A 57,671-nucleotide genomic window follows, 5' to 3' on the forward strand; every position below is an offset into this window, starting at 1 on the left:
CCCCAAACTTTCGGTATGATCCTAAAAAAAGCTTCTCGATTGAGAAGCTTTAGTACCCGGAGCCGGAGTCGAACCGGCACGGTTTCCCACTGGTGTTTGAGACCAGCGCGTCTACCAATTCCGCCATCCGGGCATATCCGTTTGGGATGATGCAAAAGTAAGTAAAGTTTTTATTATTCCAAATCACTATACTGATCATTTTTAAAACTCATTGAAAATGAATGAGAAAATTTTAAAAAAACTTTTCATTTCCCTATAGAACGATTGAAAACGACCTTTTTTACGTATTTTTAATCAGAAAACAATCAAATGATTATGGAAAAAGTAAAACTCGGAAACAGTGAAATTGAATTCAAACCTCTTGTTTTCGGTGGAAATGTATTTGGCTGGACCGTCGATGAGAAACAATCTTTCGCCCTGTTAGATGCTTTTATCGATATGGGATTCAGTCTTATTGATACATCCAACAACTATTCACATTGGGTGCCGGGACACAGTGGGTCAGAATCAGAAACAATCATTGGCAAATGGATCAGCAAAAGAGATATTCGCGATAAAATTCAGATTGCAACAAAAGTCGGCGGACGTCGAATAGACAATAGTAAACCTAATCTTAAAAAAGAGTATATTATTAAATCTGTGGAAGATTCACTCCTGCGATTGAATGTAGACACAATCGATCTTTATCAATCTCATCACGATGATCTGACAACTGGAATCGATGAAACACTGGAGGCTTATCATAACCTGATACAGAATGGAAAAATAAAATGGATCGGTGCTTCCAACCTAAGTCCAGAACGGATTTCAGAATCCCTTCGTATAGCCGAAGACCACAATTTACCGTATTATATCGCTATTCAGCCCGAATATAACCTTTACGACCGGATGAAATACGAAGAGCAGTATGAACAATTGGCCCTCGATAATCATCTTGGCGTCATCAGCTATTATTCACTTGCCAGTGGTTTCCTGTCGGGTAAATACCGCTCTATTGATGACATCAAAGGTGCCAAGCGTTATGACGCATTAAAAGACAAGTTTAACACCCGCGGCCTGCGCATTTTAGATGTTTTGGCTGAGATAGCACATACACAACAAGCTAGCATGTCCGCTATAGCGTTAGCCTGGAGTTTACACAGGCCTTCAGTTACAGCGCCTATAGTGAGTGCAACTAGTATCCAGCAGCTCGAAGAACTTAGCAGAGCTGTAGAAATCAAGCTGACACCGGAAGAGTATTACCTCTTAAACCAAGCAAGCGATTACTAGACCAAAAGCACAAAAAAACAATCTAGTATATTGAAAATAAGAACATTAAAAATATACTAATCAAGTTACCAAATAATATTTGGCTATACCGTATAGGAGAAAGTGAGCTGTTCTAAAATAAAGAAAACAGATGATTTAGATAACGAATATAAACACCTGTTTTTCAATAACTTTTTCTCAGCCCGAGGCAACTTATCTTATTTTTTCATTCAGTAAGGATAAAATGGAAACAGGCACCATTGCACTGATATCCCCTCCATTAAACCACACATCTCTAACAATGGAAGAAGAAATATGAGCCGTTCCAGATCTACTCATCAAAAAATAGCTTTCTACCTCGTTATTGAGCAACAGATTATTTTGAGCAATGGCGTTTTCAAATTCAAAATCATTGGTATTGCGGAGCCCTCGCAATATAAAACGCGCTTTAACCTGCTTGCAGAAATCCACTGTAAGACCTTTATATTTATGCACCTCAACCCTACTTACGTCGTTAAAAACACGGCTAATTGAATCTACCCGTTCGTCGTGATCTAACATTCCTTTTTTATTGGCGTTATAGCCCACTGCAATAATAATTTTATCAAATAGCGGCATTGCTCTTTCAACAAGATCTTGATGAGCCAATGTAAAGGGATCAAAAGAGCCCGGAAAAACAGCAATTTTCATATTAGATAGTCTTAGCGTAAAAGGAAAATGATGAATACCCGTATTTTCTAGTTTCTATAAAATTTGGATGATCTTCCATTTGTCTTGTTGACGGATGCTCAACAACAAGGAGCCCATGTTCATGCAACAATTCCTGTTCAAAAATTAATTTTGGTAATTGTGGCAATTTAGGAATATCATAAGGTGGATCTGCAAAAATAAAATCGTAAGTATTCTTACAACTGGCAATGAACTTAAACACATCGGCTTTCCTTGCTTTAATCTGCTCCAATTTCATTTTATCCGCCGTATCATTGATGTATTGCATACATTTGAAATGAAGGTCTATCGCATCCACACGCTCAACATCCCGCGATGCAAGCTCAAAACTAATATTCCCTGTCCCTGCAAAAAGATCCAGACAGTGTAACCCATCAAAATCTAGTCTGTTCTGCAAAATATTAAACAGCGCTTCCTTAGCGATATCCGTGGTTGGTCTCACAGGTAAATTAGTTGGTGGATTCAACCTTAAGCCACCTAAACGACCTCCGATTATTCGCATAGTATAGAATCAAATAATACGTTATACGGCGTCAAATTTGACTCGATCTCGCTATCCGCCAATACAACTTTGGTTTTCAAATCCAATATTTCGATATCACCAGCATAAGTAGAGATACGTTTATAATAGGATTCATTTGGAATTTCTCCTGAAAGGAGCACCTTATTGATGGAGTCCCCTAGATTGAATAGCGTTAAAATATTAAGTACATAGTAGCTAATATCATCTAGATTATGAATTTCAAAACTATTATAAAGCTGAAAAACCCCGTTTTTAAACAGATAAAAATCAACTGTATTTTCAGCTACAAAATGAAGCCCCAACACACTGCCTCTAATGGATACACGCTCCTGCGCGCGATCGAGCACAACAGCGAATTCGGGAAGTATAATAGCATCTGGAAACAACCTCTTCCATCTATTTAATAACAGTCCATCAAACTGGTAAACAGCAACTAAATTAAGACTATCTAAAGAATAGCTAAATGTATTCTCAAGATCGGATGTACCTAAAAACTGTAGGTAATCGCTCATCTGTTCGCTCAGAAAAAACTCTTTTGGAATAAACGTAAAAGTTTGATGCGGTATCACAACGCGAACAAATCGAAATGGAAGGCTCATAATTCGTGTGGCATCCAAAATGGGCTCTTCTGACGGATACTCGATCAAAATCGGTGCAACCGACTTTTTATCAACCACTGCCAAGACATCCTTCTGAAAGCCAGCCTTGACCAAAAGATTGTACTCCGGTAAATAATGAATATTAAATTGTTTTGAAATATAATTCATTCGCTGAATTGTAAAAATTAAAACTTCTTAGAGCAAAAATAGCTTTTTCTAGAGGATAAGACAAACCTTTTAAATAACTTTGAGGGTGTTCATCAAAAATCTGTTAATACAGCAATTCCCATGGCAGGCCACCGATCAGCAGTTGGAGGCCTTCGAATTACTGCAAGAATTTCTACTCGCTTTTGACAAGCAATCCTGCTTTGTACTGAGAGGATACGCCGGTACGGGAAAGACAACGTTAATTTCGGCACTGGTCAAAGTACTACCTGCATTGCGCAAAAAAGCTGTTCTGCTGGCTCCAACGGGCAGGGCCGCAAAAGTAATCACCTATTATTCGGGACGGAAAGCACTAACAATCCACAAGAAAATCTATCGAAAAAAATCTGCTGTTTCATTTCATCTGGATTTCACTTTAGCGGAGAACCTTCATGAAGATACTTTATTTATCATCGATGAGGCTTCTATGATATCCAATGCACCTGTGAATGCGTTTTCAGGAAGTCTTTTGGATGACCTGATCCGCTATGTGCAATCAGGAAAGAACTGCACGCTATTATTTGTTGGGGATACCGCCCAGTTACCTCCTGTAGGACTCCTAGACAGCCCCGCATTAAACCCAAGTTATCTCGAAAGTGAATTTCATCTATGCGTTTATCCATATGAACTGACCTCCGTTGTCCGTCAATCCAAAGATTCCGGCATACTGTATAATGCGACAAAAATACGCGAAGAGATAACCTCAGCTGAAGAAGATCAAGATGACTTTCCCTTCCCCAAATTCATAACAAAAGGATTTAAAGACCTTTACAGAATGACAGGTGAACGGTTAATCGAAGGGATAAACTATGCCTATGACAAATATGGAGTCGAAAATACAATGATTATCTGTCGTTCAAATCGCTCTGCAAACCTATACAACCAAAATATAAGGAACCGAATTTTGTTCCGGGACGAGGAGCTGACCGGCGGAGATTACATTATGGTTGTTAAGAACAACTACTTCTGGTTGCAGGAAAACAATATGGGCGATGGGTTTATTGCAAATGGTGATATGGCCAAGGTGCGAAAAGTGAGCAATATCCATGACCAGCATGGATTTCGATTTGCAGATGTCACACTTGAATTTGTAGACATTGATGAAATAGAGCCTATCACTTGCCGCGTGATCCTAGACAGCCTCTATACGGACAGTCCCAACCTGCCTTATGAAACCCAGAAAGCACTCTACGAAGAGATCGCCTTGGATTATGCCGATATTATGGATAAAAAAGACCGTCTCGAAGCAATCAAAAAGGATCCCTATTATAATGCGCTTCAGATTAAATTTGCATTTGCAATTACCTGCCATAAAGCGCAGGGCGGCCAATGGCCAATCGTCTTTGTCGACCAGGGTTATATAAACGATGACATGTTGGATCTTGAATTTTTAAGATGGCTGTATACGGGAGTGACACGGGCAACAAAAGAGCTTTTTTTGGTTAATTTCAGTGAAAATTTCTATCCATCATAGGATTATTACACGAATTATTCGCAAAAGAACCTAATTATAAATATTTTTACGTCCAAAACCATTACTATACAATTATCTATATCATTATTTAATGCATAAGTTCTACTTTATCTTAGCAGCCAGCTTATTACCCTATATTGGCACTGCACAACAGGCGAAAGAGGTGCCTATAAAAGCCAACTATCAGTTAGCGGCGAAATTTTCTCCTGAAAAATTAAAGAAAATGATTTTTTCAACGAGTATCAAACCAAACTGGATCAATTTTTCTGATCGCTTTTGGTATGATTACGCAAGCCCACAAGGAAGAAATTGGTACATTGTTAACCCGGCCCTCAAAAAGAAAGAACTTCTTTTCAATAATGACGACATCGCTGCTCAAATTACTAAAATCGTTAAAAACCCAGTAGATGCCCAACATTTGGAATTACAAGGGCTTCGATTCACCAAAGATGAGAAAAAATTAAGATTTCAGGTTCAGAGCACCCAAGATACCGTGAAATCCAAAGATGAAATACAAAAGCTCAAAAATAAGTCCGACACCACTAAAAAGAAACTCTTTTATCTGGAATACGACCTGGCAACAAAGTCTGTCTTAGAAATCAGTGACTCGACAAAAGTTAAATCGCCATTGGGTTGGGCGACATACTCGCCTGACACCAATACAGTCTATTTTGCGAAAGATTACAACTTGTATTGGATGGACAAATCCAACTATCTTAAAGCGGTAAAGGATGAAAAAGACAGCACCATTGTTGAGCACCAGATAACAAAAGACGGGGTGCAATATTATGCTTGGGGCGGTGATGAATATAGCACAACTACGGGTGAGGAAAAAGATAAAGACAACGATACTAAACGCAAGCGGGTATGGATCAGCTGGTCTCCGGATGGACGTTATTTTACCTTGACCAAAAAGGACAACCGTTCTCTAAAGCCCTTATGGGTAATCAATAATATTGGCTCATCCCGGCCGACACTTGAAACTTATAAATACCAAATGCCAGGCGAAGTCGATTCGACAGAAACTGAACTATATATCTTCGACGCGGCAGCAAAAACTCCACGCCGCATCAATATAGCTACGTTCAAAAATCAGACCCTCTCTACCTGGACCAAAACACCAGATAAAAATTCGTATAAAGAGGATTATTTTATCAACTACTGGTTAGGCAATAACGAGGAATTTTACATTTCACGTTCTAGCCGCGACCTGAAACGAATTGATCTCCTAAAGGTCAATATAAATGGCACAGTGAACAACATTATCCAAGAGCGTTCTAATGTATATCTGGATGTTCAAAAACCATTCCTGATTGAGAATAAAAAGCAATTGGTTCATTGGTCAGAAAGAGATGGCTGGGGCCATTACTACCTCTACGACACAAATGGAAAATTGATTAATCAAATCACAAAAGGTGCCTTTCATACGGAAGAAATTACTGGTTTAGACCCTGCTTCAGGAACACTATACTTTACAGCATCGGGCCGTGAGAAAAACGAAGACCCCTATTATCTGCATCAATACAGTGTAAATACTACTGGCTCCGGCATTAAACTATTAAACCCGGGAAATTTTGATCACCAGGTGGAAATGAGTGAATCCTCCCGATATTTTGTTAATAATTCCTCCAGAGTAAACACGACTCCTGAATCCGTCTTATACAATAGCAATGGACAGAAAGTAATGACATTGGAAAAAGCTGACCTATCCTTGCTATTTGCTGCAGGTTACAAATTTCCAGAACCTTTTAAAGTGAAAGCTGGGGATGGCACCACGGATCTCTATGGGGTCATGTACAAACCATTTGACTTTGATAGTACCAGGACGTATCCCATTGTCGAATATGTATATCCCGGACCTCAGACCGAAGCTGTCAATAAATCCTTTGGAAGAAGCATGGACAGAATTGACAGGCTAGCGCAATTCGGTTTTATCGTCATCACCGTTGGTAACCGTGGTGGACATCCTTCACGTTCGCAATGGTATCATACCTATGGATATGGCAATCTGCGCGATTATGGTTTGGAAGATAAAAAAGTAGCGGCGGAACAGCTCGCAGATCGTTATAAATACATCGACATTAACCGCGTTGGTATAACTGGTCACTCCGGCGGTGGTTTTATGTCTACAGCGGCGATGCTTGTTTACCCTGACTTCTTTAAAGTTGCGGTGTCTGGCGCCGGAAACCATGAAAATCAGATTTACAACCGCTGGTGGAGTGAGCGTCATCATGGGGTGACAGAAAAAGTATCGGCTAAAGGCGATACAACATTCTCCTACCAAATCAATAAAAATACAGAGCTCGCAAAAAACCTAAAAGGCAGACTACTTATCGCTACAGGAGACATTGACAACAATGTGCACCCGGCAAATTCAATTCGCATGGTAGACGCATTGATCAAGGCTAACAAAAGATTTGATTTCCTGCTATTACCTGGACAAAGACATGGCTTTGGCGATATGACGGAGTATTTCTTCTGGAAAATGGGCGATTACTTTAGCCAATATCTATTGGGTGATTCCAAGATGAACGAAGTTGACATGACTGAAATGAATCGAGAAAAGCCACAAAAATAACGGTTACATGACCTACAATGAAAAATTAGCATTTTTATCCGTTACCTTGAGATCTTTCGAGGTAACGGATTTTTCTTTGGAGATGCTCCAAGGAATAACCCTGGCTGATCTGCTGAACATCTCCTTAGAGAAGGATAAAAAGGTTGCCTTTCGCGCCGCATGGGTATTTGAAACCATCGTTTTAAAGAATACAGCGTTGCTAAAATCTGTTCTCCCGCAATTCTTGAACAATTTAAAAAAACAAAAAAACTGGAGTTGTCTTAGAAGCTATACTAAAATTCTATTATTTTTAACGTCTAAAAAAAATAAAGAATATACGCTCCAAAATGAGATAGAAGAAGAAATTATCGAGCACTCCTTTCAATGGATGATCGAACCTTCATGTCCTGTCGCTGTACTGGTCAACTGTCTGGACATCTTAAATAACCTACGAAAGAAGCACCCTTGGATATATGAGGAACTACAGGCTCAAATAAGCTATTTTCAACGGACAAAACCTAGCCCAGCTTTAATGAGCCGGACTAATAAAATTACCCAGCAAAAAAGTTAAAATACACTTTTCATTCGCGCTTAAAACAGTGTGTTTCCTTTCGAATGGTTGACACGCCCCAAGTGCTTATAGGCCGCTTCGGTACACTCGCGTCCTCTTGACGTTCGCATAATATATCCTTCTTGAATCAAAAAGGGTTCATAGACTTCCTCAATCGTACCTTCATCTTCACCAACAGCCGTGGCTACAGTTTTTAGTCCTACAGGACCACCTTTGAACTTGTCGATAATCGTCGTTAAGATTTTGTTGTCCATCTCGTCTAAACCATTTTCATCCACATTAAGCGCATGTAAAGCATATTTTGCTATTTCTTTATCGATGCTCCCGTTGCCCTTTATCTGCGCAAAATCTCGTGTGCGGCGCAGTAAAGCATTGGCTATCCGTGGTGTTCCCCTGCTCCTTCGCGCAATCTCGTAAGCTCCTTCATCAGAAATAGGTGTGTTTAAGATATGAGCCGAACGCAGCACGATAGTTGTCAGCAATTTTGCATCATAATATTGCAAGCGTGAATTAATTCCAAAGCGTGCGCGCAAGGGGGCTGTTAAAAGACCTGAGCGCGTTGTGGCACCAATCAAGGTAAACGGATTCAGAGAAATCTGCACAGACCGTGCATTTGGGCCTGTCTCCAGCATGATGTCGATTTTGAAATCTTCCATTGCCGAATAAAGATATTCCTCCACCAAAGGACTTAAACGATGGATCTCATCGATAAACAAAACATCACCTTCTTCCAGATTTGTCAATAAACCCGCTAAATCGCCCGGTTTATCCAATACAGGGCCCGAAGTAATTTTGATACCAACCCCCATCTCATTAGCAATGATATGGGATAAAGTCGTTTTTCCTAAGCCAGGGGGGCCATGCAGCAAGACGTGGTCCAGCGCCTCGCCTCTCAGCCTAGCCGCTTTCACAAAAATATTGAGGTTTTCTAATATTTTAGCCTGTCCTGTAAAGTCTTCGAAAGCCTGAGGCCGCAATGCTCGTTCAATATCACGATCTGTATTGCTCAGACGTTCAGGATTTGGATCTAAATTCTCGTTCATTGTGGCAACATTTTAATTTCTCTTATAGCGCTTACCTATGCTTCCCAGTTTCAATTGGATAACACCAAAAAATGCCTCCTTAAAGATACTTGTACTCATCTTTGATGTACCTTCAGTCCGATCTGTGAATATAATAGGGACTTCCACCACCTTAAAGCCATATTTTATGGCTGTAAATTTCATTTCAATCTGAAAAGCATAACCTACAAACTTAATCTTTTCAAGTGGGATTGTCCTGAGGACTTCTCTGGTAAAACAAACAAATCCCGCGGTAGCATCCTGGATATCTATTCCGGTTATAAAACGAACATATACCGAGGCGAAATAGGACATCAGTACCCGGCTCATCGGCCAATTGACCACGTTCACGCCCTTGATATAACGCGAACCTATGCTCATATCAGCACCATCCGCACAAGCCTGCCGTAAGCGAAGCAGATCCTCCGGATTGTGACTGAAATCTGCATCCATTTCAAAAATATATTGGTAGTGCTCGTGCGATAGCGCCCATTTAAATCCATGGATATAAGCTGTCCCTAAGCCCAGTTTCCCGGTCCGTTCTTCGATAAACAGACGGCCGGTAAATTCATTAAGCTGCAAATCCTTGATGATGGTAGCCGTCCCATCGGGAGAACCATCGTCTACAATTAAAATATCAAATGCATGTGATAAGGAAAAAACTTTGCGAATGATTTTTTCAATATTTTCCTTTTCATTATATGTTGGAATGATAACTAAACTATCCGTCACTTTTTTATATTTAAGACCAGTAAAGGTAATCATTTACGTTAAATTCTAATGCAGGAATTCGATGAAATATACAGGATAATCATCATTGCTCCGATGAAAAAGCAGTAAACCCTTCAAGCTCAAACCAACACACCGACATGCTAAATAAACAGCATCAATAGATTGCACGCCATAAAAAAGAGAAGCCCGTTACTTTGGGAGTAACGAGCTTTCATTAACCAATTATAAACTTAAATTATGAGACTGCAAATATGGTGAAAATTGCTTTCATTTACAAATTTATTTGCGTTTTCCTGCAACATTTTCAATACAGCCCCTATTTTATTTTGCTAAATCGTTTAGAAAACATGCATACTACCGCAATTTAGCGGTCTACCTCCCCCAAAACGATATCAATAGATCCAAGGATCGCAATTAAATCAGCAATTAATACGCCTTTTCCGAGTTCCGAAATCACCGAAAGGTTATTAAAACTTGGCCCCCTTGACTTTACACGCAGTGGAATATCTGATTTATCTTTAGTGACAAAGTAAAACCCTAATTCTCCTTTCGGATTTTCAGCACGGACATAGTAATCCTGAGCCTTCAAATTCACTTTCTTCGGAACCAGAGCCCTCGGATCAAATTCAGCTGTACGTTTAAAGTCTTTCTGTAATCGTTCAAGACATTGCTCAACAATGCGAACAGATTCTTTGACCTCATCTACCCTAACTTTATAACGATCCCAGCAATCGCCGATTATTCCCATCTCACCTTTTCCCACAGGTATCTCAAAATCAATTTCTGGGTAAACAGAATAGCCATCTATTCGTCTCAAATCCCATTTTATTCCCGAAGCGCGAAGCATGGGCCCTGATACACCATAATTTATGGCGACATCAGCAGGAAGTACCCCTATTTTAGCTGTACGGGAAATAAATATTTGGTTCTGTGTCAATATCTCATCCAGTTCGACCAATTTAGGCTTGAAATACACTATAAATTCAGCACAGCGCTCTTCAAAGCCTACAGGCAAATCATAAAATAAACCTCCTACCCAGATATAATTGTACAACATCCTGGAGCCAGATGCCCATTCCAACATATTCATAATATGCTCACGGTCGCGGAAACACCAAAGGAACGGTGTTGTTGCGCCGATATCAATCCCATATGTCCCAATAGCAATCAGGTGGGATGCAATTCGGTTGAGTTCACAGACCAGCACCCGGATGTACTCTATTCTTTTCGGTATTTTACTATCGAGACCAAGCATGCGTTCAACCCCCATCACGAAAGCATGACTATTGTTCATTGAGGCTAGATAATCCAGACGATCAGTAAAAGGAATTGTCTTTGCGTAATTTAACGATTCGGCATGTTTGTCAAAACAACGGTGCAGATAACCCAGATGTGGAACAACCTCTTTCACGATCTCTCCATCTGTAATCAGCTGCAGTCGGAGCACGCCATGCGTAGAAGGATGCTGAGGTCCCATATTTAACACCATTTCCTGACTGGATATCTCCGTAAGGTGTTTTTCATAGCGTATTAATGCCTCTTTATATTTTGGATTCGCCATTTCTATCAATTAATATGGATGCCATGATATTTTTCTGCCTCTTCATAATCCTTCCGTAAAGGATATCCTTCCCAATCGTCAGGTAGCAAAATCCTTCTAAGATCCGGATGTCCCTCAAAATAAATCCCCATCAGGTCAAATGCTTCGCGCTCATGCCAGTCTGCCGTGCGCCATACCGAAGTAAGCGAAGGAATCTCAGGGAGTTCATCGAGCGAACGATTACCAGACAACTCCACTTTTAAGACCAAACCGTGTTGATAAGGCAAGGAATTGAGATGGTAGACTACAGTAAAATGCGTTTGATAATCCACCGCAGTAAGGTTGCTTAAAAAATCAAAGTACAAACCCTCTGTATCTCTCAGGAATAAACATACGGCTATAATATCGCCCTTATCAATAAATAATGCAGGCTGCAGCCCATTGTGATCTTCTTTAAGAATAATTTGAGTTCCAAATCTGGAAACAAGCGTCGATTTAATTTCGTCAAATGTCATATTTATGGAGCTATGCGCGTAATCTTCCAGGAATCAGACACTTTTTTATAAACGATACGATCATGCAGCCGACTCGCACGTCCCTGCCAGAACTCGAAATAAATCGGTTTCAGTAAATAGCCGCCCCAATGTGAGGGTCTAGGTACAGCGTCGCTTCCATTATATTGGTTTTCGAGTTCTTCCACCCTGTTTTCTAAAAAACTGCGGTTTGGAATTTCATGGCTCTGCGGGGAGGCCAGTGCACCGATACGGCTCGCTTTAGGTCGCGATTGAAAATATTCATCCGAATCAGCTCCGCTCACAAATTCAATAACTCCTTCAATCCGGACCTGCCGCTGCAATTCAGGCCAGAAAAATAACAGTGCAGCATGCGGATTAGCTTTCATGTCTTCCCCCTTACGGCTCTCATAATTTGTAAAAAAGACTAAACCTTCTGATACAATATCCTTCAATAAAACAACTCTTGAGGATGGCAAATGATGGGAAGATACGGTTGAAAGCACCATGGCATTAGGTTCGATCACCTCGCTATGAATAGCCGCATCAAACCATTTTTTAAACTGGTGGACTGGATCACGATCCACATCCGATTCAGATAGGCTACCTAATACGTAATCCTGTCTGATTGCTGCAATATCATTATGTTGAATGGACATAGAAACCTGTTTTTATATCCTACAAACTTACTAAAATCATTGCTTTTTCTCTATAAAGTTAGTAGAAATTGACAAAATCCTAATTTTGGCACAAATCTCGCATAGATTAAATAAAAAAGATTAAATTCAATAAACAATTAAAATTCGCGCTATATGTTTACCGAACTAGACCCACAAAAAGGAAGTCTATTGATTTCCGAGCCATTTATGCTAGACCCTAGATTCCTCAGATCCGTGATATTGTTATGTGAATACAATACAGAGGGTTCCCTCGGATTTGTCCTAAATAATCAAACCAATGTTCGCATAGGCCAATTATTGGAATCTATACCGAATTGCAATTTCCCCATCTACGTCGGTGGTCCTGTGGCTCAGGAAAGTCTTTTTTTTGTACATAGCCGTTTTGATTTACTGCTAAGTGGCGAGGAAGTGGCTCCTGGAATCTATTTTGGAGGCGATGAAGAAAAGCTTATTGAAGCCATACAAACCGATAGCATAAAACCTGACGAATTAAAATTCTTTATCGGATATTCTGGATGGTCTGCCGGTCAGTTGGACGGCGAAATCAAAGAAAATAGCTGGGCTGTACAAAACAAATACCACCAACAGCTCATTTTTGAAGGTAATGGCGAATTGCTATGGAAGGATGCCATCATTGGATTAGGTCCCAAATATGCACATGTCGCCAACTTCCCACAGAGCCCAGGTCTAAATTAGCGAAAGGGACTTACGCTATATGACAGTTTGCTTTACGAGTCCGTAAATCACCGAATGAGCCTATGACAAAATAGGCGGTTTTCTGCCATCATGTCCTGTAGGGACGATTTGGAACACTGATTGTATGTTTTAAACAAATCATAAAATTAAAATAGCGACATACAAATTATGAATCCAGAAAAAGGTAGTATTTCAATTCACACGGAGAATATATTTCCCGTAATCAAAAAGTTCTTATACTCTGATAATGAAATTTTCTTGCGTGAACTGGTATCTAATGCCGTTGATGCTTCTCAAAAAATCAAACGTCTGGCTTCTTTGGGTCAATACCAAGGGGAAACAGGAGAATTGATTGTAGACGTAAAATTTGATGAAGCGGCCAAGACCATCACTATTTCCGATAATGGTATTGGTATGACAGCCGATGAAATAAAAAAATACATCAACCAGATCGCTTTCTCAGGAGCAACAGAGTTCATGGAAAAATTCAAGGAGGCAAATGACGCAAATGAAATCATTGGTCGCTTTGGTTTAGGCTTCTATTCCGCATTTATGGTAGCCGATACCGTAGAAATCCAATCTTTATCCTATCAAGATGGCGCAGAACCGGCTCATTGGACTTGCGATGGTAGTACATCTTACGAAATTTCTACGGGCTCAAGAACCACACGTGGTACCGACGTCATCTTACATATTAATGAAGAATCAACAGAATTTTTAAGCCAGGCACGACTACAGGACATTTTAGATAAGTATGCTAAATTTCTTCCTGTTTCAATCCGTTTTGGCACCAAAACAAATTCTGAACAGGACGGTGAAGACGAAGAAGGAAAACCAAAATACAAATCTGTAGAGGTAGATAATATCATCAATAATACCAATCCAGCCTGGACAAAATCACCGTCTGAATTAAAAGACGAAGATTATCTAGCCTTCTACCGCGAACTCTATCCATATTCAATGGATGAACCTTTGTTTTGGATACACCTCAATGTTGATTACCCATTCAACCTGACAGGTATCCTCTACTTCCCTAAAGTTAAAAATGAACTGGAAATCCAGCGTAATAAAATTAAACTCTATTCTCGACAAGTGTTTATCACCGACGAGGTGAAAGATATTGTTCCTGAATTCTTGATGTTACTTCATGGGGTAATTGATTCACCGGACATTCCGTTAAACGTATCCCGTTCATTTTTACAGGCAGACAGTAACGTAAAAAAAATCAACAGTTATATCACCAAAAAGGTGGCTGACAAATTGAACGAAATATTTAAGACCGACCGTAAGGGATTTGAAGAGAAATGGACGGATATCGGTTTATTTATCAAATACGGTATGCTTAGCGATGAGAAATTTGCTGAAAAAGCAAATGACTTCTGTTTAGTAAAAAACACAGGTAACCAAAGCTTCACCATTAAAGAGTATTACGAAAAGGTCAAAGATATCCAGGTAGATAAAGATGGTAACATTGTCTACTTATATACACATGACGCCGCTCAACAAGATGGCTTTATCCAAACAGCATTAAACAAAGGTTATGATGTTTTGATGCTTGATGGGCCATTGGATACACACTTTGCAGCTTATTTAGAGCAAAAGGGCGGCGATAAGGTACAGCTGAAACGTGTAGATGCTGACGTTATCGATAAGTTGATCCAAAAAGATGAAAAGGTTGAATTGGCCCTTTCAGAAGAAGAATCCAAAAAAGCGCTGGAGGTTTTCGAAAAAGCAATTTCGCGCCAAGATATGAAAGTTGAAGTTGACGCGTTAAATGAAAGTGACCTGCCTGTATCGGTAACAATTGATGAATTTATGCGTCGAATGAAAGATATGGCCAAGACAGGTGGTGGCATGAATTTTTATGGTTCATTGCCCGATAATTATAAGGTAACAGTCAATGGGAACCATCCGCTGATCAAAAGAATTTTATCGTCATCAGACGAAGAAGGTTCAAAACTGGCAAAACAAGCTTTTGATTTAGCACTCTTATCCAGAGGTTTATTGTCTGGAGCAGATCTGACATCTTTTGTGAAGAGAAGTGTAGAAATGATTTAAGGGTATTCCTTCTAATAAAAAAGGCGGTCTCTTTAATAGTAACCGCCTTTTTTATTAAAAATTGGACACAAATGACAAATTTGGAGCAGCCAAATGCATGGCATTATCGAAATGCAACCCTTTAGATGTTTTTTATTAAAATTTAATAAACTAATCTTCACCCAGTTGGCTTTAAACGCTGTTTTTTTTCAGTCAAATATTTGGAGGGAATAGGGTTTAATCGTACTTTTGTATCATCAAAATCACGGTAGGTATAGCTCAGTTGGTTAGAGCACTAGATTGTGGTTCTAGGGGTCGTCGGTTCGAGCCCGATTACTTACCCAAAAAGGCAGATCAAATGATCTGCCTTTTTTAATTTGATAAGTTCTCAGCCAACTAAACAAATGCTCCTTGACCAGCTACCCATCATCCGAACAAGCTTCAAAGGCAACTTCTTCCCTTTTACAGTTCAGGCACAGGATCCATAAGCCCTGGATGGCGCGGATCATAAATAGCCACAGCAACTTTAGAGTCCGCACAACCATAATATAAAAACCATTTTTGTTTAAAAAAGACCAATCCTTCGATAAAAACCGTTCCATCTATATATTGTCCACTTTTTTCGAAAGATTCCATGGGGCGTAAAAACGGAACATCCATTCGAGCCAATACGCTTGTCGGATCTCGTGGACTAAATAAAACCTGTCCAGCGGAATAGGTATTTTTATTAAAACGCACATCCCCTTTCTCAGCATGATTCTTACCATTGTATAGCAATACAATTCCTTTATCAGTCAAAACTGCTGGAGGACCGCACTCTGTCAACGAACTATCAAAGTAACCATCCCTCGGCGAAATGAAGGCTTTCAGTGTACCTCTATTATCTGTTACGGGTTCCCAGTCAATCAAATTATCGGATGTGGCGCCATAAACACCATGTTCTCCCCAGTACAACCAATATTTCCCATTGATTTTAGCTATAACCTGTTTGTTAACTTTCAATGTAGTCACAATAGAAGCCGATTTATGCGGTTCATTGACTAGAGTGCGCCTATTTCTCGAGTTCTTAAAAATAGGACCGTATTTAGTCCAGTGTTTCAGATCAGTGGATATTGCTACACCAAGCCGCGGTACCTTTCGGTTCCATTGGGTATAAAATAGCACAAAACGCCCATCCTCAGTCTGTGCTATCCGAGGATCTTCTGTCCCGCCAGGCCACTCGTTATCTTGCTGCTCATCAGGCCCCGGATAGAATATAGGCGTTTTCAGTCGTTCAAAATGAATACCGTCAGCACTAGCTGCTAACCCCAATCGGGAGGTCCGGTGGCCAATAGCTTTTCCTGTCCGATCTTCTGCACGATAAATGACATAGATACTATTTCCCCTTACTACTGCAGCAGGATTAAAAGTGTCGTTGTCCTCCCATCGAATTTCTTTCTTCAGCATTGGATCATAAAATACGGAACTCGTATCGGGCTCAATAATTGGATTGACACCTTTGGGCCGTTCAAAGCCTCCTAATACCCATTGTTCTTTTTTAAGCTTTCCAGCAGGCTGCACGCTGCAGCCGCATAAAAAGACGAACAGAATAGAGCCTGCAATTTTTACGATAATATTCATATTTTAATTGATTTCTATGGTTTTACATGTAGTAGCAAACAACAGCCTGTAAAAGTGAAAATTATAAATTGGTTACCACTGAAGAGCGATCGAAACTATTATTGATCATTCACAAATATAATGCTAATAGAAAAAAGTACCGCAAAAACAAGTTCAACAAAATTGAATTGGGATCAAAACTAAAAAACACAAATAAACAATTCAACGATAAATAACTCGAAATATTGCAATATATCGCAATACTAAAACGATTATAATGACAAATATTGCAGCATATAGCACAAAAACACTACATTTATAGCATGATATCCAAAGAAGAACGTCACGATTTTATATTAGTTAAAATCAAAAAGGAAAGGAAATTAGTTATGACAGAGTTAGCGGCCGAACTTGGTGTCTCTGAGCATACCGTCCGACGTGATCTTAAAGAACTATCTGACGCTTGCTTGCTCCGCGCTATTCGAGGGGGAGCCACTTTACGGTCAAACTTACCATTCGATATATACGACCGAAATAACCTTGATGTTATGGAGAAACAAGCCATAGCAGAAAAATCGATCACACTATTGAAAGATCATCAAGTCGTCTTTTTTGACGGTGGCACAACAACACAGGCAATTGCTGGCAACATTCCAGATAGCCTAAACCTTACTGTGGTCACACATAGTCTCCCAATAGCCAATATACTTGCAAACCTCCCAAACATCAGCTTGATTTTCGCGGGTGGCGCTTTCTGCAAATCATCTCTTACGATGCAGGGACAGCAAACTATTTCTACCTTTGAAGAAATATATGCGGATGTCAGCTTCATAGGTGTATGTAGCCTGGACCCCTATCGTGGACTTACGGCAAGAACTCGCGAAGAAACAGCTATCAAAAGAGTACTATGTAAAAATTCAATGAACATTGTTGCTGCCACAACGAGCAATAAGCTCGATACCCTGGCATCTTTTCTAACATGCCGCGCATCTGATATCAGTTATTTAATTACAGAAAAGGATCCTTCTGATCGCATTTTGCAGCCTTATGTCGAACAAGGTATTACAATTTTATAAGTTTACCATTTATGAACAATCTCAAACAGGAAGCCGCCAAAGCTGCTCTTCAACTTTTAGAACCTGATCAATTCATTGGACTAGGTGTTGGATCAACAATAGCTTATTTCATTGAATTAATTGCCAGTAGGGTCAGTTTTAAATCCAGCCTGAAATTTACATCGCCTTCTTTGGAAACCAAAATACTGCTCCAAGAAAATGGTCTTATTTGTATTGATAACAGTACCATAGCAACGCTGGATTATTATTTTGACAGCTGTGATCAGGTGGACATTCATTTAAATGCGTTCAAAAGTGGCGGCGGCGTACATACAGGTGAAAAGATTATGGCGAATATGGCAAAGCAATTTATTCTCTTGGTCGATGGCGCAAAGATGGTCGATAAACTGACCACAAAATATCCGCTATGTGTTGAAATTATTCCCGACGCCTGGCTATCGGTACTTAAAGAACTAAAATCAAGCTATTCTTCAGCGATATCAAACATTGTATTACGAAAATCTGAACAAAAATCGGGGCCTCTACTATCTGAGAGAGGTAATTTCCTGGCAGACATTTATTTTTCTAAACTGCCTGATATTTTTGATTTGAATAAACAAATCAAACTCATTACAGGCGTTGTAGAACATTCACTTTTTTATCAACTGTGTTCGGTATGTCTTCGAGCAACAGAAGATGGCGTAACACATCACTTTGCAAACCGCATTGTAGAATCGAACACGGACAAAAAAAGCACGCAATAGCATTAAATTTTATATTGAAGTCCAACAAGTAGCAAAACTGCGCTAAAATATTTTAAATCAACATGAAACACACTCAAATTAACACAGGAATACTAAGTTTTGGCATGTCAGGACGTGTTTTTCACGCGCCATTTATACATACCAATCCACATTTCAATCTCAGCGCTGTTGTAGAACGGTCGAAAAAAAACGCACATGAATTTTATCCGGCAATAAAAAGCTACGATAATATAACTGAATTACTAGCGGATGAAAGCATCGAACTGGTCATTGTGAACACACCAAACTATACCCATTTCCAATATGCAAAAGACGCCCTAGAGGCAGGAAAACACGTTTTGATAGAAAAACCTGCCGTTGATGATTCTACACAATTCGATACGCTTCTTGCCATCAGCAAAAAACAAGGAAAAGACTTATTTTTCTATCAAAACAGACGATATGATAGTCACTTTTTAGACATTAAAAAAGTGATCGAAAGTGGAGAATTAGGAAAGCTGATTGAAGTGCATTTCAGATTTGATCGCTATAAAATGGAATTGGGACAAAAATACTTTAAGGAAGATACGCAGTATATTTCCAATGGTATCACTTATGACCTAGGTCCGCACCTTATTGATCAGGCAATCTCACTTTTTGGAAAACCGGTTAAATTTACCAAGACAACATCCATCAACAGACCCGATTCTAAAGTTGCAGATTATTTTCACTATCATCTTTATTATCCAGCTGGACTGAACGTGTATTTAACAGGCAGTTTACTTGTCGCCTCTCCGCAGCCCGCCTTTGTCTTAAATGGTACAAAAGGGAGTTTTATCAAGAATATGACGGATGTGCAAGAACAGCAATTGCTAGATGGTATGTTGCCCGACGATCCATCTTATGGCCTTGAGCCAGCCGGCCTCGAGGGAAAACTTGTTACGATAGACGTATCAAATCAAAAACATGAGTCTTTAGTAACGCCACATACAGGAGATTACAATCAGCTGTTTGAAGCCATTTATGAAAGCTTAAGAAATAATATCGATTACCCTATTAAAGCGGATCAGATTAAATGGCAGATTCAATTGCTTGAAGCTGAAAACACCTAAGTTTTTAAACAATCAAATGGCAGCACGGTTCAAGAAAAATAATAGGTGCTGCCATTTTTAATTTGATTCCCAAAGGCATTCGTTCGGTTCAATATGGATCATCACATGACCAAGATCAGGAATATGCGCAACCAAGTGGTCTTTGAGTTTATGCGCCAGCTCATGCCCTTCTCTTACCGTAATTTCACTATCGACAATAGCGTGCAGATCGACGTGATATTTAGCCCCCGATTTGCGGACAAAACATTTTTCCGTGGCTTTTATCCCATCTACTTTTAATGCTTCTTGCCGGATATTGTCAATGACCTCATTGTATACATTTTCATCCATGATCTCGCCAAGCGCCGGTCTGAAAATATGGTAACAGTTATAAAGTATAAATCCAGCGGCAAATAATGCCGCGTAGTCATCCGCATTTTCATATCCCTTTCCGAGCAACAATGCAATAGATATCCCAATGAAAGCTGCAACTGACGTTATCGCATCGCTTCGATGATGCCAAGCGTCTGCACGAAGTGAAGAACTATTAGTTTCTTTACTTTTCTTCATAACGATCCTATAAGAAATCTCTTTCCACACAATGATCCCACCCAGAACAAATAAGGTCCAAGGCTTTGGCAGGTCATGTGGCGTTCCTATATTCTCAATACTTTCATAAGCGATTATGGTTGCAGAAACAATAAGAAAACCAACGACAATAAATGTAATGAGTGGTTCTACCCGACCATGGCCATAAGGGTGATTGTCGTCGGCAGGTCGTTGCGCATATTTTAAACCGAGGAGCACTAGAAATGAAGAGAAAATATCTGCCGTTGACTCAATTGCATCCGCTATCAGCGCATAAGAGTTTCCAAAGAAACCAGCTAACCATTTTAATAATGCCAGTGATGCATTACCTACAATACTAAAATAAGTCGTTCTGACTGCAGTCTGCTCTTGAAGTTCGGACATAGCTATAAATTAACTTGACACCGCGAAAATAATGTTTTTCTTTTCAAATTCTATTCTCCAGCTATATAAAATAGTGATCACAACCTAGGAGCTTTAGCTACCGCTCGCGATATCCTCCAATGCTTTTTTTATCTCAGGGGCCCCATAGTCACGGCTTCCTTCCAGACGCTCTACGATCTTACCCGCTTTATCCAAGATAACCGTTGTTGGTATGGACTGTCCTAAGAATTCTGCAGGAATTTCACCCGCTGCTATGTAAAGTGGTAGATCATACTTGTTTTCGGCCATGAATGCTGAAGACTTTTCTATGTCGCCATCAACATCTACCATGAGAAAAACGATATCTTTATTATCTTTAAGCGATTGCCTAAGCTGGTCAATAGAAGGTAGTTCATGAATACATGGGGGACACCAGGTCGCCCAGAAATTAATAAACACGACCTTACCTTTTAAAGCACTTAATTGAAGAACCTTACCCTCTTTATCCTTAAAAGATAACTCCTGCGTTGTGGTTGCAGTGTCAGCAATAGCTTCAGCAGGTCCCTCTACCTTTTCGGCCTTGGCCTCATTTTTAGTGCCTGTGTTTCCACAGCCAAAAAATAAACTGGTCGATAAAGCCGCAAGACCAAAAAAAATAATTCCTTTATTATACCTAATATTCATCGTCTTCTGTTTCATTAAATTATGCTATTTACAAATATATTACTGTCCACCAATCGCGTAGACCTCGCCTATCCAATCCTTTTGGGAGAAATTTCTCAAAACATTAGCTAATTTAACCTTAATTATTCAAGACCACAAGTATTACACACAACTCCACAACATAAACCATTGATCAATAACAAAATAAGCAACAATAAAATTAAAAAATTAACAAGAACTTTTCCGACATTTAAGAGCGTGAACATATCGTTGACCAAAAGACAATTAATTGAATACACCATGAATCTCCCAGCAAATCATTTCAAAAAATGCGTATCAATATGTTTCCTGTTATTCATCACCATCCAGCTTAATTTCGGACAATCCTCCTCAACTAAATTCAACAGGCTATATCAGCTAATAGCATCAAAAGATTTCTTCACTGCCCGCGACCTGTTTAGGGTAAATAAACCTTTCTTAAACGCCAATGAGCAAGTTTTTATTTTGGCAATACTCGATAACGCCTTTGACAAACCCATCGCTTCAAACAAAAAAATAGCACTATTGAGCGCAGCAACAGAAGAATTACCCGACACACTGCGACTAAAATTACGGCGTGTTCAGGAAGATAATTTTGTCAAACTGAAAGATTACGCGGGGGCAAAACAGACAACCCAGAAAATCCTACTCGACTTCGATCCTTTGCTGTCAACAGATACAAGAGCGGATCTCAGAAACAATCTAAAAATCTGGTCAGCACTTGAACATGTGCGGCCACAGCTTATAGAAATCAACGCCGATACCCGTCTTAAAATGACGAAAGATAAAGCCGGGTTGAAGAATCTAACACTAACAGTCAACGGCGATACGGCAAGTTTTATATTTGATACCGGAGCAAACCTATCGACAGTCACAGAGTCCGTGGCCAAACGTCTTCATATGGATCTTATCCGTGCAGATATTGATGTAGACGCCATTACCGGTGTTTCTATCAAAGCCGATTTGGCCGTTTGTAAACAATTAAAACTTGGTAGCATCAACATTTCAAACGCAATATTCCTGGTTTTCCCAGACAGCGCACTTTGTATCCCGCAAATTGGCTATCAGATCAATGGTATAATAGGCTTCCCTGTTATTGAAGCACTGCAAGAAGTACAGCTTACACAGGACGATTTTTTCATTGTACCAAAGAGACCTACAGTTTCATGGAAAGCATCGAATCTTGCAATAGATGGGTTATCACCGCTTATTGCCATTGATGGAAAGCACTATACTTTTGATACAGGAGCTGAAAAAACAATCCTTTATGCACCATTTTACGAAACCTACAAATAACATATCGAAAAACAGGATATACCGACCAAGGTCGCCATGGGAGGCGCAGGCGGTCAAGTTGAATATGACGGATTTGTTATACAACATACATTCCATATTAGCGATAAACCGATCGCTCTTAAAAATATAAGCCTATTAAAATCGAAGATTAAGAATGAAACCGTGTATGGAAATATAGGACAAGATATTATTCGCCAATTTTCTATAATGATACTAAATTTTAAAGATATGTTTATCCAATTTAATTAACAGAAAGCTAAGCTCGGTTTAGTCTCATCACAATACCCCATAAAAAACCCCTAAAGGTTGGAGAAAACTTTTAGGGTGTTTTTATGGGGTTCTATAGATTTATTGAACAATTAGGCGGAGCAGGCCGTCGCATTAAAGCCCTTCTTTTTGATAATTTCAATGATTTCTTCCTCCGAAACGCCTTCAGCTTTTACAGTCAGAATTTTGTCTGCATTTGTGGTGTCAACATTCCATTCATAGATACCGTCTACACTATCCAGATCAGCGCTTACTTTGGACACGCATCCCCCACAAGTAAGGTTTGTTTTAAATTGGAATTCTTTGCTTTCCATGTTATTTAATTTTAATGTTATTAATCTATTTAATTATCTATACAAATATCCCTTTAATTCGATGGGTTGTACTTACAGTTTTTCTATTTTGTTTTGCAATATTTACCGTTTAAGATGAGGTCTAGACCTCAACCATAGTTAGCTATTTTTTCCAGCGAAGTCGCAAGCTATTACTGACAACACTTACACTACTCAATGCCATTGCAGCTCCAGCTATAATCGGGTTTAAAAGGAAACCATTGAATGGATACAGAATACCTGCAGCGAGGGGAATCCCAATTAAATTATAAATAAACGCCCAGAACAAATTTTGTTTAATCGTCGCGACCGTTTGTTTCGAAAGTCGAATGGCCTGCGGTATCTTCGTCAAATCAGATGAAATAATTGTCATTTTTGCTACATCCATTGCAATATCACTTCCCTTCCCCATTGCAATACTGACATCGGCCGTTGCTAAGGCTGTACTGTCATTAATACCGTCCCCAACCATAGCGACCACCTGCCCTCTTTGCTGCAATTCTTTAACAAAATCAGCTTTGTGCTCTGGCAATACTTCCGCTTTGTAATGCTGAAGACCTGTTTCCGCGGCAATGGCCCTAGCCGTAGCCTCGTTGTCACCAGTCAGCATATATAGCTCAATGCCCATGGCCTGCATCTCCTTGATGGCACGTACAGAAGTTTCCTTAATCCGGTCCGCAATGGCTATTACCGCTAACGCAGTATGACTGTTGGCAAACCATATCACTGTTTTGGATTGATTTTCCCACTGGGTGCCATGTTCCATCAAATCCGTCGGAATTGTAATCCCATTCTCATCCAACAACCTGCGATTACCTACAGAGTACGTTTCGATTCCATCACTGCCTTTAACACCTTTCCCAGTAATACTTTCGATAAAGGATACTGGAGTAGCTTTTACATCTTTAAAATACCCGACTACAGCTTCTGCCAATGGATGCTCTGACTGTTTCTCCAGGCTCAACAAGATACCTTTCAAACTATCCTCATCATTTTTCCAATAAAGGTCAGTGACCACAGGCTTTCCTTCCGTAATGGTGCCGGTTTTATCCAAAACAACTGTATTTACCTTTTTGGCCAGCTCCAGACTTTTCGCATCTTTAATTAAAATACCCTGCTCAGCTCCCTTACCCACTCCAACCATGATTGCTGTGGGAGTTGCTAAACCTAGTGCGCAAGGACAAGCAATAACCAAAACCGTTACTGCCGCCATTAAACCCTGTACCAGATGGTTTTCTCCACCTAAAGTAAACCACAGTAGAAAAGTTAAAATAGCAATACCAATGACAATAGGAACGAATACAGCAGCAATTCGATCGACCAGTTTTTGCACAGGGGCCTTGCTTCCTTGTGCATCCTGTACCATTTTAATGATTTGGGCAAGCATTGTTTCCCGGCCAACTTTTGTAGCTTTGAACTGAAAACTGCCCTTCTGGTTGATCGTCCCTGCAAATACCTGCTCATTGCCCATTTTTAAAACAGGGACCGGCTCTCCGCTTAACATACTTTCGTCAACATAGGAATTTCCGCTGATAACAACCCCATCAACGGCGATCTTCTCCCCTGGTTTCACCAGAATAATATCGCCAGTATTAACGGCTTCTATAGCGACCTGACGCTCTGTTCCATCCGATTGAATGACCATCACCGTCTTAGGCTGCAGGCCCATTAGCTTTTTAATGGCGGATGAGGTGTTGCCTTTAGCCTTCTCTTCCAGTAGCTTACCCAATAAAATAAAAGCAATGACGACTGAGGCGGCCTCAAAATACACATGTGCATGCAAGCCACGCTGATGCCAAAATTCAGCAAAGAGCATATTAAACACACTAAAGATGTAGGCTATTCCCGTGCTTAACGCAACAAGCGTATCCATATTGGCCGAACGATGTTTTGCCTGTTTCCACGCGTTGACAAAAAAGTCCTTGCCCAGCCAAAGAACTACTGGCGTGGAAAACAGCCACATAATAGGATTTGCGTACGGCATATCCATAAAGAACATACCTATCACGACCACGGGAAGCGAAAGTATTACTGCCCATCGAGTTTTGATTTTAAGCTTACGGAATTTCTCGGCGTGAATAGCCTCCAACGTTTTCTGCTGAGTAGATTCATCTTCGATTAATAAATCATAGCCACCAGCCTGAACCGCTTTCTGGATTTTTAAATGATCCGTAATATTAGGCAAATACTCCACCGTAAGTTTTCCTGTTGCAAAATTTACAGACGCATTGACAACCCCTTGTTCATATTTCGCCATACTTTCAGCGCTAATGGCGCAGGAGGCACAAGTCATCCCAAGAACTGGAAATGTTTTGGTTAATGTAGAAACACCATAACCAAGATCTTTGATCGTTTTTACACTGCTAACGACGGCTTCACTATCCTTCGGTACGATAGCAGCTCTGTGGTTATTCAATTCCACCCGATAGCTCGCTAGGCCTTTAACTTGGGCTAGTCCTTTTTCGACAATTGATGCACAATGTTCGCTTTCAACATCTTCTAAAGGTAGATAAACCGTATCCTTATAAATATCTGTCGCCATAACTTATTGTTTAATTTTACACAACAAATTTGGCCACAAATAAGATTAAAGTCATTACACAATTAAGGAATTGATTTGTAAAATTTACTCGATAATAAAATACGAAAGATCAAGCTCAATGGAAAAATCATATGGAGAACTCTTCTTTAGCTTTCAATTTTCTCAACAAAACCATAGATAATGTAATCACCCCGTTCTTCGAGTTTAATCTTTTCCATTCCACTCCAGCCGGATGCACTGGTATCTTCATCGATAAAATTTTGAATTCTGTCAAATGCGACACCGATCTTTGTTTTCCCATCTCCATAGATTTGATATCTCGCAGAGGTCTGCCAGATTACTTTTTTTCTAAATAACCGTAAACCTTCTCTTTTCAAAAAACCATACATTTCATTAGATAAATTCATATTCTCATTTGTTTTACGCGCCCACACTACTCACCTATTTTTTTGGTAGATGCTTTTTTGGTTTAAGGAATTACCTCAAGCCCTCTCGTTGGTTTATCTATTTAAGCTACATGGCTTTAATGGCTAAAGAAATGGTTTTTTGATGCTAAAATAGACGAATCTAAGATAACGAACCAGATGGAATACTACAATGAAGCTACTGCTGTTTCATCGTACTCAAATGCTATTTCGTCGAATTTTCCAGAAACACACAATAGCACTTCTTTCAATGTCCATGATGATCTGGCAGGCTCTGCAAACAAAGTCTACTACATCGCGAACATAAATAGCAACAGACACTATTTTTTTCGTCGAATAGATTCTTTAGTTCGTCTGATTCATTTTCAATTCTGTCGATATTTTTCGTTGTTCTTTTCCATAGCGAGCACATTTGTTTACAATTTAAACGTATAACTATGGAAAACATTGAAAATTTTTTAGCAGAGGATTTTGTACTGGATGTACAAACTGTCTGCGCGGTAGAACCGATCTCATTTTTTGATTTTGATGATATGGAACTGGTAACTATTAAGACAGTTACATCTTCAAAAGTAATATAAAAGAGGATAACGCTGTGAAGGCGTTCTGGTAGGCGCCTTTACAGCAATCGTCTTCATTGCCTAATAAATAAAAAAAGAATCAAGTATATGACTTCACCCAAGCTTAAATGTATTCTCATTGAGGATGAACCCCTGGCGACAAAAAAAATAGTTGAATACATTCACATGTTTCCAGATCTTCAATTGATTAAGATGGTTGAAGACATTGAAAATCCAGCATTATTTAGCCATGATCTAAAATCTGCAGACATCCTATTCCTCGATCTCATTGTTAGCGGCGGTAATATTAATACACTAGCCGAATTGATCGCTGATATTCCAATCCTGATCATCACCTCCGCCGTGTCACGTTGGCAATATCCAGAATTTATCAAAAACAGGAAGCATTTTGCGCTGCAAAAACCAATTTCGCCCCAGATGTTTCAGTCTTGTATAAAACAAGTCATGCAATACTAGTCCAACTAATTCATGTCATTATTCCACTTATCCGATTATTTTCTTCTGCGCACGCCGCTACTTCCAGCTGCATCTGCCGTTGATCTTTTAACGATAACTGAGCGACATGAAATAGAAGAGAAACTTCGTCATTTGTTTCAAAATGAGCAATTAAAAGAAGCCTTATTTCTGGCAAGCCCGGCCTTCTCGGCGGAAGTTCAAAAATGGCTTGAATACAAGAAAGAAAGCAGCTCAAAAATGATCGCTTCACTACTCAAATATGCGATTAGGATGAGCACCAGAAGTACGCCTTTCGGTTTATTCGCAGGGGTATCTTTTGGGAACATTGCCGTCTCCGAAAAAAAGGTATCGTTAATCAGGTCAAATGCAAATCAAGCTGTTTTAAAACTGGATACCACCATTTTGACAAAAATTATTGAACAAATATCAAAAGACAAAAGAATTTACAGTCAACTCTATTATCGTCTCAATCCCACCTTATACTTAGATGGTAAATATTACAAATATTATCAAAAAGTGACAAATGGGAAGAAAGGACAGCATATCCTGAAACGTATAAGGCTTACTCCAGTTTTGGATCGAGTCATCCAATACTTTGAACACAATAAGAAAACTAGTCATTATCAATCATTAATCGATCTGCTGCAAGGTCTTGGAGCATCGATAACGCATGCGGCCCTATTCGTCAATAACCTCATCAGCCTTGGAATCATATCCTCTGAATTACAGCCCAATGTCATTGGCCGAGGTTATCTGGACAGCCTGATAACGACGCTTGAAAGAGTGGATAAGGAGGGAAATTATTTAAATCCTTTATTAACGATAAGAAAATGGCTTCATAGTTCTCAATCTGTCATTGAGATCCGAACCGCCATCCTTAAATTATTGCAGCCTTTGGCTCCAGACCTCGATATGACCAATTCGTTACAGGGGGACCTTCTCATAGGGATGGACGAAAACAATTTATCAGATACCGCATTAGATCACATAAGAGATCAATTTCAGGATTTACTACCACTTTGCAACCAGGCTAAGTTAACAGATTTTGATCGGTTTAGAGCTGCGTTCTCTGTTAAATATGAAGATAGAATGGTTCCGCTAACGACAGCTCTAGACCCCGATATTGGGATTGGTTACGGACGTCAAGAAGGTGTTTACAATATAACGGATGAAATACTCGGGGAAGTTAACAACATCACCCCGGCGGGCGAAAAAAAATATGGCGACCACCATTATCAAGATCTGGTCATTGAAAAATTTGTAGAAAGTGTAAAAAATCAATTCACCGAAATTCAGCTGACCAGCAAAGATCTAGATCATATCGCTAAACAACGTAAACAAACTGTCAATACGATCCCTTCTTCATGCTATGCCATCGGCAATCTCCTTAGAAGTTCATGTCAGGAAAACTTATTCTTCAATCTGGTTACCATTGGTGGTTCGTCATCAGGAAACTTAATTTCCAGATTTGCACATCTGGATGAAAAATTGAATAACAAGTTGAAGGAATCTGCCGACACAGAGCAACAGCAGTTTCCAAATGCCATACTTGCCGAGATTTGTCATTACCCAGACAATAATGCTGGAAATATCATTTATAGACCTGCGCTGCGAAAAGCAACAATTTGTCTAAGCCCGACAATCGATAAAGAACAAGAGCAAATTGATGTTAATGACTTATACCTGTTAATCAAAGACCAGCGCCTAATCTTGTGGTCCAGGAAATTCAATAAAATGGTTATACCCCGTTTAACTACCGCCCACAATTTTGAACAGGGTATGAATATATATAAGTTTCTCGCAGATTTTCAGTTCCAAAATAATAGGTTGGATCTTTCCTGGAATTGGGGGATTATGAAGGAGCAGCCGAGACTCCCAAGAATAAGCTACAAAAATATTATCTTGTCTAGAGCACAATGGCGAATTCAAAAAATAGCGAAATACCCCAGTACCCCTCAGGCTTTCATAAAAAATATACAAGCGGAGCTAGCAATTCCTGCAATGGTCATCATCAGCAGTGGCGATAATGAATTGTTGATAAATTTAGACAATCCTTTTTGCATAGAAATCGTATTGGATCATATGTGCAAAAGAGAGATCATATTAACCGAATATATCCTGAATGACTATTCATCAGTAGCCTGCGATAAAGATGGACATATTTTTGCCAACGAAATCATTATTCCAATAGAATCACAGCAGGAGACTTTCACAAATGAATCAGCCCCTCAAGAAAGTAACCTAAAAAGATGCTTCCCCTTGGGCAGTGAATGGCTTTACGCCAAGATCTATTGTGGTTTACATGTTGCAGACACCTTGTTAAAGGAAATTTTCCCCCTAATCGTAGCGACACTTAATCAACAAGATGTCCTAAAAAAATGGTTTTTTATACGCTACAACGATCCATCGCCCCCCATTCGATTTAGAGTTGAGCTTTCAGATCCAAGCCAGTATTATTTCGTTATATCCACGCTTAATACCCTATTGGAACAGTTTATTAAAGATGGATAGATATCAACGCTATCCTTTGACACTTATACACGGGAGATTGAACGATATACACCATTTTGTATGGAACTTAGTGAGGAGCTATTCTATCAACAGAGCGAAACGGTACTGAAGGTTATCCAACAAAGTACTTCAATCAATGATCGATGGCGCCTGGCTTTCGAAAATATTGAGTCGCTATTAGAAGCTGCAAAATTTACACTGATCGAGAAAAGAGATTTCTGCCTACAGATGAATACCCTTTATCAGCAAGAATTTGATAATAATAAAAACCTTTGGATTCATCTCAACAATAAGTTTAAAGAGAAAAAAGACTGGTTCGAAAAACCTTTAGACAACCCTGAAGAATCGAAAAAGAAACTAAATGCACTTCAATACAGCATATTTAACACCTTACGGAGTCATACCGATCAAGATGAATTCAAGTCAGCCCGAACATCGTTACTATCAAGCTACATTCATATGTTCATTAACCGATTGTTCATGTCCGATCAACGCTTACATGAACTTGCTGTTTACCATTTTATGGTTGGCTATTATAAAATGCAAATTGGGAAACAGAAAAAACGTATAACCTATGAACCCGATAAATTATATAAGTCCCATCTTCGCGAAGAGCTGATTACGATATTGTAAACCAATACCAAGTTCTGTCCCATTTTTCAGAATGACTTTACTTGCCTCAACACCCTTGATCTGTTTGATATTGACAATATAGGATCGATGCATACGAGCAAACATATCCCAAGGCAGTTCTGCTTCCATATCTTTCATGGTCGACAGCAAAGTCTGCATACCTTCTAACGTATAAATTTGAATGTAATCCCCCCAGGCTTTTAGATAGAAAATATCTGCAGGATCTATAAAAATAGTTTTGTTCCGATCCTTTATCTTAATCGCTTTTCTTTCACTCTGTGCCCCTCTTCGAGAAAACAAGATTGCCTTTTGAACTTTTTCAATTGCCTTGATCAATCGCTCTTCCGTCAGGAGTGGCTTTAAGATATAATCGATTACTTCCAATTCAAACCCATCAACAGCATACTCATAATGCCCAGTTATAAAAACAACAAATGGTGGATGAGCAAGTCCTTTGAGAAAGGTAATTCCATCCATTTCAGGCATATCTATATCTGACAAAATGAGATCTACCTCCTGCTGCCTTAAAACGTCAATTGCTTGCAATGGGTTTTCAAATACACCCAATATTTCGATCAGGCCTAATTTGGAAACTAATTTCTCCAGGCGACCTCTCGCAATAGGCTCATCTTCAATAAGGATAGTTTTAATTCTATTCATAAGTACTTCGCAACCCGCTGCTTTGGTGCTACGGTTCTGTTTCCGAATGTAAAGTTACAACAAGATTAACACTAAATACACCCTCATGCGACTTTATTTCCAAATTATGATGATGAGGATAATGAAGTTCCAGTCGCTTTTTTACATTTTCTATCCCTAATCCGCCGATATAATTTTCTGGTTTTGAAAGTTCCCTATATGCATTAGCCACGTGCATATACACCTTGTCATCCTTCACCTTAATGTCTATGGATATCCATCCCGCCGAAGAACTTAGCCGAGGTCCGTGTTTGAATGCATTTTCTACAAACGGAAAAAAGATCAAAGGAACCATCATGCAGCTTTCGTCTTCAGCCGCCAAATTTAGATTGATCTGCACGGTCTCGCTATAGCGTAACTTTTCCAATTCAACATAATCCTTTAGCAATTGAAATTCGCGACTAATTTCTATCCTGGGTTGATTACTTTCATGCAGTAAATACACCATCATACTGCTTAAACGCATCATACTTTCGCCGCCTCTTTCATCATGATCGGATACCAGCACATAGATGCTATAAAGTGTGTTAAGTAAAAAATGTGGATTAATCTGGTATTTTAGAAAAGCAAGTTCCAACTGGACATTGTTCAACTCAAGTGCTGAATTTTTCAATTCGAGTTTCATTTTTGAATTTCGGACAGACATAAACGCCTGTACAATTTTTACGGTCAAAGGCAGGGCCACCAGAAAAATAAAATCCAACAAATAATCGCTAATGGAAGAAAGGCGAAAAGCACCGAAGATTCCTTGACTTAGTATTATTTCAAGATAGCTTGACAGGCGAACATCTGGTGTTAGATATTTCAATGTTAATAGGGCTGCAAAATAACTTAGAAACGACCACCAGGCATAAATAAACAATAACCACAATATACACAACACAAACTTTCCAGGAATAAACCAGCGCGGAATGATGACATACGCTGTTACATAAAATATGGTCAACAAAGAAAATACGTCCTTTACAAACAAAATCCAGGAATTATCAATATCTATCCGCTGATAGGAAATGAATTGCATTCCCAAAACCAAAAACCAAAAACACAAATGAAGAATAATACGTTTTCCCGTATTGTAATTTTGGAAAAACCTGTTCATAGATAGCATACTTTTCGATAATATCAGTCTAATATAATGATATCCTTTAGTCTGTGGTAGTCTGACTTGCTATGCGAGAACGCAAAAAGACATTTCTGCGACAAAAAACAACAACCTATAACGCTAACAATCTGAATATATCTCAATTAAGATATGAACAAACCAAAAAATAGAATTACGCATAAAAGAATAAAATTGTAACAAATATATTGCTTTAAATTTTCAACCATAAATTGTCCATAAAATGAACGATTGATGGGGTTGGCAAAAAATTTATTGCGATCTTCCGTATATTTAATTTTATAGAACCCACATAAACAACAATTAGATGTCAACTACTTTTATGCAGCTTTGGTTATATAATAACTGGGCCAATACAGCACTCCTGGATAAATTGAAAAGTGAAGGCGAAAATGTACCTCATTCTTGCATACGGCTCTTTAGCCATATTGTCAATGCTCAGATTATTTGGTTAAGTCGATTAACTGGTGAAAAACCACCTGTTGGTGTTTGGGATGAGCACAGTATCATCGATTGCCAAAGGTATCACGATTTAGCTTCTGAAGGATTTAGGCAGCAAATTCGGCGCAGAAATGATACGGAGGATGAAATTGTCAATTATACAAACACACAGCATCAGGCTTTTCATAACAAGGCCAACGACATTCTGTTACACGTCTTTAATCATGGCACCTATCACAGGGCGCAAATAGCAAGCGAAATGCGAAAAAATGGCATTGAACCTGTCAACACAGATTATATCACTTTTGTTCGCACATAACAGTACTGTCATCAGACGCCGCCGTGGTCTGATGACAAACGAAGTAGTTGCAGTTGGCGGACTAGACGTTCTATAATATCGGAGAAGACCTTAAATTTGAAACAAAATGAGTTACAAACATATCTTTAAAGCGTCCTTGGCTTGGAATCATCCTGAACAGCCTAGTGTTGTAGGTTCAAAAATTTATACAAAAAGCCATCACATCGCGATCGAGGGGAAAGCTGACCTGCAAGTTTCCGCAGCAAAAGCATTCAAGGGTGACCCTGCATTGTACAATCCGGAAGATTTGCTGCTGAGCAGCCTGATTTCTTGCCACATGATGTCCTATTTATACGTCTGCTCGAAAAATAGCATCGAGATTTTATCCTATAAGGACAATGCTATCGCTACCCTGGAAACGGATGGAGATGGAAGTGGTCGTTTTACAGAAGTTATATTACACCCCGAGGTTCTCATCACAGATGAATCCCAGATAGAACTTGCTTTATCCTTACATACCCAAGCAAATAAACTGTGTTTTATTGCGAATTCATGTAATTTCACGGTGCTGCACCATCCCAAATGTCAAGCGATTTAACCAGAAATGGGCACGCTATCGAAAGAAAAAAGCTCCCTCTTTTCGATTTGTTAACGCTATCGAAAATGCGACACTCACCACAAATTAGTAATAAAATAACAAACAAGTTTTTAAGGATTTCATTACTTTTAAATCATGATGGAAAATTCCAAGAAAAAAGCAGCAATCGGATTCATATTTATTACACTACTAATCGATATTACGGGTTGGGGAATCATTATTCCTGTCGTCCCTAAACTTATCGAGGAATTGATTCATAGCGATGTCAGTGAAGCGGCAAAATATGGCGGTTGGCTCGGCTTTGCCTATGCTTTCACGCAATTCATCTGTTCTCCCGTCGTTGGTAACCTCAGCGATAAATATGGCAGAAGGCCAATTATATTGATCTCACTTTTTGGCTTTGCGGTAGACTACATCTTTCTTGCCCTCGCACCAACTATAGGTTGGCTATTCTTAGGACGCGTTATCGCCGGATTGACAGGTGCTAGTTTTACAACGGCAAGTGCCTATATCGCCGATATATCTACGGATGAAGATCGGGCAAAGAACTTTGGCTTGATAGGCGCTGCATTTGGTCTAGGCTTTATCATCGGCCCAGTTATTGGCGGTCTGCTCGGTCACTATGGTGCCAGGGTTCCCTTTTATGCGGCCGCAGGACTGTGTATGCTAAACTTTCTATATGGCTATTTTATCTTACCTGAGAGCTTAGATAAAGAAAAACGTAGAGCTTTTGAATGGAAACGCGCAAATCCAATTGGATCCTTTAAGTTTCTTGGAAAACATCCAGAAATATCCGGATTAATCGTTGCCTTAATTTTAATATATATCGCAGGCCACGCAGTTCAAAGTAACTGGAACTTCTTCACCATGTATAAATTCGACTGGACAGAAAGAATGGTGGGTATCTCATTAGGTGTTATTGGATTATTGATTGGATTGGTTCAGGGCGTTTTAATTCGATGGACAACGCCCAAACTTGGTGAACAAAAAAGCATTTTCTATGGATTGACCCTGTATGCTATTGGACTACTGTTATTCTCGTTTGCAAGCGAAGGATGGATGATGTTCGTCTTCCTTATCCCCTATTGCTTGGGTGGTATTTGTGGACCAGCTCTTCAGTCTGTTATTACAAAAAATGTTCCTTCAAACGAACAGGGTGAACTTCAAGGTGCACTAACAAGCTTAATGAGTGCAACATCGATTATTGGTCCACCAATGATGACAAACCTATTTTATTATTTCACCCATGACAAAGCACCATTTAAATTTTCTGGCGCGCCGTTTTTCTTAGCATTTATCCTGATGACGATTAGTGTGATCATTGTCTATAATGCTTCTCGCAAAAAGAGAAATCAGCAAATAAATCTTTAAACCTGATTGATCAGTCTGCACTATTTTCATCTATCTTCCTCTAAAACTCAACTGGCCTATNNATAGGCCAGTTGAGTTTTAGAGCTTTGACTTTAAACGGCTCAATGTCTCCTGTGAAATATTCAGATAGGAAGCAACTATTCTATTGGATAGCCTTCTGACAACCATTGGATTTTCATCCAACAATAAACGATATTTTTCAAGGGCATCTTGCATTAAAAATGACATCAGACGCTTTGTATTTGTTACATAGGCAATTTCCAAATAGAGACGGTAGAACTTCTCCCACTGTGGAATAAGGTCCAACAAATGATAAAAATCCTTATGACTTATATAGTAGATTTCAGTAGGTTCCAAAGCCTGAATGAATTCTTCGGACTCTTCTCCTGTAATAAAACTGACTAATGCGGTTGCAAACTGATTCTCAAAGGCAAAGTAGCGTGTTGCTTCTTGTCCAGACTCATTAATAAAAAAAATACGTAAACACCCCTTGGTCACGAAAAATGAGCGTTGGCTTATTTCACCATTGGCCAACAAAAACTCATTTTTCTTTAGCTTTAAAGGCTTAAAATATGAGCGTATTAGATGTAATTCATCTTCTGTTACCGTAATTTTACTCGTGATATAGGATATCAATAGCTCATCCATTTTAATTGCTGTTCTAAATTAATTTCCAGCAAAACTAATAAAATTGGATTAACAGTAACTAATTCAAGAACTAGATCGGCTCATTTAAATTCATAAGTTCACTTTCTGCATGCCCCACTCTCCAGTATGCGCAGGCATATAGGTCTTGTGAAGTTCTCCCTTTTTCCTCCCGAAAGTAATGACGTAATTCTTTCACAATGGCATACTCCGCAGCAATAAAGATATAACTCGTTTGATCATCCGCCCTAAAGTCGGCTTTTTTAACATATTCAGCGAGATTACTCCCTTGTTCTGGTGTCTGATTATAACACCATTGTATGAGTGCACTGCAGGCTGAGGACAATACAAGCTCGTCTTCTTTTGCCGGAATCTCAATAATTACTTTTGCTCTAGCCGTCGCTGGAAGCTCTTCTAATATTGCAGCAATAACCGGTAAAGCTGTTGTGTCTCCAACCAGCAGGTAACAGTCTACCTGGGGAACCAATTTTCTTTTGCTCTCCTTCATGCCAATTTCCAATTGATCGCCCTTTTCCGCCTTGATTGCCCATGCAGATGCAGGACCGCTATCACCATGAACAACAAAATCGATATGCAATTCTCTGTTAGAAAGATCTATTTTACGATTGGTGTAAGTTCTGACGACTACTTCTTGCGCATTGTGCTGTAACGGAACGAAAAGCTTGTTATTTGAACCCGAACTGACTTCGGCCAATAACCCGAGCTGCTCATCGGTTAAATCAAATATTACCCTGATAAGATGTGGTGTAAGGTACTCTTTTCGGCCAACGCGGAATAACGATCTTATTTTTTTAGTGTTTGTCTGATTCATATACTGTTTTTCGATGATTACTATTTAGCTTTCTATAGGTAACAATATCCTCAATAGATAATACGGTAAGATTATGTTTCAGTCCGAATGCTGAGACCTCATTCAAACGCGCCATTGTCCCATCCTCATTCATCAATTCACATAAGACAGCCATCGGTTCTAAACCCGCCATAAGCATCAAATCGATATTGCCTTCTGTATGACCATCGCGACCCAATACTCCGTTCGCGTGCGCCCGCAAGGGAAAGATATGACCTGGGCGAACAAGGTCCCCCGGTTTGGCATCCTGCGCACAGGCCGCTCTTATTGTGGCAATTCGATCGGAAGCCGAGAGCCCCGTAGTTGCCCCTATCTTTGCATCGATAGATACTGTAAATGGCGTTTGGTAAGGACTTGAATTAGCTGACACCATATAAGGTAAGTCTAATTCATTCGCTTTCTCATGGGTGAGACAAAGACAGACAACACCACTACAATACCGGATCATTTGTACCATATCCGGTATGCTCATGTTTTGGGCAGAGAAAATAAGATCCCCCTCATTCTCTCGATCTTCATTATCGATAAGAAGAACCCCTTTACCGGCCTGTAAATCCTTTAATGCCTTTCTACTCTTGCTATGGGATCATCCCCAAACATTGTTAACAAATTTTTCATATCATTCTATATTATCCTGCCTCTTTCCGAATAACTGAGGCTGGCTTATTTGATGACAAAGATCTATCCATGAAAAACAATAAACATTGACTTAAGTCAAAAACAGCAAACACCTACAATTTCATTTCTTGATAAATATTTGCTGTCCATAAATCAAGTTCAAATTCCTTTTTCCTAACATCTTCCAAGGGATAAATCCCCTTTTGATAGCTTCTCACAAGTTCTTTTCGCTGCACTTGAATCATAGATAGTTCGATGTCAAAATAGCATGCTCGCCACTCATCCCTACAGATAATGTCTTTGATAGATCTCTTCATGTCGTTAGGTTCTTCCCTTTGATTTTGCAACTTTACTTGCATCTTTTGTACGACTTCTTGCACTAATGGTCTGTCGATTTCCAGACTTTCCAAATAGCTTAACGAACGCTCAATCAATAAATCGTTTAGTTCTTTCCCCTTATCCTGTTTGTTCGGCTTGGGAGTAATACGCTTAATAAGTTGAGGCAAACTAATTCCTTGAATAACTAACGTGAAAATAATGACAACAAAGGAAAGAAAGAGAACGGTATTTCGCTGTGCAATGAGCGAACCATTGTTTGCATATAAAGGCAATGCAAATGCGGTAGCAAGTGAAACAACCCCGCGCATACCCGACCAAGACAAAATAATATACTCCTTTCGAAATCGCCATTGAAAAGCTGCATCCTCTTTATCTTCCCGACAAGAAAACAGCGGAAAAAAGTAGGTCACAATTAAGCGTATCAGAATTAACAGACAGAAGATCAAGAAGCCGTACAAAGTCAGAACGATTATTTCTGAACGAGGTATTGCTTCAACAATGTGGGGAAGCTGCATGCCTAAAATCAAAAAAACGAGTCCATTTAGAATAAAAATAATGACATCCCAAAAATGGCTCATCTGTAAACGGCTTGCTGAGCTAAATAAGGAAAAGGAATTCCAGGAGATATACATACCTAAACTGACGACAGCCAGGACCCCTGAAGCGGCTAAATGTTCAGCAAGGCTATATGTCGCAAATGGTAACAACAACACAGCAAAGGTTTCGACATTACTATTGCCATGGAGAAAGCGATGTAATTTTACAAACCCATAACCGATCGACAAACCTATTGCCACTCCACTTATTCCCATTATCACAAACTGTAATCCAGCATTCCAAAATGAAAAACCACCACTTACCAATGCTATAATCGCACACTTAAATGCAATTAATGCGGATGCATCATTAAGCAGACTTTCCCCCTCAAGAAGCGTGATTAATTTTCTCGATAGGGGAAGATCCTTCGCAATGCTCGTCGCTGCTATCGCGTCCGGTGGCGAAATAATTGCCCCTAACGCAAAGGAAATCGCCCAGTTAAATCCTGGAATGATCGAATGAACAACAACTGCAATAACAGTCGTTGTAATCAATACCAGTCCGACTGCCAATAAAGAAATCTTAGAAAATTGCCGTTTGAAATCCGGAATAGATGTATTCCAGGCTGCATCAAACAAAATTGGCGGCAAAACTATATTAAAAATTATATCGGGATTAATCGCCAATACCGGAAAGCACTGTGCCAAACTCAATATAAGTCCCACGATAACCAATAAAATGGGGAGTGCTAGTTTTAAACGGCTCCTAACTGATGTGATCACAATTAAAATAATAGAAATCCAAATAATATGCTCGAGTTCTGTCATTTGATAAAAAATTTAAGTCCCAAAACTAATCGCCTCGCAACTGAAAAACCATGACTTAAGTCAAAAAACAGCAACACAATAGCTAATCCAGTACATAATTATCGAACTTCTGGATCAATTTAGGTTAATCAAACTTCAATTCTTCAATTCATGGATCGAATTCTTCAATTCCTCCATTACTGATCGCTGTAAATTTGCAGCCAAGGAAATAAAATTCAAAATGATACATACAACAGACATAACAAATCAAAACATAGAGTTTCACGTAGACTCAAAGCGGTCTTAGCTCCCACCCTCGAGTTGCTCTATATCGCAAGCTTTATGGTTGGATTCAGCTCTGTCGTTCCTCAAATGCTCGTTCCCCTCACGGCCGAACTAGCTGCTCCCGAAAAACGCAATTCATCAATCGGAATGGTCATAAGTGGCTTACTATTGGGTATTCTGCTTTCCCGTGTCGCAGCTGGATTTATTGGCGATATCTGGGGATGGCAAGCAATCTATTATATAGCTATAGCATTAATGGTTTTATTCATGTTATTATTAGCTTTCTCACTACCTGATGTAAAACCGACATTTCAAGGTACTTATCTCCAATTAATGCACTCCTTGGTCCATCTGACAAAAACTCAACCGGTATTACGGCTATCTGCACTCAGAGGGGCTTTAGGCTTTGCTGGATTCAGTGCTTTTTGGATTACATTAGTATTTCATTTACAGGAAGCTCCTTTCTACGCAGGCTCTGCCGTAGCGGGATCCTTCGGATTAATAGGGGCTGTTGGCGCGCTGGCAGCATCAGTGGTCGGCCGGATTGCAACGCGTGTTTCTACGTATACCATTATTCTTGGTTCCATATTTATCCTGCTATTGAGCTGGATTTTATTCTACATCGGAGGGAATAGCTATATCGGATTAATAACAGGTGTAATCTTAATCGACCTGGGTTTACAATCCATGCATATCAGCAATCAATCTGCTTTTTTTCCTTAAATCTAGGGGCAACCAACCGACTAAATACAGTCTATATGTTTAGTTACTTTGCCGGTGGATCATTGGGTAGTTACTTGGCTTCCCTGGCTTGGAAATACTTTCAATGGAATGGCGTGGTATTGACCGGCTTTTGTTGTACACTACTGGTCCTCATCGTGCATGTCGGCTATGATAGACGACCAAAAAACTTTTCTTAGTCGTTGAGCACGACAATCCCAAGAAATGCAAGTTAACGGACATTTTGATTTCCATACATGGCCTACATATTAAGGATATAAGCCATGTATGGAAATTTATTTCATTTATTCAAGTACGCCAAACTTGCCAGCTTGAAAATCTTCAAAGGCTTGGTAAATCTCCGCCTGTGTATTCATTACAAATGGGCCATAACTCACGATAGGTTCATCAATGGGTTCACCACTTAACACAAGTAAAACTGCATTCTTATTTGCCCTTATCGAAATCTCTTCACCATCATGACCAAATAAGACAAAGCTATGCTCCTTAGCAAGTTCACCGTTGACTACAACCTCGCCATTCACAACGAGCATCGCTGTATTATGATTTTGTGGAACCAAAAAGTTCGTTTCATGCTGTTCTTCCAATTTGATGTCAAACAGATTGACAGGGGTATAGGTGCTCGCTGGTCCAACCATATCCTGAAATTTCCCCGCGATGACATTGACTACCCCTGCCGCATCGGGCAACACGACTTTCCCCATCTGATCGGCAGTAATTGCCTGATAGTGCGCCGCTGTTGATTTATCTTTCGCTGGTAAATTAACCCAGAGCTGAACCATTTCAAATAATCCGCCTTTCTTTGAAAATTCCTCTTCATGGTACTCTTTATGCAATATGCCAGCGCCGGCAGTCATCCATTGTACATCACCCGGACGAATAACACCGCTATTCCCCGAACTGTCATGATGGGCTACACTACCTTTGTAGGCGATAGTCACGGTTTCAAATCCTTTATGCGGATGTACATCCACGCCTCTAATATGATCCGAAGGTCCAAAATCAAATGCTGCATTGAAATCCAGTAAAAGAAATGGACTCATCCTCTTTTGGGAAATCCCATTCCCTGGTATCATATTAAATACACGAAATCCATCTCCTACCATGCCAGGTTGAGCTGGACGTTGGAAAATTCTTTCAATTGATTTTTTCATGTTATAATCTCCTTTTTTATCGTTCTTGATGAATTTAAGTTGAAGCCTAAATGATCACTTCATTTTAAATTGCTATCTCAAAGGTACGACAAGAAGAAGTCTGCTTCCAACAACCTAGATTAAGGCGTAAACTTAACCTAGATTAAGTTTATAAGAAAGATACCGCTAAAACTAGGAATTCCCACATTTTCTGGATGCCACAGAAATGTGTAACTTAAATAAAAATCATAGACCAAGTATATTTATGCACGTAAACAATACCACCGCATTAACAAAATTCTATCGTCACATTTGGTCACGTCCAATGCTATTACTCCTGCTATTCATCTTTTCATACCTCGTAGTACATGCGCAAGCCAATAGTAAGGCTAAAGTGAAACCAAACTGGAATGAGATCCTTGAGGAACAACTATTTCCAAGCAAAAAGCTCCAAGATTCAACCTTCCATTTTCAGGGCAAATATGAAGAAAAATTTATCACAACAGCAGATCATGTTAAACTCCATGGGATCTTGTTTAAGGCAGACAAGAGCAAAGGACTAATTTTCTATTTGCATGGCAGTAATGGGGCGGTAGACACTTGGGGTAAAATTGCGAATATCTATACTGATAACGGCTATGATCTTTTTATGTTAGACTACCGAGGTTACGGAAAAAGTGAAGGTAAAGTAACCAATGAAGAACTACTTTATAGTGATCTGCAAATAGTCTATGATAACCTGAAACAACATTATCCGGAAGATCATATCATCATAATTGGTCAATCGATGGGTACAGCACTGGCTTCAACTATTGCTTCGCATAACGCCCCAAAAATACTTATTCTTCAGGCACCTTACTATAGTTTTGAAGATTGGACGCAACATATCGCTCCTGAGCTCGATACAAGCGGGCTCCCCTTTCATTTCGACAATGCTTCGGCATTACAAAAAGTAAAATGTAGAACGATCATCTTCCACGGAGACCAGGATAAAGCCGTCTATTTTGACTCTTCCATTAAACTGAGTAGATTCTTTAAAAAACAGGATAAATTGATTCGGTTGGCAAAGGAGGGACATAATGATTTTTCTAAAAATAAAGACTATCTGCATGCGATTGCCAAGCTATTGCGATAGTCTCATTTTATATCAAAAATACACTATGCCCCTTCCCGAATTTTATACATTAAATTCGGGATAAGGAAAACCCTTTCCTTTTTCACAGAAAAATTTTAAACTCCTGAAAAATAGTGCCTAATCAAAACTACAGGAAGCGAATTCCGCACTATAATTTGTCCAGCCATCATGGTGAAACAGCAGCATACATCCCTTTTGCTGAGGTTCAAGTTCAAAGGTCAGTGTCGTTCCAATCCATTCCTCAAATGCCTTGACACAGCGCCACTCGACCCTGGAATAAGGCTTCAGCGCAATAACTTCCATATTTTTAAAATAGCTGGGACCAAATCCAAAGCGCAGGATCGCACCAATCTCTGGCTTTGCCTTCGTATCTGGTGTCCACCAGCCTGCTAGTCCTTCCGCCGTTGTAAGCGCCTTGTAAACAGTCTCTACCGGAGTTTCAATTAACAATCTATGGTAGATACTTTTTGTCCCAGGATCATGTGGTATGCGATTCTCTTCCATAGCGTCCAGCGCTATTTCCTCCTTTGGAGTAGGCTGTCCCATCCCCGTTAAAATCAATTGTCTTAGGCTGTCCGCTATGTAATATGTCCAGGCATCATGACATACCTTATAACATTCCATCTGGGAATTAAGCCCACGATGGGTGAAATGTAATGTAGTTGTACCTACATCTTCAACAATATCGAAGATAATGGAACTATTAGTCCATTCCCGTTCATCCTGGGTAAATTTAAAATAGTTTTCGAGGACCCGCCAGACTACTTTACGATCTGTTTCCATCGTTTCTATTCGTATTCGACAACGATGTACATCCTGATAATGATATATAAACTCATCATGCAAAGCAGCAGTTAGCCCTTCAATATTTTGAGACCACCATCCACGGACATTATTGATTGCTTCAAATACGCGTTGAGCACCTGCATCAACGGTAATACTCATTTTAAAATCTTCCTTTTTCATCATTCTTCGTATTTTTAACCATTAACTCATACTTCTTATCTTCCTATAACTCAATCGAATCAAATATGTAAATCTGAACATCATCATCATGAGGCGCCAAGATTCTTCGGTCAACTTATATATTGCGATCATTTGTACCATCCTGTCGTATTAATTTAAATTTATAGATCAAATATAGTGGAGTTCAAAACACAAAAAGGGGTGTAAAATAGACATTCTCAGCGGTTGATTTAGACAAGTCGTTTCGGTATATTTGAATAGTATCAAATAAGCGTACTATCGTTTATTCAATCTTATAAACTTTCAACATGAAACACCTAACGATCTTAGTTCCAAACAGTCAGACAGGCCCTAATACCATATCGTGCATTATTGGAACATACCATGTATTCACCGAAGCGAACCGCTATTACGATCAACTGAACAGGGAGCCTATATTTATTATAGAATTAGCAGGAGTTTCTAAACAGAGTAACTTTGTCAATGGATTATTAACGGTCATGCCACAGAAAGATATCACTGCAATTCAAAAAACAGACCTCATTATTGTACCCGCTGTCATTTCCAATTTTACTGCAATAGAAGCTGGGAATAGCGTTCTTTCAGAATGGATATTACACCATCATGCCAAAGGAGCAAATGTTGCAAGCATGTGTACCGGTGCATATCTGCTCGCATCCACGGGACTTTTAGATAACAAAAGCTGCTCTATCCATTGGAAATCAGCAGCAAACTTCCATAAGCTCTTCCCCAAAGTCAACTTAAAAACAGAACAAATTATTACCGATGAGCAGGGAATCTATACCAATGGTGGCGGTTATTCCTTCCTCAACCTCCTCCTTTACCTGGTTGAAAAGTTTTACGACAGACAGACAGCGATTTATTGCTCCAAAATATTTCAAATTGATATTGCCAGACAAACGCAATCCGATTTTATGATCTTTAATGGTCAAAAGTCACATGGCGATGAAATGGTCATGCGTGCACAGGACTATCTCGAGAATAACTTCTCAGAAAAAATCTCCATGGAGAAGTTATCTGAAAAATTCACCGTCGGACGCCGGAATTTCGACCGTAGATTTATTAAAGCGACAGGTAATACACCTGTGGAATATCTTCAACGGATAAAAGTGGAATCGGCAAAAAAGGAATTGGAAAGCTCGCGGAAAACGGTAAATGAAGTAATGTACGCTATTGGGTATACTGACGTAAAGGCTTTCCGTGAAATATTCCGTCGGTTTACGGGACTATCCCCCCTTGAATATAAAAACAAGTACAATAAAACCGCAATAAAATAGAGGCTACATGAATTTTGATCCTATTCAGTTTTCCGATCTTCCCATAATTACAACGCTAAGTCCGGAAGGATGGGGCAATATCACGATCAAAATACAACACTATATAGAAAGCCCTTTTTGTTTTCCCATAAAACTCCTGGTCGATCAGAAAATTGTCGCCATAGGTACGACCATTATCCATAGTAACGTAGCCTGGTTGGGACATATTATCGTTGCTGCCGATGAAAGAGGAAAAGGCTATGGGAAACACATCACCCAAGAACTTATTCATATAGCAAATAGCAAAAAATGCAAGAGCATCCAACTCATTGCAACGGATATGGGCGCTCCAGTTTACACAAAACTCGGCTTTAAGGAATCTTCTTCCTATCTTTTCTTTGATGATATACAGATCACTCAGCTTGAAGAACCGGACCACAGCATACAGCACTATCAATCCCGTTATAGCGAGCAACTTTTGGCACTCGACCAGAAAACTGCTGCCGAAAATAGACGGTTCGAAATAGAACCACATTTCACGGCTGGCTTTGTCTATGTGGAAAACAAAACTGTCCGCGGCTATTACCTTCCCACTTTGGGAGAAGGTCTTATTGTCGCCAATAAACAATCCGCCGGAATGGCTTTGTTAAAACTCTATTTAAGGCAAAATTCCAAAATTGTACTACCTCAAGAGAATACAACCACAGTTTCCTTCCTATTGAACCAAGGAAATCCTATAAAACGCCGGGCCAAGCGCATGTACCTGGGTGAAAATATCGATGTTCAATTTAAGTCTATCTTCAATAGAATTGGTGGAAATATTGGTTAACATCAATCCTATTCGCTATTTTTTTAGGACCGACAACAAATTTCAAGACGACATGAAGGATTATGAAAGTTGACCAACGGCATCCTCAAGAACTTCTTTGTTATCCATAGTCGGCTGCTTTTTGCTTCGTTGGATGTAACATAAAGAAATGACTATCCCTAATGCCGCCATTACCGCACCAACCAAAGCTGGAGAAGTGTAACCATAGCCTTGATTAATAGGCACACCACCTAAAAAAGCACCCAACGCATTCGCAATATTAAAACATGCAGGCCCCAGAGAAGCAACCAACATTTCAGCATCACTCTTTACCGAATTAAGCAATAATAGGGTTAACGAAGGTACAAGCGCAAAAGTAGTGACTCCGGTTAAAAAAGTCATCACCAAGGATATCCCAACGTTGTCGGACAGGCCATAAATAGCCAGCATACATAAAATCTGAACCACCAATACGGCTACGACCACCTTTGTTGGCGAAAAAGTATCCGTCAACTTCCCGCCGATCAAATTCCCCACAAACATACCCAATCCAGCCAACACCATAATATACGGCAGGTATTTATCAGCAATCCCAGACACTTCAGTCATCAGCGGAGCAATATAACTTATCCAGGCAAACAACGCCCCTGGGGCCACTGAAAATAATAAAACCATAAACCAGACATTCACATTGCGAAAAATGCCAAAGTCCTTCCAGGGATTATTTTTAGGTGCTGCTTTCATTTTAGGCATCCACAACTTTAAGGCTAACATGGTCAAAATACCGACGACAACAATCAATAAGAAAGTATAACGCCATGAAAAAGGATGCCCTATATAGGTACCCAATGGAACCCCAAATAAATTGGCAATGGTCAATCCCGAATACATCGTCGCTACCGCCTGCGCTTCTTTCCCAGGATCGTCCAATCGACTAGCAATGACAGACCCTACTCCGAAGAAAGCACCATGCGGCAATCCTGAAATAAAACGCGACACCAGCAAAAGACCGTAATCTGGAGCAATCACAGATAATCCATTAAACAGAGTAAATAATCCCATGAGGGTAATCAGGGTTTTAAGGGGCGACAACCGATTCATAGCAACTACCAATAGTGGAGCACCAATAACAACACCCAAAGCATAAGCGGTAATGAGATAACCAGCTTCCGGAATTGAAACTTGCAGGCTTTGGGCAACGTCCGGTAACATCCCCATCATACTAAATTCGGTAATACCTATCCCTAATCCCCCTAGTGCAAGTGCTAATAAACTCTTCTTCATATATAAGTAAAATTATCAATACTGCAAATTTCTATCAGAATAATAAAATAAACAAATCATTTAAATAGTAAAAGGTATCATTAAACTAATAGCATCATCTTTGTCTCAATGAAAACAGCTATATTAGCTTGTGGTAAAAACGATCGTCGCAACACATACAAACCTTAACCATGAAATTGCATCATTATATTCTTACATTCACCTTGTACGCATGTGTACCTTTTTGGGCATTGGCACAAAAAGAGCAGACAAAAAAGAATCCAAATATTGTATATATCATGAGTGATGACCATGGTTATCAAGCGATCAGCGCTTATGGTTACGGATTAAATGAAACACCCAATATTGACAGATTAGCAAAGGAAGGTGCCATTTTCACACGTGCGACCGTGACAAATTCATTATGTGCGCCCAGTCGGGCTGTACTTTTAACGGGAAAGCACAGTTATATGAACGGGAAAATTGATAATGAGGCAAAATTCGACTGGAATCAGGACAACTTTGCCAAGATTCTTCAAAAAAATGGGTACCAAACAGCATTAATTGGTAAAATCCACATGGATGGGTTGCCACAGGGATTCAACTACTCCGCGGTACTTATCGACCAGGGCGAATATTATAATCCTAACTTCATTATCAATGGTGTGAAACAACAAATGCCAGGCTATGTATCGGATCTCACCACCGATATGACCTTAGATTGGATCGCTAAAAGAGATACTAGTAAACCATTCTGTGTGCTTTATCATCAAAAAGCGCCACACCGAGAATGGCTACCTGCTTTACGGCATATTCAACAATATACATCAAAAACCTATAAAGAACCGGACAATCTATTCGACACCTACGAAGGAAGAGGAACCGCCGCAAAAACCGCGGAAATGAATATCCTTAAACACATGAACTGGGCTGGCGACAATAAGATACCGCCTACGCTAATGGATGAATTGGGACTAAAAGAATATCTATCTTGGGATAAAGCTGCCTTTAATGGAAACTTAGGAAGAATGACCGCAGCACAACGTGCAACATGGGATTCAATATACAACCCAATTATGGCAGATTTTAAGATAAAATATCCCAGCATGTCCAAAGAAGACCTGATGCGCTGGCGATATCAACGCTATATGCAAGATTACCTGGGTACCGTTGCAGCGGTAGACGATGGTGTTGGACGCCTATTGGAATTTCTGAAAGATAATAGACTTGACGAAAATACCATTGTCATTTATACCTCAGACCAAGGATTCTATCTAGGTGAACATGGTTGGTTTGATAAACGTTTTATGTATGAGGAATCGCTTCGAACTCCCTTATTGATCCGCTATCCAGCAGAAATTAAAGCTGGCCAATCCTCAAAAGCACTTGTCCAGAATCTCGATTTTGCCCCAACAATCCTAGATTATGCAGGACTTGCAATCCCGAAAGATATGCAGGGAAAATCTTTTCGTGGCCTACTCAATGGAAAAGAAAAGCAATGGCGCGATGCCGTATATTACACCTATTATGAGTATCCTTCCATTCACATGGTAAAACGACATTATGGAATTCGTACCGAAAGGTACAAACTGATCCATTTCTATTATGACAAAGATGAGTGGGAATTATACGATCTAGAAAAAGATCCACAGGAAATGCAGAATGTATACCATGTACAAGGATACCACAACGTACGTGAAGAAATGCATCATAAACTGGACGAAGCGCGAGCCTACTATAAAGATTCCGATGAGAACGACAAAAAGTTTTTACCAAAGGTGAAACATTGATTTACTGGTGTATCAAGCCAGTAAATCAGTGTTGATAAAAATTTAAACAGGGTTGAGTTTGAAATAGCGTCTCAAAATACGTCTAACATCTCTGTTCTCGGCCTTGAAGACGATGGCTTCTCGCTTTTTCTTTTCGCTAGAAACACGCTTATTGCAGTAGCCAAATCCTTTATACCGACCGTCCAACAAGTAAACAAGGCCCTTTTCATTGGGATTACGCCCTAAAAATTCCAAAAATATTTCGCCCAGCGGAAGCTCCGAAGAGACGACAAATTCCTGCACTCTTCGATTATAGTCTTCTGGAAGCTCCTGCGCAATACAAGCCCCCTTGCAGGTCTTCAACATATACTGAAAACAATGTTTCGTATACGTCTGTAACTTGTTTATTTTTTGACACAGCTGATAAGCTTCCACGATATGAAATAATTGCTCCCGCCCCTCCTGGTAACTCGAAAAAGTCATTAACTCTTCACGTTCGGGATCAAGTGTCTCAACCTGCAAGACTTGATAACCTGACGGATTCACAGCCAGATAAAGGCCAAATCCATAGTAAGTTCGACGCTGCGCTCGATTGTAATAGGGTTGGTGTTTTTTGATCAGGTCAGATTCATACAATAACGCAAGTAATTCATGACCGGTCAGTTCAAATCCAACTCTACAGGCTGCTCCTTGGATTTTACGTTCCTTAAAATCTGTACTTCTAAAATGCTGCAATAACCTATTTCTAATATCGATACTCTTGCCCACATAAATTAGCGCATCATGCTTATCATAAATATAATATACGCCGACTGCTGAAGGTACTCCTTCAAGCAATCCGGCAATTTGCTCTTTCGTCATTACATAAAAATCACGCCCAAATATACTAATATATTTAGTGTTTTAGATGATGGCTAAAAAAAATAGGCATACACCCACCCTTCATTTCATCCAATGAAAAGGGCGGGTGCAACTTGATGCTAAATGTCAAAATTTCATTTTCTGAATTCTTATGGCATTCAATATCGCAATCAACGATACGCCAACATCGGCAAAGACTGCCTCCCACATCGTTGCCAATCCCCCAGCGCCAAGAATCAACACGATCCCCTTAACTATGAAGGCAAGGCCTATATTCTGATAAACGACTTTTTTCGTCTCTTTTCCAATGCGAATCGCCATTGGAATTTTCGAAGGTTTATCATCTTGTATCACGACATCTGCCGTCTCGATCGTCGCATCACTGCCCAGTCCCCCCATCGCTATTCCAACATCGCTCAGTGCGACAACCGGAGCATCATTAACGCCATCCCCCACAAAAGCAACAGATTCGTTTAGTCCCTTTATTTCCTTGACTTTATTCACTTTATCTTCCGGCAGCAGATCGCCATAGGCCTGATCTATTCCAAGTTCCTTGGCAACATAGGCGACAACAGTCGTCTTGTCCCCGCTCAGCATTGTGGCTTTTACACCGAGTTTATGCAGTAGCTGTATGGTAAGCGCAGCATCCGCTTTTATGCTATCAGCAATGGTCATGAATCCTACAAATTTACCATCCAAAGCGATCGCGATGGTCGTATATACGATACTATTGGGATCGATATCATAGACTACATTAAATTTGTCCAGCAATTTAAAGTTGCCCACCAGCAACACTTTGCCATCAGCCATAGCTTTTAGTCCATGTCCAGGGATTTCTTCTATGGTATTGAGATCGACAGACTCATCGATCGGACCGACATATTCTCTAATCGCTGTTGCAACTGGATGGCTACTGTGGCTCTCTATTTTATTGACGAGCTTTAAAATCCTTGCTTCGTCGTAACCGGCCTGTAGCTTAATTTCCTGCACTTTAAAAACGCCGGCAGTCATTGTTCCGGTTTTATCCATCACGACATGGCGGATAGCTGCCATCGCATCCAAAAAATTACTGCCTTTAAAAAGTATACCATTTCTACTTGCAGCACCAATTCCACCAAAATACCCCAAAGGAATTGAAATGACGAGTGCACAGGGGCAAGAGATCACTAAAAACACGAGAGCCCTATACAACCATTCGCTAAATACATATTGATCCACAAACAAGTAAGGCAGGAGACAAATTCCAATGGCCAAAAACACGACAATTGGGGTATAAATCTTAGCAAATTTGCGAATAAACAGCTCTGTGGGTGCTTTTTGAGCCGTTGCGTTCTGTACGAGCTCGAGGATTTTGCTCAACTTGCTGTCCTGATATGCTGTTGTCACTTGAATTAGGCTCACGGTGTTCATATTAATCATTCCAGCCAGTACAACATCACCCTTCATCTTTGTATCTGGCTTGCTCTCGCCAGTCAGCGCAGCTGTATTAAATGCACCTTGCTCAGACAACAATTCACCATCAAGCCCAAGCTTTTCACCAGGTTTCAGCTGAATTATTTTTCCAATACCTGCATCGGCAGCTTTGATCACTTTGCTCTTTCCATTCTCCAAAATGGTCACCTCATCCGGACGCTGATCCAGTAGAGCCTTAATATTACTTTTAGCCCTACTTACCGCCAAGGTCTGAAACACCTCTCCTACGGCGTAAAACAACATTACCGCTACAGCCTCGGGGTATTCTTTGATCCCAAAAGCGCCTATGGTAGCAATACTCATTAACAAAAACTCCGAAAAGATTTCCCCTTTGGCTATACTCTTTAAAGCATCCCTGATAACAGGAAACCCAACCGGTAGATAAGCTAATATGTACCAGCCTGTACGGACCCAATCCTTAAACCAGGATTGTGCAATCCAATTATCCATGGCTATAGCAGCAATGAGTAAGATAAAAGAAATTAGCGCAGGTAGAAATAACTGCATCTGACTGGCCCCTGCCGTCGAGTGATCGTGACCGTCCTCATCATGGCTATGGTCATGACCTTGGCTGGAAGCCGGAGCTTTCCCAATAAGATCCTCAGCTCCACCCTGATTATATATTTTTTCGGTCTGTGTACAACAAAGCTGCCTGCCTTGTGCATCATAACGATGTTTATGTTCCATCACTTGCTTTGATTATGTTAACAAATACGGTCAATTAATGTTCGTGCCCACCTGTATTGCTCATTTTGGCATTGATGAAAAAAGCACCCTTCACAACAATTTTTGTTCCAGCAGGCACTTCTGTAACCGGGGTAATCGCCGTATATCCCAAAGCAGATACGCCTTTTTGAATCTCAATTTTTTCAAAATTGATGTTTTTAGCCTGTTCTTCTCCATGCTGCCCGGCTTCTTGCTCATTTTTATGTGCATGTTTTGCTTCACCTTCATCGTGCGCATGCCCGTGATCGTCATGCCCCTCCTCATGCTCTTCCGGTTTCTTGTTGGTCTCCACAAAAATATAATACTTGCCGTCAGCCTCCACGATTGCGTCATTCGGAACAGCCGGAGTCCGCACATTTTTGACACCGATCATACCCGTAATGTTCATCCCATCAATCAACCCCACTTTGCTGCCCACAACCGTACTGTGTACAGCGATGGTCTTGCTGTCATTTTCAAATGAAGATCCAATTGTAAAAACTTTAGCGGTATAGGTCTTATCCGGATTGTTGGTCAGCTGAAAGTTGATGAGCTGTCCGACTTTAACCAAAGGTAGATCCTTTTCAAATACCTGCAGATCCAAATGCAACAGACTATTGTCAACAATCTCGATCACCGGAGAAGAGACATCCACATAACTCCCTATTTTCGCAAAAACATTACTAACTGTTCCATTGATAGGGCTTGTTACGGCCAGTGAAGTTCGCATATTGGACAGATTCACGCTATTGGGGTTAATACCCATCAATTGGATCTGTTGTTGCAAAGAAGCCTTTCGGGCCCTTAAACTGTTGAAGTCTGCTGTTGCGGCCTGCAGATTTTTCCGTGCGCCTGCATTGCCTTCATTGAGTTCCTGTTGCCTTGCCATTTCTTGTTCGGCCAAGGTAATCTTACTTGCCAGGGATACATATTCCTCCTGCAATTGTACAAACTGGGGGTTGATAATCGTGGCGATCACCTGCCCCTTACGCACATTGTCCCCCAGCTGCACATTCAATGTCTTTACAACACCACCATAAAGCGCCGTCGCATTCGCTTTATTGTTATTGGGTACACTCAAAAGTCCATTGGCCTTAATGGTAGCTGTTAGTTCCTTCTCTTCAATCCCTCCAAAAACGATTCCCACAGCCTTTATTTGTGCAGCACTCAATGCCGCCACCGTAACCGGCCCTTCCTCATGCTCCGCTTCGGCTTTGGGTACTTCCTTTCCTTCCGGTTGACCTTTACGCTCCGACTCATTAGAACCGCAACCGTAAAAAACAGTAACGGCTACACATACGATAAATATCTTTATGAAAACTTTCATTGTTGCCTTATTTGTTATTGAAGTAATTATATTGAATTGCTGATTGATTATACTGATTGAGGACTTCTAAATAATTCTGGCGAATGCCAATGGCCTGACTTAAAAATTGGCTTAATTCAGCAAAATTGATCTCCCCCGTTCTATAACCCAAACTAGCTGCTTTAATAATTGCATCAGCTTGTTTTAACCCCGAAGACTCATAAAATTGCAGCAATGCACTATTCTTGTCAATTTCAGCAAGTGCATTCCCTTTATTTGTCTGGAATACCTGCGTATCATATTCCAACTTACGCTGTTGAACTTCCATTTCAGCGTTGGCAACCTTCACTTTACTTTTATAGGCGCCCAAGCTAAAGACCGGGAAGGATGCGGAGACCGAGAATCCCGATAATGGATCTTTGGCTCCCCAAACACGTTGGGAGAAAAATCGACCCGAGAACTCAGGCTTATTGGTATTTTTCTGAACACTGATGTTTGATGAAGCGATATTTACATTTTGCTGCTGTAAAACCAGTAAAGGATGCGCCATTTCATCTGATGGACTTGCGTCCACGACAATCTTCTCCAAGGATTGATCCAATGGGAGCATCCACTCATTACGGTCTAACAACATCATCAATTGCTGTTGCTGAATAATGATATCCTTTTTGTTTTGAACAAGTTGTGCCTGCAGCTCTTTCAGCTTTGCTTCAGCCGCAATCTTATCCAGCGCAGCTACGTCACCTGTTCTAAAGCGAAGTTCAGTTGCTTTGAACATGGCGGTATAGATACTATCCAACTCCATATACAGTTTTTGGCGATCCTGAAGATACCAGAGCTGAAAATAGGCTGTCCTCACGTCTTTGGTAATCGCAGTTTTCAATACATCTGTATTTAGGTTCACATATTTTAGTTGTTCTTTAAAATACGCCTTACGCGCAGTGTAGAGTCCAGGCCAGGCAATACTTTGCGTTATACCAATTTTCAATAAGCCGGCCTTATCCGTAGGACGGTAATCTTCATTTTCTGCAAAAATCCCGGTCTTGGGAATTTCAGTCGCCGTCTTAACATTGAAACCAGCGCCCACGATTTCAGCCTGGTTGATCTGAAACTGACGATTGTTCTTCAGCGCAGTTTCTACAGCTTCTGTGACAGAAATGCGCTCCTGTCCAAACACCTGAGATCCCAAAGCCATAAATAGGAAAGCAAGTATTGTGACGATGGTCTTAGCACCTCTACTTCGTTTCATATTCAATTTAGAATTAAAAATTATATACAATAAGGGTAGCACAAACAAGGTCAGGAAAGTTGCCGTTACCAATCCGCCAATAACAACCGTTGCCAAAGGTTTCTGAACTTCAGCGCCGGCACTTGTACTTATTGCCATCGGTAAAAAGCCCAGTGAAGCCACGGTCGCAGTCATGAGTACTGGACGCAGACGAGTCAACGTACCTTCTTTAACGCGTTGAAAAATATCATCGACACCCTCTTTTTTCAACTGATTGAATGTCCCAATTAAAACGATACCATTGAGTACGGCTACGCCAAACAAGGCAATAAAACCGATACCGGCACTAATACTGAAAGGCATGCCGCGCAACATCAACGCAAATACACCCCCGATAGCACTCATTGGAATTGCAGTAAAAATAAGCGTCGCCTGCTTAAAGGAATGAAACGTGAAATACAACAGCATAAAAATAAGCAATAAGGAAACTGGCACAGCAATCAACAAGCGTGAGGTCGCCTTCTGTAAATTCTCAAACTGCCCCCCATAGGTGAAATAATACCCTGCAGGAAGTTTTACATTTGCAGCCAATTGTTGTTGGATATCTTTTACGACGGTTTGAACATCACGCCCGGCCACATTAAATCCAATCACAATTCTTCGTTTACCCGCTTCGCGGCTGATCTGGGCCGGCCCCAATTTATAATCAATGGCAGCGACCTGAGAAAGCGGAATCTGCGTACCAGTATCTGTAGGAATCATCAGATTACGCACATCATCAATGCTGTTTCGATGCGTTGTATCTAACCGGACGACCAAATCAAAGCGACGTTCATTTTCATAGATCTGTCCCGTGCTTCGACCGGCAAAAGCAGTACTCACCACGTCATTGACGTCCTGAATCGTCAAGCCATAATTTGCAATACGGGTGCGGTCATAAACGATATTGATTTGTGGGAGGCCGGATACACGCTCCACTTGTGGCGAAGTCGCCCCTTGAACGGATTGAATCTGCGCGGCAACCACATTGGCGTAAGCGGCCAGCGAATCGATGTTTTCACCGAAGATCTTTACAGCAACATCCTGACGGATACCCGTCATTAGTTCATTAAAACGCATTTGAATAGGTTGGTTTTTTTCGAAGAAGACACCCGGAATTACTTCTAGTTTCTCCAGAATAGCGCTCCCCAGTTCTTCATAAGAACGGCCCGACTTCCACTCTTTTTGAGGCTTCAATACCACCATAATATCTGTCGCTTCCGGTGGCATAGGGTCTGTTGGTACCTCAGCAGCTCCTGTTTTACCGACAACCATCTTCACCTCATCGAACTCTTTGATAATCCGGGATGCCTGCATCGAGGTTTCGATACTTTGCGAAAGTGAGCTTCCCTGGGGAAGTATGCAATGGAATGCATAATCACCTTCCTGCAATTGTGGAATAAATTCGCCTCCCATATTCTTAAAAAAGAAGGCCGACAAAGCAAAAATGGCAACGGTTAAACTCACGATTAGGTATTTAAACCGAATGGCTTTTTGTAATAAAGGCTCATAAATACGTTGCAGTCCCGCAATCATCCGGTCGCTCAACGTTTTCTTGTCGCTGTGTTTTTTCGGTAGGAACAGAGCGCACATCATGGGGATATAGGTTAACGAGAGAATCAATGCGCCGAAAATAGCAAACCCAACTGTTTGTGCCATTGGACGAAACATTTTCCCTTCAACACCCACTAATGTTAAAATTGGAATATAGACAATAAGAATAATAATCTCACCAAAGGCTGCACTGGTACGAATCTTTGAAGCAGACTCAAATACCTCATGGTCCATTTCGGCCTGGGTCAATTTCTCGGTAGACTTTCGTAAGCCTAAATGGTGTAGTGTAGCTTCCACCACAATGACGGCTCCGTCTACAATCAAACCGAAATCTATCGCGCCCAAACTCATTAAATTGGCGCTTACGCCGAAGACGTTCATCAGTCCAAGTGCAAATAGCAGCGCCAGTGGAATTGCCGAAGCAACGATAAGACCCGCACGCAAATTCCCAAGAAATAAGACCAGGACAAAAATGACGATCAGGGCACCTTCAATCAGATTTTTTTCAACGGTACTTATCGCACGCCCAACGAGGTCTGTCCGGTCCAAATAAGGCTCTATAACCACATCGTCAGGTAGCGACTTTTGAATAGTCGGTAGTTTTTCTTTCACGCGGTTGACCACCTCATTGCTGTTTTCACCCTTTAGCATCATGACGACACCTCCCACAGCATCAACCTCACCATTGTATGTCAAGGCACCATAGCGCACAGCATGACCAAAACGTACATCCGCAACATCTTTAACATAAATCGGTATTGCTCCTGATTTTCGGATGGCAATATTTCTGACATCTTCCAAGGAGGTCGCCAGCCCAATTCCCCGAATAAAGTAGGCATTCGGTTTTTTATCAATATAGGCACCGCCTGTATTTTGATTGTTTTTCTCCAGGGCAGTAAATAGCTCTGGAATGTTGATATTCATCGCCTTAAGTCTATTCGGATCAACAGCTACTTCATATTGTTTGAGCTCACCACCGAAACTATTGACCTCGGCAATTCCAGGTGTGCCATAGAGCTGACGGGCAACAATCCAATCTTGCATGGTGCGCAAATCTTTTGCGTTGTATTTCTTTTCGCTTCCCTTTTTGGGATGTATAATATATTGATATACTTCTCCCAGTCCAGTACTCACTGGAGCCAGCTTAGGTTTACCAATACCTTGTGGAATCTGATCCACCGCTTCTTTTAAACGCTCACCAATCAGCTGACGGGCAAAATAGATATCTACATCATCGTCAAAAACAACAGTAATGACAGAAAGTCCAAAGCGCGAAATACTCCTGATCTCCTCAATTTTGGGTACAGTTGCAATACTTTGTTCAATTGGAAAAGTAACCAATTGTTCCACTTCCTGCCCGGCAAGCGTTGGACAAGAGGTAAAGATCTGTACTTGATTATTGGTAATATCGGGAACGGCATCGATTGGCAGTTTCGTTGCACTCCATGCCCCCCATATGATAAGCAACAAGGTCATTAAACCGATAATGATCTTGTTCTTAATGCTAAATTTTATAATATGATCTAACACAATTATACGTGATTAATGCTTAAATAATAGCTCGTTAGAATAGCTCATCTTTTGTCGTAATACCATACAACAAGCGTATTCCGAGCACAAAGCTGAATAAAGAACAGCATAGCATGCTCTATCAGATTTGTTTCTAGAATTTTTACGAAAAATTAAGCATTAACCTTTGGCGGCTGCCAGATGCTCCCAAAATAACTGGAAACAATCGCTGTATTGAGGACAGGATTACGATTATCAAAATAAATTGAAACCGGGACACCATCTATTTGCGGAAATTGATACGCATAAGCCGTTATATTTCCACTACAACAATTGCAATAGCAGAAAATCGAACAAGCATCGGACGCGTCATCATTATGTTTATGAGTTCGGTTTAATTGTCTTTCCATAGCAGTCTGCTCGCAGCGATTGGTAGAATCACTGCAGGGAACAAAAGAAAGTCCCATAATATATGCTATCAATATGAAAACAATTAACCTCATGAATGCACAAATTTAAAAAAATAAATTAAAATCTCCGCTTAGTCTCAGAAATCTATTGCGATCATCACATCCTATTCTTCCTAAAAAACAATGGAACAGTTGCCCTCTATCGAACGCTTTTCTTAACCTTAAATCCACACAAAACCGCATAACCCAACAAAGAACAATCACTCGATACTAATATTAATTACAAGTAAATTATTATTCAAATAAAACGAATTGTAATTAACAGAAAAACAGCATAAAACATGTTTAAACAGCTTTAAAGGAGCAAATAATTGTATTGTAGATATTTCTCTACACGAAAAATAAGATAATACAAATACGTCATATTAAGTAAAATGCTATTTATATAATTGCATCGATAAAAAATAATAGCAACAAAAAAAAGCAATCGTATACCATATTTTAAACACAAACAGGCAT

At 40.0% G+C, this 57,671-nt stretch carries 49 protein-coding genes, 2 tRNA genes and 1 pseudogene; 23 read left to right on the forward strand and 29 right to left on the reverse strand.

Annotated features, from left to right (window positions below; genetic code table 11):
• Window positions 1–53: 53 nt before the first annotated feature.
• Window positions 54–133 (reverse strand) — tRNA-Leu (locus B2O97_RS13255).
• Between the two features lie 182 nt (window positions 134–315).
• On the opposite strand from B2O97_RS13255, the gene B2O97_RS13260 reads away from it, so the two are divergent.
• The gene (locus tag B2O97_RS13260) at window positions 316–1,269 is read left to right on the forward strand and encodes an aldo/keto reductase (RefSeq protein ID WP_070564213.1); all 954 of its coding nucleotides are present in this window, start codon (window positions 316–318) and stop codon (window positions 1,267–1,269) included.
• Window positions 1,270–1,461: 192 nt separating this feature from the next.
• Here B2O97_RS13260 and coaD read toward each other — a convergent pair whose 3' ends face one another.
• From coaD to B2O97_RS13275, 3 genes are read right to left on the reverse strand one after another with little or no spacing between them, the layout of a single operon-like run.
• Window positions 1,462–1,938: a pantetheine-phosphate adenylyltransferase gene (gene coaD, locus B2O97_RS13265; RefSeq protein ID WP_286767524.1), complete on the reverse strand. Its 477-nt coding sequence runs from the start codon at window positions 1,936–1,938 to the stop codon at window positions 1,462–1,464.
• Window position 1,939: 1 nt separating this feature from the next.
• The gene (rsmD, locus tag B2O97_RS13270) at window positions 1,940–2,479 is read right to left on the reverse strand and encodes a 16S rRNA (guanine(966)-N(2))-methyltransferase RsmD (RefSeq protein ID WP_286767525.1); all 540 of its coding nucleotides are present in this window, start codon (window positions 2,477–2,479) and stop codon (window positions 1,940–1,942) included.
• Window positions 2,470–3,267 carry a DUF3822 family protein gene (locus tag B2O97_RS13275; protein ID WP_286767526.1) on the reverse strand — a complete coding sequence of 266 codons (798 nt, stop codon included), beginning with the start codon at window positions 3,265–3,267 and terminating at the stop codon, window positions 2,470–2,472. The genes rsmD and B2O97_RS13275 overlap by 10 nt, the downstream gene beginning before the upstream one ends.
• An 85-nt stretch (window positions 3,268–3,352) precedes the next feature.
• Between B2O97_RS13275 and B2O97_RS13280 the strand changes: the two genes are divergently transcribed.
• The 3 genes from B2O97_RS13280 to B2O97_RS13290 all read left to right on the forward strand — a co-directional run bounded on the left by B2O97_RS13280 (window position 3,353) and on the right by B2O97_RS13290 (window position 7,905).
• Window positions 3,353–4,777, forward strand: a complete 1,425-nt coding sequence (locus B2O97_RS13280; RefSeq protein WP_286767527.1) for an ATP-dependent DNA helicase — start codon at window positions 3,353–3,355, stop codon at window positions 4,775–4,777.
• Between the two features lie 91 nt (window positions 4,778–4,868).
• On the forward strand, window positions 4,869–7,355 hold the full coding sequence (locus B2O97_RS13285) for a S9 family peptidase (RefSeq protein ID WP_286767528.1): 2,487 nt from the start codon (window positions 4,869–4,871) through the stop codon (window positions 7,353–7,355).
• A 7-nt stretch (window positions 7,356–7,362) separates the two neighbouring features.
• A complete protein-coding gene (locus tag B2O97_RS13290; RefSeq protein ID WP_286767529.1) occupies window positions 7,363–7,905 on the forward strand; it encodes a hypothetical protein in 543 nt (180 codons plus the stop codon).
• A gap of 20 nt (window positions 7,906–7,925) precedes the next feature.
• On the opposite strand, the gene ruvB is transcribed toward B2O97_RS13290, so the two are convergent.
• The 5 genes from ruvB to pdxH form a co-directional block, all read right to left on the reverse strand.
• A complete protein-coding gene (ruvB, locus tag B2O97_RS13295) occupies window positions 7,926–8,948 on the reverse strand; it encodes a Holliday junction branch migration DNA helicase RuvB (protein WP_046673408.1) in 1,023 nt (340 codons plus the stop codon).
• 12 nt (window positions 8,949–8,960) lie between these two features.
• Window positions 8,961–9,698 carry a polyprenol monophosphomannose synthase gene (locus B2O97_RS13300; RefSeq protein WP_286767590.1) on the reverse strand — a complete coding sequence of 246 codons (738 nt, stop codon included), beginning with the start codon at window positions 9,696–9,698 and terminating at the stop codon, window positions 8,961–8,963.
• A 364-nt stretch (window positions 9,699–10,062) separates the two neighbouring features.
• The gene (locus B2O97_RS13305; protein ID WP_414711302.1) at window positions 10,063–11,259 is read right to left on the reverse strand and encodes an NADH-quinone oxidoreductase subunit D; all 1,197 of its coding nucleotides are present in this window, start codon (window positions 11,257–11,259) and stop codon (window positions 10,063–10,065) included.
• Window positions 11,260–11,264: 5 nt separating this feature from the next.
• Window positions 11,265–11,753, reverse strand: coding sequence for an NADH-quinone oxidoreductase subunit C (locus B2O97_RS13310; protein ID WP_286767530.1), 489 nt, complete (start codon window positions 11,751–11,753; stop codon window positions 11,265–11,267).
• Window positions 11,754–11,755: 2 nt separating this feature from the next.
• Entirely contained in the window at window positions 11,756–12,409 is a 654-nt protein-coding gene (pdxH, locus tag B2O97_RS13315; protein WP_286767531.1) for a pyridoxamine 5'-phosphate oxidase, read from the reverse strand.
• 153 nt (window positions 12,410–12,562) lie between these two features.
• Here pdxH and B2O97_RS13320 point away from each other — a divergent pair, with 153 nt between their 5' ends.
• The 3 genes from B2O97_RS13320 (at window position 12,563) to B2O97_RS13330 (ending at window position 15,505) form a co-directional block, all read left to right on the forward strand.
• Entirely contained in the window at window positions 12,563–13,126 is a 564-nt protein-coding gene (locus B2O97_RS13320; RefSeq protein WP_286767532.1) for a YqgE/AlgH family protein, read from the forward strand.
• A gap of 168 nt (window positions 13,127–13,294) precedes the next feature.
• Window positions 13,295–15,184, forward strand: coding sequence for a molecular chaperone HtpG (gene htpG, locus B2O97_RS13325; RefSeq protein ID WP_070564247.1), 1,890 nt, complete (start codon window positions 13,295–13,297; stop codon window positions 15,182–15,184).
• 247 nt (window positions 15,185–15,431) lie between these two features.
• Window positions 15,432–15,505: transfer RNA gene (locus B2O97_RS13330), tRNA-His, on the forward strand.
• 120 nt (window positions 15,506–15,625) lie between these two features.
• Here the strand turns inward: B2O97_RS13330 and B2O97_RS13335 are convergent.
• Window positions 15,626–16,783 carry a glycoside hydrolase family 130 protein gene (locus B2O97_RS13335; protein ID WP_286767533.1) on the reverse strand — a complete coding sequence of 386 codons (1,158 nt, stop codon included), beginning with the start codon at window positions 16,781–16,783 and terminating at the stop codon, window positions 15,626–15,628.
• Between the two features lie 302 nt (window positions 16,784–17,085).
• On the opposite strand from B2O97_RS13335, the gene B2O97_RS13340 reads away from it, so the two are divergent.
• The 3 genes from B2O97_RS13340 (at window position 17,086) to B2O97_RS13350 (ending at window position 19,672) form a co-directional block, all read left to right on the forward strand.
• Window positions 17,086–17,838 (forward strand): DeoR/GlpR family DNA-binding transcription regulator, encoded by a 753-nt coding sequence (locus tag B2O97_RS13340; protein ID WP_286767534.1) that lies wholly within the window; start codon window positions 17,086–17,088, stop codon window positions 17,836–17,838.
• 11 nt (window positions 17,839–17,849) lie between these two features.
• Complete coding sequence (gene rpiA, locus B2O97_RS13345; RefSeq protein WP_070564256.1) at window positions 17,850–18,581, forward strand: ribose 5-phosphate isomerase A; 732 nt, start codon at window positions 17,850–17,852, stop codon at window positions 18,579–18,581.
• A 62-nt stretch (window positions 18,582–18,643) separates the two neighbouring features.
• A complete protein-coding gene (locus B2O97_RS13350; RefSeq protein ID WP_286767535.1) occupies window positions 18,644–19,672 on the forward strand; it encodes a Gfo/Idh/MocA family oxidoreductase in 1,029 nt (342 codons plus the stop codon).
• A gap of 57 nt (window positions 19,673–19,729) precedes the next feature.
• On the opposite strand, the gene B2O97_RS13355 is transcribed toward B2O97_RS13350, so the two are convergent.
• Window positions 19,730–20,623, reverse strand: a complete 894-nt coding sequence (locus B2O97_RS13355) for a cation diffusion facilitator family transporter (protein WP_070564262.1) — start codon at window positions 20,621–20,623, stop codon at window positions 19,730–19,732.
• A gap of 93 nt (window positions 20,624–20,716) precedes the next feature.
• Window positions 20,717–21,286, reverse strand: a complete 570-nt coding sequence (locus tag B2O97_RS13360) for a TlpA family protein disulfide reductase (RefSeq protein ID WP_139144947.1) — start codon at window positions 21,284–21,286, stop codon at window positions 20,717–20,719.
• Window positions 21,287–21,565: 279 nt separating this feature from the next.
• On the opposite strand from B2O97_RS13360, the gene B2O97_RS13365 reads away from it, so the two are divergent.
• On the forward strand, window positions 21,566–22,600 hold the full coding sequence (locus B2O97_RS13365; RefSeq protein ID WP_286767536.1) for a retropepsin-like aspartic protease: 1,035 nt from the start codon (window positions 21,566–21,568) through the stop codon (window positions 22,598–22,600).
• A gap of 359 nt (window positions 22,601–22,959) precedes the next feature.
• Here B2O97_RS13365 and B2O97_RS13370 read toward each other — a convergent pair whose 3' ends face one another.
• The 3 genes from B2O97_RS13370 to B2O97_RS13380 all read right to left on the reverse strand — a co-directional run bounded on the left by B2O97_RS13370 (window position 22,960) and on the right by B2O97_RS13380 (window position 26,148).
• Window positions 22,960–23,181, reverse strand: coding sequence for a cation transporter (locus tag B2O97_RS13370; protein WP_070564271.1), 222 nt, complete (start codon window positions 23,179–23,181; stop codon window positions 22,960–22,962).
• A 142-nt stretch (window positions 23,182–23,323) separates the two neighbouring features.
• Entirely contained in the window at window positions 23,324–25,741 is a 2,418-nt protein-coding gene (locus B2O97_RS13375; RefSeq protein ID WP_286767537.1) for a heavy metal translocating P-type ATPase, read from the reverse strand.
• A 146-nt stretch (window positions 25,742–25,887) separates the two neighbouring features.
• On the reverse strand, window positions 25,888–26,148 hold the full coding sequence (locus B2O97_RS13380) for a hypothetical protein (RefSeq protein ID WP_286767538.1): 261 nt from the start codon (window positions 26,146–26,148) through the stop codon (window positions 25,888–25,890).
• A 455-nt stretch (window positions 26,149–26,603) separates the two neighbouring features.
• Here B2O97_RS13380 and B2O97_RS13385 point away from each other — a divergent pair, with 455 nt between their 5' ends.
• The 3 genes and pseudogenes from B2O97_RS13385 (at window position 26,604) to B2O97_RS13395 (ending at window position 30,347) form a co-directional block, all read left to right on the forward strand.
• Complete coding sequence (locus B2O97_RS13385; protein ID WP_159332940.1) at window positions 26,604–26,747, forward strand: hypothetical protein; 144 nt, start codon at window positions 26,604–26,606, stop codon at window positions 26,745–26,747.
• An 87-nt stretch (window positions 26,748–26,834) separates the two neighbouring features.
• Window positions 26,835–27,203, forward strand: coding sequence for a hypothetical protein (locus tag B2O97_RS13390; protein WP_070564280.1), 369 nt, complete (start codon window positions 26,835–26,837; stop codon window positions 27,201–27,203).
• 12 nt (window positions 27,204–27,215) lie between these two features.
• Window positions 27,216–30,347: pseudogene (locus B2O97_RS13395) on the forward strand (lantibiotic dehydratase).
• Here the strand turns inward: B2O97_RS13395 and B2O97_RS13400 are convergent.
• Together B2O97_RS13400 and B2O97_RS13405 are read right to left on the reverse strand one after the other, a co-directional pair.
• Window positions 30,303–31,007, reverse strand: coding sequence for a LytR/AlgR family response regulator transcription factor (locus tag B2O97_RS13400; protein WP_286751854.1), 705 nt, complete (start codon window positions 31,005–31,007; stop codon window positions 30,303–30,305). The pseudogene B2O97_RS13395 and the gene B2O97_RS13400 sit on opposite strands and share 45 nt — an antisense overlap.
• 28 nt (window positions 31,008–31,035) lie before the next feature.
• Window positions 31,036–32,145 carry a sensor histidine kinase gene (locus B2O97_RS13405; protein WP_286751853.1) on the reverse strand — a complete coding sequence of 370 codons (1,110 nt, stop codon included), beginning with the start codon at window positions 32,143–32,145 and terminating at the stop codon, window positions 31,036–31,038.
• A gap of 328 nt (window positions 32,146–32,473) precedes the next feature.
• Between B2O97_RS13405 and B2O97_RS13410 the strand changes: the two genes are divergently transcribed.
• From B2O97_RS13410 to B2O97_RS13420, 3 genes are all read left to right on the forward strand, one after another.
• Window positions 32,474–32,926, forward strand: coding sequence for a DinB family protein (locus B2O97_RS13410; RefSeq protein WP_112374770.1), 453 nt, complete (start codon window positions 32,474–32,476; stop codon window positions 32,924–32,926).
• Between the two features lie 106 nt (window positions 32,927–33,032).
• On the forward strand, window positions 33,033–33,503 hold the full coding sequence (locus tag B2O97_RS13415) for an OsmC family protein (protein WP_070564298.1): 471 nt from the start codon (window positions 33,033–33,035) through the stop codon (window positions 33,501–33,503).
• Window positions 33,504–33,638: 135 nt separating this feature from the next.
• Window positions 33,639–34,874: a TCR/Tet family MFS transporter gene (locus tag B2O97_RS13420; protein ID WP_321167224.1), complete on the forward strand. Its 1,236-nt coding sequence runs from the start codon at window positions 33,639–33,641 to the stop codon at window positions 34,872–34,874.
• 78 nt (window positions 34,875–34,952) lie between these two features.
• Here B2O97_RS13420 and B2O97_RS13425 read toward each other — a convergent pair whose 3' ends face one another.
• The 4 genes from B2O97_RS13425 to B2O97_RS13440 all read right to left on the reverse strand — a co-directional run bounded on the left by B2O97_RS13425 (window position 34,953) and on the right by B2O97_RS13440 (window position 38,711).
• A complete protein-coding gene (locus B2O97_RS13425) occupies window positions 34,953–35,522 on the reverse strand; it encodes a Crp/Fnr family transcriptional regulator (protein ID WP_070564302.1) in 570 nt (189 codons plus the stop codon).
• Between the two features lie 70 nt (window positions 35,523–35,592).
• Window positions 35,593–36,351, reverse strand: coding sequence for a siderophore-interacting protein (locus B2O97_RS13430; RefSeq protein WP_070564305.1), 759 nt, complete (start codon window positions 36,349–36,351; stop codon window positions 35,593–35,595).
• Window positions 36,332–36,916: a 3,4-dihydroxy-2-butanone-4-phosphate synthase gene (gene ribB, locus B2O97_RS13435; RefSeq protein ID WP_414711303.1), complete on the reverse strand. Its 585-nt coding sequence runs from the start codon at window positions 36,914–36,916 to the stop codon at window positions 36,332–36,334. Before ribB ends, B2O97_RS13430 begins: the two co-directional genes overlap by 20 nt.
• Before the next feature lie 205 nt (window positions 36,917–37,121).
• Window positions 37,122–38,711, reverse strand: coding sequence for a Na+/H+ antiporter (locus B2O97_RS13440; protein WP_112374769.1), 1,590 nt, complete (start codon window positions 38,709–38,711; stop codon window positions 37,122–37,124).
• Window positions 38,712–39,032: 321 nt separating this feature from the next.
• Here B2O97_RS13440 and B2O97_RS13445 point away from each other — a divergent pair, with 321 nt between their 5' ends.
• Window positions 39,033–39,698 carry an MFS transporter gene (locus B2O97_RS13445; protein WP_286767539.1) on the forward strand — a complete coding sequence of 222 codons (666 nt, stop codon included), beginning with the start codon at window positions 39,033–39,035 and terminating at the stop codon, window positions 39,696–39,698.
• 35 nt (window positions 39,699–39,733) lie between these two features.
• Complete coding sequence (locus B2O97_RS13450) at window positions 39,734–39,895, forward strand: hypothetical protein (protein ID WP_236560192.1); 162 nt, start codon at window positions 39,734–39,736, stop codon at window positions 39,893–39,895.
• A 105-nt stretch (window positions 39,896–40,000) separates the two neighbouring features.
• Here the strand turns inward: B2O97_RS13450 and B2O97_RS13455 are convergent, their stop codons facing one another.
• Complete coding sequence (locus tag B2O97_RS13455; RefSeq protein WP_070564311.1) at window positions 40,001–40,870, reverse strand: pirin family protein; 870 nt, start codon at window positions 40,868–40,870, stop codon at window positions 40,001–40,003.
• Window positions 40,871–41,114: 244 nt separating this feature from the next.
• Between B2O97_RS13455 and B2O97_RS13460 the strand changes: the two genes are divergently transcribed.
• Window positions 41,115–41,984: an alpha/beta hydrolase gene (locus B2O97_RS13460; protein WP_159332938.1), complete on the forward strand. Its 870-nt coding sequence runs from the start codon at window positions 41,115–41,117 to the stop codon at window positions 41,982–41,984.
• A gap of 117 nt (window positions 41,985–42,101) precedes the next feature.
• Here the strand turns inward: B2O97_RS13460 and B2O97_RS13465 are convergent, their stop codons facing one another.
• Window positions 42,102–42,953, reverse strand: a complete 852-nt coding sequence (locus B2O97_RS13465; protein ID WP_286767540.1) for an SRPBCC family protein — start codon at window positions 42,951–42,953, stop codon at window positions 42,102–42,104.
• Window positions 42,954–43,258: 305 nt separating this feature from the next.
• Between B2O97_RS13465 and B2O97_RS13470 the strand changes: the two genes are divergently transcribed.
• Both B2O97_RS13470 and B2O97_RS13475 read left to right on the forward strand, forming a co-directional pair.
• On the forward strand, window positions 43,259–44,248 hold the full coding sequence (locus B2O97_RS13470) for a GlxA family transcriptional regulator (RefSeq protein ID WP_112374766.1): 990 nt from the start codon (window positions 43,259–43,261) through the stop codon (window positions 44,246–44,248).
• Between the two features lie 7 nt (window positions 44,249–44,255).
• Window positions 44,256–45,056, forward strand: a complete 801-nt coding sequence (locus tag B2O97_RS13475) for a GNAT family N-acetyltransferase (RefSeq protein ID WP_286751846.1) — start codon at window positions 44,256–44,258, stop codon at window positions 45,054–45,056.
• A gap of 60 nt (window positions 45,057–45,116) precedes the next feature.
• On the opposite strand, the gene B2O97_RS13480 is transcribed toward B2O97_RS13475, so the two are convergent.
• A complete protein-coding gene (locus B2O97_RS13480) occupies window positions 45,117–46,319 on the reverse strand; it encodes an MFS transporter (RefSeq protein WP_286767541.1) in 1,203 nt (400 codons plus the stop codon).
• A 170-nt stretch (window positions 46,320–46,489) separates the two neighbouring features.
• Here B2O97_RS13480 and B2O97_RS13485 point away from each other — a divergent pair, with 170 nt between their 5' ends.
• The gene (locus B2O97_RS13485; RefSeq protein WP_286767542.1) at window positions 46,490–48,088 is read left to right on the forward strand and encodes a sulfatase family protein; all 1,599 of its coding nucleotides are present in this window, start codon (window positions 46,490–46,492) and stop codon (window positions 48,086–48,088) included.
• Window positions 48,089–48,130: 42 nt separating this feature from the next.
• Here the strand turns inward: B2O97_RS13485 and B2O97_RS13490 are convergent, their stop codons facing one another.
• From B2O97_RS13490 to B2O97_RS25260, 5 genes are all read right to left on the reverse strand, one after another.
• Complete coding sequence (locus B2O97_RS13490) at window positions 48,131–48,928, reverse strand: GIY-YIG nuclease family protein (protein WP_070564333.1); 798 nt, start codon at window positions 48,926–48,928, stop codon at window positions 48,131–48,133.
• 126 nt (window positions 48,929–49,054) lie between these two features.
• Window positions 49,055–51,088: a heavy metal translocating P-type ATPase gene (locus B2O97_RS13495; RefSeq protein ID WP_286767543.1), complete on the reverse strand. Its 2,034-nt coding sequence runs from the start codon at window positions 51,086–51,088 to the stop codon at window positions 49,055–49,057.
• Window positions 51,089–51,122: 34 nt separating this feature from the next.
• Complete coding sequence (locus B2O97_RS13500; RefSeq protein ID WP_286751841.1) at window positions 51,123–52,433, reverse strand: efflux RND transporter periplasmic adaptor subunit; 1,311 nt, start codon at window positions 52,431–52,433, stop codon at window positions 51,123–51,125.
• Between the two features lie 7 nt (window positions 52,434–52,440).
• A complete protein-coding gene (locus B2O97_RS13505) occupies window positions 52,441–56,763 on the reverse strand; it encodes a CusA/CzcA family heavy metal efflux RND transporter (protein ID WP_286767544.1) in 4,323 nt (1,440 codons plus the stop codon).
• 152 nt (window positions 56,764–56,915) lie between these two features.
• Window positions 56,916–57,245: a DUF6660 family protein gene (locus tag B2O97_RS25260; RefSeq protein WP_369012018.1), complete on the reverse strand. Its 330-nt coding sequence runs from the start codon at window positions 57,243–57,245 to the stop codon at window positions 56,916–56,918.
• Between the last annotated feature and the right edge of the window lie 426 nt (window positions 57,246–57,671).

It is taken from the genome of Sphingobacterium sp. UBA865 (assembly GCF_002295765.1).
GTDB lineage: Bacteria > Bacteroidota > Bacteroidia > Sphingobacteriales > Sphingobacteriaceae > Sphingobacterium > Sphingobacterium multivorum.

Coding starts and splice junctions, on each gene's coding strand:
- B2O97_RS13480 (WP_286767541.1), bottom strand. CDS start 46,319: ATGAAGAAGAGTTTATTAGCACTTGCACTAGGGGGATTAGGGATAGGT.
- B2O97_RS13460 (WP_159332938.1), top strand. CDS start 41,115: ATGCACGTAAACAATACCACCGCATTAACAAAATTCTATCGTCACATT.
- B2O97_RS13410 (WP_112374770.1), top strand. CDS start 32,474: ATGTCAACTACTTTTATGCAGCTTTGGTTATATAATAACTGGGCCAAT.
- B2O97_RS13445 (WP_286767539.1), top strand. CDS start 39,033: ATGGTTGGATTCAGCTCTGTCGTTCCTCAAATGCTCGTTCCCCTCACG.
- B2O97_RS13335 (WP_286767533.1), bottom strand. CDS start 16,783: ATGAATATTATCGTAAAAATTGCAGGCTCTATTCTGTTCGTCTTTTTA.
- B2O97_RS13495 (WP_286767543.1), bottom strand. CDS start 51,088: ATGGAACATAAACATCGTTATGATGCACAAGGCAGGCAGCTTTGTTGT.
- B2O97_RS13350 (WP_286767535.1), top strand. CDS start 18,644: ATGAAACACACTCAAATTAACACAGGAATACTAAGTTTTGGCATGTCA.
- ruvB (WP_046673408.1), bottom strand. CDS start 8,948: ATGAACGAGAATTTAGATCCAAATCCTGAACGTCTGAGCAATACAGAT.
- B2O97_RS13260 (WP_070564213.1), top strand. CDS start 316: ATGGAAAAAGTAAAACTCGGAAACAGTGAAATTGAATTCAAACCTCTT.
- B2O97_RS13490 (WP_070564333.1), bottom strand. CDS start 48,928: ATGACGAAAGAGCAAATTGCCGGATTGCTTGAAGGAGTACCTTCAGCA.
- B2O97_RS13500 (WP_286751841.1), bottom strand. CDS start 52,433: ATGAAAGTTTTCATAAAGATATTTATCGTATGTGTAGCCGTTACTGTT.
- B2O97_RS13390 (WP_070564280.1), top strand. CDS start 26,835: ATGACTTCACCCAAGCTTAAATGTATTCTCATTGAGGATGAACCCCTG.
- B2O97_RS13400 (WP_286751854.1), bottom strand. CDS start 31,007: ATGAATAGAATTAAAACTATCCTTATTGAAGATGAGCCTATTGCGAGA.
- B2O97_RS13365 (WP_286767536.1), top strand. CDS start 21,566: ATGAATCTCCCAGCAAATCATTTCAAAAAATGCGTATCAATATGTTTC.
- B2O97_RS13310 (WP_286767530.1), bottom strand. CDS start 11,753: ATGACATTTGACGAAATTAAATCGACGCTTGTTTCCAGATTTGGAACT.
- B2O97_RS13320 (WP_286767532.1), top strand. CDS start 12,563: ATGTTTACCGAACTAGACCCACAAAAAGGAAGTCTATTGATTTCCGAG.
- B2O97_RS13440 (WP_112374769.1), bottom strand. CDS start 38,711: ATGACAGAACTCGAGCATATTATTTGGATTTCTATTATTTTAATTGTG.
- B2O97_RS13360 (WP_139144947.1), bottom strand. CDS start 21,286: ATGAATATTAGGTATAATAAAGGAATTATTTTTTTTGGTCTTGCGGCT.
- B2O97_RS13415 (WP_070564298.1), top strand. CDS start 33,033: ATGAGTTACAAACATATCTTTAAAGCGTCCTTGGCTTGGAATCATCCT.
- B2O97_RS13430 (WP_070564305.1), bottom strand. CDS start 36,351: ATGAATCAGACAAACACTAAAAAAATAAGATCGTTATTCCGCGTTGGC.
- B2O97_RS13470 (WP_112374766.1), top strand. CDS start 43,259: ATGAAACACCTAACGATCTTAGTTCCAAACAGTCAGACAGGCCCTAAT.
- B2O97_RS13450 (WP_236560192.1), top strand. CDS start 39,734: ATGTTTAGTTACTTTGCCGGTGGATCATTGGGTAGTTACTTGGCTTCC.
- B2O97_RS13475 (WP_286751846.1), top strand. CDS start 44,256: ATGAATTTTGATCCTATTCAGTTTTCCGATCTTCCCATAATTACAACG.
- B2O97_RS13290 (WP_286767529.1), top strand. CDS start 7,363: ATGACCTACAATGAAAAATTAGCATTTTTATCCGTTACCTTGAGATCT.
- B2O97_RS13425 (WP_070564302.1), bottom strand. CDS start 35,522: ATGGATGAGCTATTGATATCCTATATCACGAGTAAAATTACGGTAACA.
- B2O97_RS13340 (WP_286767534.1), top strand. CDS start 17,086: ATGATATCCAAAGAAGAACGTCACGATTTTATATTAGTTAAAATCAAA.
- B2O97_RS13355 (WP_070564262.1), bottom strand. CDS start 20,623: ATGTCCGAACTTCAAGAGCAGACTGCAGTCAGAACGACTTATTTTAGT.
- B2O97_RS13465 (WP_286767540.1), bottom strand. CDS start 42,953: ATGATGAAAAAGGAAGATTTTAAAATGAGTATTACCGTTGATGCAGGT.
- B2O97_RS13380 (WP_286767538.1), bottom strand. CDS start 26,148: ATGAATTTATCTAATGAAATGTATGGTTTTTTGAAAAGAGAAGGTTTA.
- B2O97_RS13275 (WP_286767526.1), bottom strand. CDS start 3,267: ATGAATTATATTTCAAAACAATTTAATATTCATTATTTACCGGAGTAC.
- B2O97_RS13285 (WP_286767528.1), top strand. CDS start 4,869: ATGCATAAGTTCTACTTTATCTTAGCAGCCAGCTTATTACCCTATATT.
- pdxH (WP_286767531.1), bottom strand. CDS start 12,409: ATGTCCATTCAACATAATGATATTGCAGCAATCAGACAGGATTACGTA.
- B2O97_RS13485 (WP_286767542.1), top strand. CDS start 46,490: ATGAAATTGCATCATTATATTCTTACATTCACCTTGTACGCATGTGTA.
- B2O97_RS13305 (WP_414711302.1), bottom strand. CDS start 11,259: ATGGCGAATCCAAAATATAAAGAGGCATTAATACGCTATGAAAAACAC.
- B2O97_RS13420 (WP_321167224.1), top strand. CDS start 33,639: ATGATGGAAAATTCCAAGAAAAAAGCAGCAATCGGATTCATATTTATT.
- coaD (WP_286767524.1), bottom strand. CDS start 1,938: ATGAAAATTGCTGTTTTTCCGGGCTCTTTTGATCCCTTTACATTGGCT.
- B2O97_RS13405 (WP_286751853.1), bottom strand. CDS start 32,145: ATGAACAGGTTTTTCCAAAATTACAATACGGGAAAACGTATTATTCTT.
- B2O97_RS13375 (WP_286767537.1), bottom strand. CDS start 25,741: ATGGCGACAGATATTTATAAGGATACGGTTTATCTACCTTTAGAAGAT.
- B2O97_RS13385 (WP_159332940.1), top strand. CDS start 26,604: ATGGAAAACATTGAAAATTTTTTAGCAGAGGATTTTGTACTGGATGTA.
- B2O97_RS13370 (WP_070564271.1), bottom strand. CDS start 23,181: ATGGAAAGCAAAGAATTCCAATTTAAAACAAACCTTACTTGTGGGGGA.
- B2O97_RS13455 (WP_070564311.1), bottom strand. CDS start 40,870: ATGAAAAAATCAATTGAAAGAATTTTCCAACGTCCAGCTCAACCTGGC.
- B2O97_RS25260 (WP_369012018.1), bottom strand. CDS start 57,245: ATGAGGTTAATTGTTTTCATATTGATAGCATATATTATGGGACTTTCT.
- htpG (WP_070564247.1), top strand. CDS start 13,295: ATGAATCCAGAAAAAGGTAGTATTTCAATTCACACGGAGAATATATTT.
- rpiA (WP_070564256.1), top strand. CDS start 17,850: ATGAACAATCTCAAACAGGAAGCCGCCAAAGCTGCTCTTCAACTTTTA.
- rsmD (WP_286767525.1), bottom strand. CDS start 2,479: ATGCGAATAATCGGAGGTCGTTTAGGTGGCTTAAGGTTGAATCCACCA.